The organism is Halothiobacillus sp. (genome assembly GCF_028710545.1).
Taxonomy (GTDB): domain Bacteria; phylum Pseudomonadota; class Gammaproteobacteria; order Halothiobacillales; family Halothiobacillaceae; genus Halothiobacillus.
Window position 1 is genome coordinate 1 of the sequence record NZ_JAQTTX010000018.1, and the last position, 54,258, is coordinate 54,258.

A 54,258-nucleotide genomic window follows, 5' to 3' on the forward strand; every position below is an offset into this window, starting at 1 on the left:
TAAATCAGCTCGCTCATCGCGGTACACGCCCGCGATGGCTCTCACGAATCAAAGACTTACGTCTTTGTTCGTGTTGGGGCATCCTGCCCCAAGCGGGAAGCACTGAATAAATCAGCGCTTCCCTAAGTAATCTCTAAACGCGGGCTTAAGCCCACGAACCCATCCATGGCTGCGGAGATACCTTAGTGGAACTGGCACAGATAGGCTGTATCCACGTCGCAGCGCATGCGCAGTGTGCACCCTTCAGGCGCATCAAATGTTGTTCCCGCTGGCGCTGGGAATTCGGCTGCATCATTGATCGTCACGAACATCTCACCCGCCACCACGGTCATCGTTTCCCGAGACTTGAGATTGAACACATGCGCGCCTGGAGACAGAACGCCCACCGTCGCGCCAGCATTGCCAAAATCAAAACGCAGAGATTGCACAGTGCCATCGAAATAGCTGTTGTGGGTAATGGCCATGGAGAGCTCCAGAAAGAAAACAGGGGGTGAATCGAGGGCTCGCAGTTTACCTGAATCAACGCCACAGAATCACGCTTAATTCAAATGCAAAGGGCGTCTATTCTTCGCGCCTACCTATACACAACGGTCACAGTGCGCCAAAATGCGGGTTTAATTTCGTACTAACCGTTGTGGTGCCATGAACCTACACGAATATCAAGCCAAGGCCCTGTTGGCCGGCTTCCACGTCCCGGTCGCGACGGGACTTGTCATCAACCATCCCGCGCAGGCGGCCGATGATCAACTCCCCCCAAGCGACAGTCAACGCTGGGTACTCAAGGCTCAGATCCACAGTGGTGCCCGCGGCAAGGCAGGCGGCGTGCTGCTTGCCGATTCGCCCGATGACGTTCGCGCCAAGGCGGCCGAATTACTGGGCAAAACCCTGGTCACGCACCAGACCGGGCCAACGGGTCTACCCGTGCATCAACTGCTGATCGAGCCGGCGAGTTCGATCTCGCAGGAACTGTATCTGGCCATGACAATCGACCGCCAGCTCCAGCGCGTCGTGGTCATCGCTTCACGGTATGGCGGGATGGACATCGAACAGGTTTCCGCCGAGCATCCCGATGCCATCTTCCGCCTGTACATCAACCCGACCGTGGGTTTGATGGGTTATCAGGCCCGACGACTCGGCTTCGCGCTTGGTTTGAGCGATAGCGCGCTGAAGCAGTTCCCTGCACTCTTGCGCGGCGTATACGATGCCTTCATCAAGAATGACGCCGACCTGATCGAGATCAACCCGCTGGCCGTCACCGCCGATAACACCTTGCTGGCGGTCGATGCCAAAATCGCCATCGATGGCAATGCGGCGTACCGGCAAAAAGCCCTGTTCGCGACCCGCGATGTCACGCAGGAAGATCCGACCGAAGTCGCCGCCCAGGCCAGTGGCCTGAACTACATTTCGCTCACCGGCGAGATTGCCTGCATGGTCAACGGCGCTGGCCTCGCGATGGCGACGATGGATTTGATCCAGTCAGCGGGCGGCAGCCCCGCCAATTTCCTCGATGTCGGCGGTGGCACGTCGACCGAGAAAGTCGCGGCCGCATTCAAGCTGATTCTGGCCAACCCGCGCGTCAAGGCGATTCTGGTGAACATTTTCGGTGGGATCGTGCGTTGCGATCTGATCGCCAACGGCATTATCGCAGCGGCGCATGAAGTCGGCCTGACCCTGCCGACCGTGGTTCGCCTGGAAGGCACCAACGCGGCCGAAGGTCGTCGTCTGCTGGCCGAATCGGGCCTGAACCTGATTGCGGAAAATGACCTTGCGGCTGCCGCCGCTCGCGTCGTGGCCTTGTCGCACACAGAATCTGTCAACGGAGCGGACGCATGAGTATCCTTGTCAACCAACAAACACGCGTCATCTGTCAGGGCTTTACCGGCAAACAGGGCACCTTCCATTCCGAACAGGCCATCGCCTACGGCACGAATTTTGTGGGCGGTGTCACGCCGGGCAAGGGCGGCCAAAGCCATCTCGATCGCCCCGTGTTCGATACCGTGCATGATGCGGTGCAACAAACCGCCGCCACGGCGAGCATGATCTACGTTCCCGCCCCGTTCGCCGCCGATGCGATTCTGGAGGCGGCCGATGCGGGTATTGAAGTCATCGCCTGCATCACCGAAGGCATTCCCGTTCTCGACATGCTGAACGTCAAGGCCGTGCTGGCCTCGGACTATCCGGACGTCCGCCTGATCGGCCCCAACTGCCCCGGCCTGATCACTCCGGGCGAATGCAAGATCGGCATCATGCCGGGCGCAATCCACTTGGCCGGTCGCATCGGCATCGTGTCGCGCTCCGGCACACTCACTTATGAAGCAGTCGCGCAAACCACAGCCGTGGGCTTGGGCCAAAGCACCTGCGTTGGCATCGGTGGTGACCCGATCCACGGCATGGATTTCATCGACTGCCTCGCGCTGTTTGCCGACGACCCTCAAACCGAGGCGGTCATCATGGTCGGCGAGATCGGTGGCGCCGCGGAAGAAGAAGCCGCCCACTTCATCAAGGAACAGTTCAACAAGCCGGTGGTAGCCTACATAGCAGGTGCCACCGCGCCCACGGGCAAGCGCATGGGTCATGCGGGCGCGGTGATTGCGGGCGGACGCGGCAGCGCGGAAGACAAGTTCCGGGCTCTGAAGGCGGCGGGTGTGCACATCGTGCGTGACCCGACCACCATGGGGCGCACCATGGCCGAACTGCTCGCCTCGAAGAACGCATGAGCCAAATCCTGTGAGCCCAATTAAATGAAGCCAAATAAATGAGTCCGGTCAAATGACCTTGGCCAATCCGACCGAAGCGGGCGCTGTCCGCATTGCACTGGCGCAAGTCAGCACACAGGTGGGCAATTGCATTGCCAATGCCGACCGGGTGATCGAAACCATCAGCCGGGCACGGCAGGAACTGGGGGCCCGCGTGGTGGTGTTCCCGGAACTGACCCTGACAGGTTATCCGCCCGAAGACTTACTGCTGCGCCATGATTTCCTAGCGCAGTGCGATGCACAGATTGAACGGATTGCGACAGCGGCGCACGACATGGCCGTCATCATTGGCGCACCCAGACGCATGAATGGCAGCACCGGGATCCATCAACCGGACGATACACCCGCCGCACTCGAAAACGCCGCCATCGTGATTGATCGCGGGCAGATCGTCGCTCATTACGCCAAACGCGCCCTGCCCAACTATGGCGTTTTCGATGAAAAACGCTACTTTAAAAAGGGGCGAGAAGCCTGTGTGGTCGAAATCGATGGCGTGCCGCTCGGCATAACCATCTGCGAGGACATCTGGGAAAGCAAACCCGCCGAGGAAGCGGCCGCAGCAGGCGCCAAAGTCATCCTCACGCTGAACGCTTCACCCTACCATCGGCATAAAACCGACGAACGCGCGCGCGTCGTCAGTCAGCGTGTTCGGGAAACCGGCTGCCCGATCATTTACGTGAATCTGGTCGGCGGGCAGGACGAGCTCGTCTTCGATGGCCGCTCGTTCGTGGCCGATCAGTCGCAGATCATCAGCAAACTCCCGGCATTCAAGGAAAGCTTGGGCTGGGTGGATGTTTGCCCCGATGGTCGGATCACCGCGCATGGCGAGTCCCATCACTGGCCGCAAGGCGAAGAAGAAGTCTATAGCGCCCTGACGGCAGGCATCCGCGACTACGTCCGTAAAAATGGTTTTCACGGCGTGGTGCTCGGCTTATCCGGCGGGATCGACTCGGCGCTGGTCCTCACGCTGGCCGTCGATGCCCTTGGCGCCGAGAACGTTCTGGCCGTGCGGATGCCCTCGCGCTACACCTCGCCGATGAGCCTGACCGATGCGGCCGAACAATGCGCCCATCTGGGCGTCGCAATGGAAACACTGTCGATCGAACCCGTATTCAATGAGCTCAAATCCAGCCTGTCTGGGCTGTTTGCCGGGCTCGCGGAAGATGCGACCGAAGAAAACCTCCAGGCCCGCACACGCGGCGTACTCCTGATGGCTCTTTCTAACAAGTTCGGCCGCATGCTGCTCACCACCGGCAACAAATCGGAACTGGCCGTCGGTTACGCCACACTTTATGGCGACATGGCCGGTGGGTTTGCCCCCATCAAAGACGTGCCAAAAACCCTCGTCTACGCTCTTGCGCGCTGGCGTAATGCCCACAAAACCGGCGAGCACGCCCCTATCCCCACACGCGTGATCGAGCGTGAGCCATCGGCTGAGCTGCGTGCCGATCAACGCGATGCCGACTCCCTGCCGCCGTACGACATACTCGACCAGATCATCACCGCGTTTGTCGAAGAGGATCAATCCATTGAGGACATGGTCGCCGCCGGACTGGATGAGGCGATCGTCCGCAGAATCACCCGCCTGATTCTGCTCAATGAGTACAAGCGCCGACAGGCGCCGCCGGGCATACGCATCAGCCGCCGGGCGTTTGGACGCGACCGGCGCTATCCGATCACCTCGGGCTTCAATCCCGCCGCCTGAACCCCGTTGACATACGCGCCCGACTTCAACCAAAGCTCAAGGAGATACGACCATGCCCGTTGTCACCATCAAACTTGCCGGTAACCTGACGCGCGAGCAGAAAAAGCAGATTGCGGCAGAAGTTTCCGACACACTCGAGCGCATCGCGCAAAAACCCAAGCGGGCCACGTACATCACATTCGAAGAATTGCCCCGTGAAGACTGGGCCGTGGGCGGCCAGTTGTTGGACGAGAAATAGGCCAAGTCATTTACACCGGTCTTGAAAACCGGCGGATATTTTCGGCCTTATTGCGACGGCCGGGGGAACGCGCGTGTCAATGCCCGAAGTAAGCGCCAATGGCAGCGACACCCTGACCACCGTGGTTTTGCGCTTGCGGCAGATGACACTCGGACATCCCGCCCAGTGCATAAGTGGGCATGGTCGCCGCACGAGTCAGTTCACTGAAACGAGCCCAGCCGATCCCGGGTGCTCCGGGATGGCTTAACGTCGGCAGGATGGGGGAAACCAGCAAGGCATCGACACCAGCCTCGTTGGCCAGCTGCACTTCTTCCAAGGTATGACCGGATGCACTGACCCAACGATTTTCTGCACGCCAATCCGCCAAGGTTTCCCTGTTTTCCGAAGCCAGTCGATGACGATTTAAGTGAACGCCATCCGCGCGGCAAGCGATGGCGATGTCCAAATTCGCATTTACCCACGCGGACAATCCCATCGACTGAATGGTGGTCACCGCGGCGGTCCACTGGGCAATGCTCAAATCCCGGCCGGGACGGAGTTGCACAATGGATGCCCGCGCACCAAATCTCTGTCGCAGCGCTTCGGCTGTCTTGGCCAATACCTGATGCCAAGCGTCAAACCCAACTTCGCCCTCGCCACAGGCAGGGGTGATTGCGATGCGCGGTGGTAGGCAAAGGGCCGCTACAATCCCTCGGTTAGCCGGTGGCAAGGCGCTCATCCATTCGCTGTGCCGGCTGCAATCCAGTGTTTGAGCTGTTACCGATTGCCCTTCACGACCATGAAGCTCACCCTGCCACTTTTCGACTCGATAGACCATGAGGCGAAGATGCCTTGATTCCGGTTTACCTTCAGGTTCGTTTGAATTGGCCGAGTAAACCCAGGGAATTTCCATGAGCAACCGCGACTCTTGTGGCAGGATGCCGAGTTCCTCAAACAGTTCGCGAGCCAAAGCATCCCTGGGCGATTCATCCGGCTGGCACTTGCCGCCGGGAAAAGCCAGCATTCCGCCCAGATGCGCGGAATCGGGACGGCGTTCAAGCCAGTATTGAGAAAGACCTGTCTGGTCCGTTCCAGCGGGTAAAACCGCGAGTGCGATTCGCGTTTCTTCCGGGAGATTCATTGGCGCAGGGATCGAATGACGGAACCGGGTTCAGGAGCGGTACTCGGCATTAATCTTGACGTAATCGTAGGAGAAATCGCAGGTCCAGACCCGATCTCGCGCCGAGCCGCGACCCAGTGTGATGCGCATGGTTATCTCATCGTTCTTCATCACCTCGGCGGCGCGCGCCTCGACATAGGCCGGATCTCGGCCACCATCGCGAACCACTTCGACATCCCCCAGCCACAGGCCGATTTTATTGACGTCCAGATCATCAATGCCTGCGTAACCGATCGCCGCCAAAATCCTTCCCAAGTTCGGATCGGAAGCGAACAGCGCCGTTTTGACCAACGGGCTGTGCGCGATGGCTTTGGCGATTTGAACGCATTCAGCGCGATCGCGCCCCTGTTCGACCTCGATGGTGACGAATTTCGTCGCGCCCTCGCCATCGCGAGCGAGTGCCTGTGCCAGAAAGACACTCACCTCGGCGACAGCGGCGTATAACGCGTGATAATCGGCGCTGCCGATGGTCTCGATCAGCGGTGCGTCCACACGACCATTCGCCATCAAAATAAACGAATCGTTGGTCGAGGTATCGCCATCGACCGTGACGCGATTGAAGCTCTCATCGGTCACCTCGTTCAGCAGGTGCTGCAACACCCCTACCGGCACGCGGGCATCAATGGCCACATAGCCCAGCATCGTCGCCATGTTGGGGTGAATCATCCCTGAGCCCTTGGCAATCCCCGTGACCGTGATGGTCTGCCCCTTGATCTGGCAGGAAGCGGTGCGTCCCTTGGCGACGATATCGGTTGTCATGATGGCACCCGCCGCACGTAGCCAGTTGTCTTCGGCCAGGTTCGCCAGAGCCGCAGGAATACCCGCGATAATCCGGTCGGCGGGCAAGGACTCCATGATCACGCCCGTGGAGAACGGCAGAATCTGAGCTTCCTTACAACCCAACTCGTTGGCGAGTGCCACACAAACCTGGCGGGCACGAGCCAACCCGTCCTCCCCTGTACCCGCATTTGCATTGCCGGTATTGATCACCAGCGCGCGCGGCGTTGTCGACGCAAGATGGGATCGGCATAACTGCACAGGCGCGGCACAGAAGCGGTTTTGCGTGAACACGCCAGCTACCGTCGCCGTTTCGGGCAAGCAAATGACCAGAACGTCATCTCGATTGGCTTTGCGCACACCGGCCTGTGCCACCCCGAGCCGAATGCCGGGAATGGGCGTCAACGAACCGGCGACGGGCGGGGTTAATCCAACTGGCATAGCTTTTTACCTCGATTCAACAACAAAACGACCCCATAAGAGGTCGTCGAATTAAGTCGTCTGTCACGGTTGCCTCAAGCGGCGCTTACCGTGCAGACATCGCCCCCATCACGCCCAGCAAATCATTGGCTGGCAAGCCGTTGATGGTGAGCTGTCCGGCATTGAAGGCAAAATTGGTCGACAACATGCCATTGGACTGCGTGACGTACCCTTTCTGGACCATTTGCTGCAGTTGCTGCTCATTCACCGCCTGACGATCCGGTCCGGCTTCGGTCTGAGCCGCATGATAAACCGCTTCGGGAATGCTGAAATCCCCTTTCATATCCAGAAGATTGAGCAGCGACATCGGATTATTCATCCCGTCATTGCCATGCCCCGGTGGCAACTCTGCGGAGAAATGCAGGGCCACGGTACCATCCGGCAGTTTGAAGCTGACCGGGTCAATCTCAAATTTCGGCCCCGCATTCAACAAGGCGGGCAGATGCGACATCACACTCATGGATACCGCCTGTTTGATTTTATCCGGATCACCCATGGTCTGCTTTTGCGCAAGCTGTGCCTGCTTAACAATGTCTTCAAGCGCGGGGGCGTCAATTCGCGAAACGCCATACTTGAATTTCAGATCCTTCATCGCGCGGAAGGCTGGCGGCGCGGCGGGAAAGTCAGCTTCAGCCACATCCAAGCCGACATCAACGGCGAAATCATCGCCGGTTCGCACAGAGTGACTCGTTAGGGCCAATCCGGAAAGAGCGCCCTCGTTACCCACAGTCAACGAAGCAACCTTCATCGCAAACTGGCTATTCCAGGCAATGTGGCTTTTCTTGTCCATCACCCCGTTGGCATCAAGAGTAATACCCTTGAAAGCCGCCGATTGCGGCATGCCCTTTTCGTCTTTCTGATCGGTGATGTTCAGCGAATCGAACGCAGCTGCATAGGTGAACTTCCCGCTCGCCGCCGTATCAATGGTCATCTTGCCACCGCTGAACGCCACTTGAGGTTTGCTGATGGGCGCAAATTCACCCTCGGTATGAGAACCACCAAAGATATTGAGCGCCGTATTCAGCACGACCGGCTCTTTCCCTGAAAAGAGTTGCTCAACCTGAGGCTTGATTTCCGCATCCGGCACCCAAACGGTTTGAATCGTGGCGTACCGGCCATCCACACCAGGAATCTGATTGATGGTCTGTTTGAAATGAATTAAATAGCGTGTGCCATCTGCGCCAGCCAGTGTGACATGAGAAGTTGCTGTCGAACTCAAATAGCCCCGCTGATATGAGTCCAGCGACCAGGTAATACCATCAGAGAGTCCCGGAAGCGCACTGACCGATTGCATGCGCTGCTCGATCACCATGCCGGAAACGTAAGGCGCTGCCGCAATACCGGCAACAATGACCACACCCAAGCCCACCGCTAATTTGTTCATTCTTTCCATTCCTTGATTATCAGTTCATTGCACCCGCCAACGGCCCTGTACCGTAGGCCCGGAACCGTAGGCCCGGAACCGTAGGCTCATTGTGACAAGACTAATTTAACTTTCCGTGGCAGTGTTTGTATTTTTTGCCCGAACCACACCAGCAGGGATCGTTACGCCCCAGCTTCGGCTCCTGACGAACGGGTGTGCGGCCCTCGGCATTCAATTCAGATTCAGATTCGGATTCGGAAAACTCATCCATCGATTCGTGCCGCATCTGTAACCGGCTCTCGTCCAGATACTGGGCTTCGACCACATCATCAAGCAGGTTATCCATCACTACCTCGCCCTGATCGGGTGCCGGGGCGATGGACAGACGGCTCAGGATTTTCACGACTTCCAGATTGATTTCATCCAGCATGTGGCTGAACATCTCGAAGGCTTCGCGCTTGTATTCCTGCGTCGGGTTTTTCTGTGCATATCCGCGCAGACCGATGCTTTGACGCAGGTAATCCATCGCGGCAAGATGCTCTTTCCAGTGCCCATCCAGCACCTGCAGCAGGATGCCTTTCTCGAACTGACGCAGCGCTTCTGCGCCCACGATGGCTTCCTTGACGCTGTAATCTTCTTCCATGGTGTCAATGATCTTGTCGAGCAGCGTCTCGGCATGGAGATCCTTGTCGGTGGCCAGCCACTCGGCAATCGGCATCTGCTGGCCGAAGTCTTCGGCGAGCGTTTGGGTCAGCCCCTCGATATCCCACTGTTCTTCCAGTGCTTCGGGCGGCACAAACCGCGAGAAGACATCGGCCATGACGTCACGACGCATCGGGATGATGATCGCCTGAGTTTCTGTGGTGGCCATGACGGCACGGCGCTGATCGTAAATAACCTTGCGCTGTTCGTTGGCAACGTTGTCGTAATCGAGCAGATGCTTACGCTGGTCGAAGTTGTGACCTTCGACCTTGCGCTGCGCGTTCTCGATGGCACGGGTCACCCAGGGATGCTCGATCGCCTCGCCTGCCTGCATGCCGAGTTTTTTCATCAGGCCGCCGACCCGGTCGGAGGCGAACACGCGCATCAGGTTGTCTTCCAGCGACAGGAAGAAACGGGTTGAACCGGGATCGCCTTGACGACCCGAACGGCCGCGCAACTGGTTATCGACCCGGCGGGATTCATGGCGCTCGGTGCCGATGACATGCAAACCGCCCGCAGCCACTGCTTCGTCATGCCGAATCTGCCAAGTGGCCCTGACCTTGGCCTTTTCCTCTTCCGTCGCTTCGCTACCCAGTGCAAGTATTTCCTGCTCCAGATTGCCGCCCAGCATGATATCGGTACCGCGGCCGGCCATGTTGGTGGCAATGGTCACCGCGCCCGGACGACCAGCCTCGGCAATGATCTCGGCCTCGCGCTCATGGTGCTTGGCGTTCAGCACGTTGTGTGGAATCTTGGCGCGGGTCAGTGCCGCCGCGACAATTTCGGAAGATTCGATCGAGGCAGTACCAACCAATGTAGGCTGGTTACGCGCACGCGCCGCTTGCACATCCTTGACGATGGCTTCGTATTTTTCCGCTTGAGTCAGGAACACAAAATCGCCGAGATCCTTGCGTTGCACCGGACGATTGGTCGGGATTTGCACCACTTCCAAATTGTAAATTTCGGCCAGTTCGCGGGCTTCGGTATCCGCCGTACCGGTCATACCCGATAGCTTTTTATACAGGCGGAAGTAATTCTGGAAGGTGATGGACGCCAGTGTCTGGTTTTCCGGCTGAATCGGCAATCCTTCCTTGGCTTCGATGGCCTGGTGCAGGCCTTCCGACCATCGGCGACCAGCAAGTGTCCGCCCGGTGAACTCATCGACAATGACCACTTCGTTGTCACGAACAATGTATTCGACATTGCGGCGGTAGATGGCATGGGCCCGCAAGGCCGCATTCAGATGACTGAGCAGCATGATGTTATGCGCATCGTAGAGCGACTCGCCCGGCTCCAGCAAACCGATCTGGATCAGCAGGTTTTCCGCTCGCTCGAAGCCCTGCTCGGTCAAAAACACCTGTTTGTTCTTTTCATCGACAGTGAAATCGCCGCGTTCTTCGTCGGTCAACGGTGGCTCGTCATCCTTGGGTTCTTCACGTGCCTGCTTCTTGAGTTCGGGAATCAGACCATTGATTTTCAGATAGGTATCGGAAGAATCAGCCGCCGGGCCGGAAATGATCAAGGGCGTGCGCGCTTCGTCGATGAGGATCGAATCCACTTCATCGACGATCGCGTAGACCAGGTCGCGCTGCATGACGGCGTCCTGACTGAAGGCCATGTTATCCCGCAGATAATCGAAGCCAAGCTCGTTGTTCGTGGCGTAGGTCACATCACAACGGTAGGCATCGTATTTACTGCGGTTGTCCATGTTCGGCACAACCACGCCGATCGACAGGCCCAGCGCGTTGTACAGACGCCCCATCCATTCGGCGTCACGCCGGGCAAGGTAATCGTTGACGGTGACCACATGAACGCCCTGTTTGGTCAAGGCATTGAGATAAACCGCCAAGGTCGCGACCAGGGTCTTGCCCTCACCGGTTCGCATCTCCGCGATCTTGCCCTGATGCAATGCCATGCCGCCAATCAGCTGCACATCGAAATGGCGCATACCCAGCACACGCTGGCTCATTTCCCGGCAAACGGCGAAGGCTTCGGGTAGCAACTGATCCAGGGTTTCACCGTTTTGCCAACGCTGGTAAAACTCATCGGTCTTGGCACGCAATGCGGCATCGTCCAATGCCTGCATCTGCGGTTCCAGCGCATTGATCTCGGCGACACGTTGCTGCATCTGCTTGATAACGCGGTCATTACGGGTGCCAAAAATCTTCCGGACAATACTTGCGATCATGAACAAAACTTTCCGTTGTAGGGATAGGTGGACGCAAAAAAAAACGCCACGGCGAGAAGCGGCTGGTCTGCGGCCTGTACAGCCTGCAACCCCAGCCTGAATCTGGGCTTGGAATGGTACGGCAGATGAGCCTGAATTGGTAGCGAACCGCTCGTTTTTCAACCCCAAATCGGCTAAAAAGCCATTAAAAGCAATGAGGGGCCGGATTGATAAGTCATTCAACTCAAGCAGCAAACCCCGTACACTCTCAAAGAACGATTCAAGAGCCTGTCCATGCCTTGCGAGCCGCCGCCATGAAATCGAACCTGCACGATGTTCTCAAACCCTTCGCAGCCCGCGCGGGGCAGATACGCATGTTTGATTTATTCCTGCTGGACGTACTGCCACGCAATCTTCAGGGGCGGGTGCGTGTACTCAATGTCCGTGATGGTGTACTGGTTCTTGGGGTGGATCATGCGGCACTCGCCACACAGACACGGTTTCAGGCACCGCAATGGCTGGGGCGTCTCAATCAGGCCGCGCAAAAGGAAGGGAGCCTCCCTGCCCTGACCAATGTGGAAATCCGGGTTGCTTCAGAAGAGCGGTTACTCAAACCGCCCGAAAAGAAGCACAGGGAACTCACGGAAAGTGCCCGCGCCTCACTGCGCGCCCTGGCAGAACACGAACCAGACGCTTCATTGGCAAGCACGTTGCGGCGACTGGCTGAGCTCGGAACAAAACCAACTGCCGAAGAAAATTAAAAACCCCTCCGTTCAGAGGGGTTTAAAGTCCTGTCGACCGAATTTCAGGCCACTACTCAGATCGCCATCTGGGCTACGGGGCGGGCAAACGATACCGGCGGCAGTTCTTCACGCTCGAAGGTCACGCGCTCGAACGCATCCGACTGAGCCAACAGCGCGCGCAGCAACTGATTGTTCAGAAAGTGCCCCGACTTATGGCCCGTGAACGCGCCGATTACGCTGCAACCCAGCAGGTACAAATCGCCGATGGCATCCAGGATTTTGTGCTTGACGAACTCATCTCCATAACGCAAACCATCTTCGTTAAGGATATGCGAGTCACCCACGACAATCGCATTCTCGACGCTACCGCCCAAGGCGAGATTACGCTTGCGCATCATTTCCAGATCGCGCATGAAGCCGAACGTCCGCGCACGCGCCACTTCCTTGACAAAGGTCGTCGAGGAAAAGTCGATTTCGGCCAGACGGGCTGAATCTTCCAATGCCGGATGATTGAAATCGATCGACATCGCCACCCTGAACCCGTTATGCGGATCGAAGCGCACCCAACGATCGCCATCGAGCACTTCAACCGGCTTGAGGATGCGAATGAACTGCTTGGGCGCGTCCTGCTCCTCGATTCCGGCAGACTGGATCAGGAATACAAACGGGCTGGCACTGCCGTCCATGATGGGCATTTCCGGGCCATCAATCTCGATATGGCAGTTGTCGATGCCCAACCCCGCCAGGGCGGACATGAGGTGCTCCACGGTAGAAATTTTTACACCGTCCTTCACCAGCGTCGTGGAAAGTTGGGTTTCCCCCACGTTGAAGGCGTGACCGACGATATGAACAGGTTCATCAAGATCGGTTCGATGAAAAACGACCCCCGTGTCCGGCGCCGCCGGACGCAGTGTCAACCGAACCTGCTCACCTGTGTGCAGGCCGATGCCGGTCGCCCGTATGCTGTTTCGTAATGTTCGCTGATGAACCAAGTTGATGCCCCATGACAGATTTATGGCAGATTATCGCACGTACCCACTCGGACATGAATGCCTTAATTTGTTAATGCCCAAAAAATTAGCCTGATAAGCAAAGCAAAAGTCATATCTTTTGCTTTGCGTGCTCTGACAGTTCCAGGATGGAATTATTCAGAGCTTCCATAAGGGATTATCGGCAACGCTCATGGGGTGCTATTCGAACCGATCCTAGCCATAAATGCCACAACAAAAACAAAAACCCCGAATTGCATAACGCGATCGGGGCTTTCTTTCCTAGGCTTATGGCTTACACCATGCTCTGATTGATCAGACCAACAAGCGATTCAACCGTGTCACAAAATCGGCCGCATCGCTCAAATGCCCACCTTCCGCCAACGCCGCCTGGCCCAACAGAACACGGGCGATATCTTCAAAACGCGCATCGTCCGTTTCACTCGCCGCCCGCTGCAACAGTCGATGCTGCGGATTGATTTCCAGAATGGGCTTCACGGTCGGTGCCGCTTGACCCGCTTCTTTCAGCAAGCGCTGAAGGTGCAGGCTCATTTCCTCTTCCGTGGTCACCAGACAGGCCGGAGAGTCGACCAGACGCTTGGAGACACGCACATCATCGACTTGGTCACCCAAGGTTTTCTTAAGTCGCTCGACCAATGCATCCTGAGTTTCCTTGGCTTCCGGTTCCTCTTCGACGGTCTCGTCAAGGCTCAACTCGGCGCGCGTCACGGACTTGAATTTCTTGCCTTCGAATTCTGTCAACTGAGACATCAGCCATTCATCGATGCGATCCCACAACAGGAGCACCTCAATGCCTTTCTTGCGGAAGATTTCCAGATGCGGGGAGGCCAGCGCCGCGGCGTAAGAATCAGCGATGATGTAGTAAATCTCATCCTGGCCTTCCTGCATGCGGCCGATGACCTCTTTGAGGCTGACATTCTGCTCGTCCGATCCCGCATGCGTGGAGGCAAACCGCAACAATCCGGCGATCTGCTCGCGGTTACCGAAGTCCTCACCCACACCTTCCTTCAGAACCTGACCGAAGGTGCCCCAGAACTTGGCGTATTTTTCCTGCTCATTAGCCGCCAATTGTTCGAGCAGGCCCAGTACCCGCTTCACGGAACCCTGACGAATCGTGTCCAGCACCCGGTTGGACTGAAGGATTTCACGAGATACGTTCAGAGGCAGGTCAGCCGAGTCGATCACACCGCGCACAAAGCGCAGATAGCGGGGCATCAGTTTTTCGGCGTCATCCATGATGAAGACGCGCTTCACATACAGCTTGACGCCCTGCTTGGATTCGCGATCCCAGAGGTCGAACGGCGCGCGCGCCGGGATGTAGAGCAAGGAGGTATATTCGGTCTTGCCTTCGACGCGATTGTGCGTCCACGCCAGCGGCGCTTCCCAGTCGTGTCCGACATGCTTGTAAAACTCAATGTATTCCTCGTCGGTAATTTCCGATTTCGGGCGAACCCACAAGGCCTTGGCGTCATTGACGCGTTCCCATTCCGGTACCTCGGCCGCGTTCTCTTCCGCGTCATCGGCTTTGGGCGCGGGCACTTTGCGCATTTCGATGGGGAAGGTGATGTGGTCGGAGTATTTGCGAATCGTCGAGCGCAGACGCCAGTCATTGGCGAAGTCGGCGTGTTCCTCGCGCAGATGCAAGACAATCTTCGTGCCGCGATCGGGCTTCTCGACTGTCTCAAGCGTGTATTCGCCTTCGCCACGGGAAGTCCACTTCACACCATGCTCCGGGCCCATGCCCGCCCTGCGGGTGGTCAGGGTGACTTCATCGGCGACAATGAACGCGGAGTAGAAACCCACACCAAACTGACCGATCTGTGACAGATCCTTGGATTTGTCCTGTCCCAGCTTCTGGATGAAGGCCTTGGTGCCGGAACGCGCGATGGTACCGATATTCTCGATTACTTCATCCCGGTTCATCCCGATGCCGTTGTCTTCGATCGTGACGGTCTTGGCGGCTTCATCGAAGCTGACCCGAATACGCAACGACTCATCACCCTCGTACAACGCATCATCGGATACGGCCTCGAAACGCAACTTGTCACATGCGTCGGAGGCGTTGGAAATCAATTCCCGCAGGAAGATTTCGGGATTGGAGTACAGAGAGTGGATCATGAGCTGCAACAGCTCTTTGACTTCCGTTTGGAAACCCCGGGTTTCTGGCTGACTCATAAACTGTTCATCTCCACTAAAAATCAAAGGCAAAAAAACACCCCAGCGTTGTAGGGACGCTGGGGTGTTTTTCAAGAGCAATGCATTAATGCTTCGCCAGAAGGGCTTTTGCTCAGCCGCTTGCCAAGTCATGACTCCGGGATGCCCCCCCGAAGTCAAAACGCATTAAGCGTGAAACAAGATCAGCCCAATTTTTCGCGGATACGTGCTTTCTTGCCGGTCAAGCCGCGCAGGAAGTAGAGCTTGGCGCGACGGACGTCACCTCGGCGCTTGACTTCGATCGACGCAATCGCAGGGCTGTACGTCTGGAACACGCGCTCCAAACCTTCGCCGTATGAAATTTTGCGCACGGTGAACGCGGAGTTGATGCCGCGATTGCGGATCGCAATCACCACGCCTTCAAACGCCTGCAGACGCTCACGTTCGCCTTCTTTCACCTTAACCTGAACAACCACTGTGTCGCCGGGGGCAAACGCAGGAATCTCACGGTTCATTTGCTCTGCTTCGAGCGCTTGAATGATCTTGCTCATCACTTAACCTACCTAACTAGTCGTTCGTTTCGTCGGCATGCTGCCATGCCGACGTTAATAATGCCCGGGATCGCTCATCGACCCCGTACTCATAAAAAAGATCCGGCCGTGCCCGCGCCGTACCTGATATTCGTTGCTGCGCTCGCCACTGTTCAATGGCCGCATGATTTCCCGAACGCAGCACCGCGGGAATCCCCAAACCACGCCACACCTCGGGGCGGGTGTAGTGCGGATGATCAAGCAGATTCGTTTCAAACGAATCCTGCACGACGGACTGTGCATCACCTAACACCCCCGGCAGCCGCCGGGCAATGGCATCGATGATCACCATGGCGCCCAGCTCTCCACCGGAAAGCACATAATCACCGATCGATATCTGCTCATCGACCATCGATTCCAGAATCCGCTGATCAATACCTTCGTACCGACCACAGACGAGAATCAGATCCGACAAGGCCGAAAGTGTCTCGACCTTATCCCGATCCAGGCGTTGACCTTGCGGCGACAGGTAGACAACCCTTGCCCCTGAGTTTTCACCAGGGAGCGACTGCCTGGCCGACTCGATGGCTTCGGCCAGCGTCTGGGCCATCAGCAACATCCCCGGACCACCACCGAACGGGCGATCATCCACGGTCCGGTGACGGTTGGTGGCAAAGTCGCGCGGTGAAATCATCGTCAGCGCCAAAGCACCCGACTCAACCGCCACCCGCGGCATGCCGCTCGCACCAACCGCCGCAACCAGCTCAGGAAACAGCGTTACCACGGCAATATTCATGCGGTCTCCGCTTGACGAAACCGTCACCGGCTTACACGAGCCGGCGCTGATTAAAAATCAGGGTCCCAATCCACCACGATCAGACGCTGATCGAGATCGATCGAAACCAGCACGTCATCCGGAATGAACGGGATAAGTCGTTCTCGCTGACCCTCGCCGCCCACGACGAGGACATCGTTAGCGCCGGTTTCGAGCAATTCCTGCACCACACCGAAATGCTGGCCGGATACATGTTCCACGCGACACCCGGTGAGGTCGCGCCAATAATATTCGCCTTCAGCCGCCTTGGGCAACGCGTCAATCGGCACATGAATCTCGGCCCCGGTCAGCGCCTCGGCCTGGCTTCGATCATCCACGCCTTCCAGCTTGGCGACGATACCCTGGCTCTGAGCCGCAAATTTGGTGACCCGATACCACGTCCCATCTTTCCCGACCCCGCCGCCATCGACGGGAGGCCGGATAAACCACTGACGGTACTGTGTAATACCATCGACAGGACGCGTATAAGCGGTTATCCAGCACCAGCCTTTAACCCCGAATACACGCCCCACTACGCCGATCACCACCGATTCGGCGGGACTAGGCGGTTTTAACACGGTGCGATTAAGCAGCTGCGGCTTGCTTGCTGCTCTCACGGAGCAGGGCCGCTACACGGTCGCTGGGCTGAGCGCCTTGTCCAACCCAATGCTGAATACGCTCAACATTGATTTGCAGGCGAACTTCGGCACCACGCGCAACGGGGTTGAAGAAACCAACACGCTCAATGTACGCACCGCTGTCACGGGCGTTGCGGCTGTCGGTCACTACCAGATGGTAAAACGGACGCTTTTTGGCGCCGGTGCGAGCTAAACGGATCGATACCATGGGTCAATTTATCCTGTGTATATAAAAGAAGGCGGAGCAGCAACGAGCGCGCCACGCCTTTCAAAATTCAAGGCGCGTGATTTTACGCAAGTTTTCAGAAAAATAAAGCCTTACTTGTAAAAACGTTTTCCAGATGGTGTCCCCATCCTGCAAATAGTTCAACAATCAGATTGTATACGGGTCGCGCAGAACGATGGTTTCATCCCGATCCGGCCCGGTTGAAATGATATCCACCGGCACACCGACCAATTCCTCGATACGCTGAATGTAGCGACGCGCCTCGACGGGCAGGTCTTCCAGCTGGCGGATACCAACGGTTGAACCCGACCAACCGGAGATTTCTTCATATACCGGCACGCAGCGAGCGTAGGTTTCCGCACTCAACGGCGCGGTCTTGACCGGCTGCCCGTCGATCTCATAACCCACACAGACCCGGATACGCTCGATACCATCCAGCACATCCAGTTTGGTCAGGCACAGACCAGAAATACTGCTGATTTCGACCGCACGCCGCAGGGCAACCGCATCGAACCAACCGCAACGCCGGGCACGCCCCGTGGTGGCGCCGACCTCGTGCCCCTTGACGGCGAGATGGGTACCGATTTCATCATCCAGTTCCGTCGGGAACGGACCGCCACCCACGCGTGTGGTGTACGCCTTGGTGATCCCAAGCACATAGTCGAGTTCCAAAGGGCCCACGCCCGTGCCGGTACTGGCACCTCCGGCCGTGGTATTTGATGAAGTCACATAGGGGTACGTGCCGTGATCGATATCCAGCAAGGTTCCCTGCGCGCCTTCGAACATGAGGTTTGCCCCTTGTCGACGCAAATCCATCAGCCGGCCGGGCACATCACCCACCATCGGCGCAAGAATTTCGGCCTGAGCCAGAACCTGATCCAGCACCGCCTGAAAATCGATCGTGGACGTATGGAAATAATTGCGCAGAACAAAATTTTGGAAATCCAGCACTTCGCCCAGTTTCGCGGCCAACCGCTCCCGATGGAAGATGTCTTCCAGTCGGATAGCGCGCCGGGCGACCTTATCTTCATAGGCGGGGCCAATGCCCCGCCCCGTTGTACCGATCTTGGCCGCACCTCGGGCCTGCTCACGGGCCTGATCAAGGGCAACGTGATACGGCAGGATCAGCGGACAGGCCTCGGAAAGCGTCAAGCGCTCACGGGCAGGCACACCCTGCGATTCAAGCTCGGACATTTCCTTGATCAGGGCTTCGGGCGAGAGCACCACACCATTACCGATCAGGCATTGCACGTTCTCGCGCAGTACGCCTGATGGAATCAGATGCAAAACCGTTTTCTTCCCGCCGATAACCAGTGTGTGCCCAGCATTGTGGCCGCCCTGAAAGCGCACTACCGCCTGCGCCCGCTCCGTGAGCAGATCAACGATTTTCCCCTTGCCCTCATCACCCCACTGGGAGCCGAGTACAACAACACTTTTACCCATGATTGGTATCACCCATTAAATGCCATAAATCGTTTGTGCCATCACCCTGCCGAATCAGTTGTGGCGCACCGGGTGGTGCCGGCTGCGCAGTCATCACGACACGGCGCCCGGTCGCCCGTAAGCGCTCGACGGCGGCAATCAGAGCGGCATCGGCATAATCGGCGGGCGCATAAATCGTGGCGTCAATCGTCTCTTCACCATGGAAGAAGCGCAGCAACTCACGCAGGTCCGTGGAGAATCCGGTGGCAGGACGGGCACGACCGAACGCTTTACCGACATCGTCATATCGTCCGCCGCGGGCAATCTCTCGGCCCACACCGGGCGCATAGGCTGCGAACACAAGCCCGGTCTGGTAGTGATAACCGTGAAGCTCGGACAGGTCGATCAACACATCCACCCCGGGGAAGTTCCGCTCAATGCTGGAGCCAATAATCGCCAGGCGGTCGAGCGCACGCTGCACGTCCGATGTCATCACATCGGCCAGCACCACTTTTGCTTCAGACAATACTTTTGACCACGCTCCGTTGAGCTGGGTCAACATGGTCAGAGCATGGCCAACCGACGGGGAAATCTGCCGGGCCGCCAGCAGGGACTGGATATCTGCCGTGGATTTGCGCTGCAAGGCATCACGTGCGACCTCTTCATCTTCATCATCGAGGCCTGCCGCCACCGCCAACGCACCGAATACATCCACATGACCGAGATCGAGAACGATCCGCTCCACGCCCGCTTGTTCCAACTGCCTCAACATCAGGCTGATGATCTCAAGATCGCCCTCGACGCCTGCCACACCGTACAATTCCGCACCGACCTGCATGGGGGTGCGACTGCCTCCCAACCCATCCGGCCGCGCACGAACCACGGTCCCGAGGTAGCAGAGTCGACGTTCTGCTTCGGGCTTCATACTATGCGCGTCGATCCGGGCAATCTGCGGTGTCATGTCGGCGCGAAGACCGAGCTGACGACCGGTCAGGCCGTCAGTCATCTGCAAGGTATCCAGCACAAGATCCCGGCCCGAACCCACGAGTAGTGAATCCACAAATTCAACCAACGGGGGAATCACGAGATCGTACCCCGCCACATGAAACTGGTGCAGCAAGGCCGTGCGCAGCTGTTCTACCCGGCGCGCCTGGTCTGGCAGCAACTCATCAATACCCGCGGGTAAGGCCCAGCGGGAGAGTTTATGTGACATACAACTTCCTAAAACTCGGGTTCACCCTGAAACAGAATGGGCATGTTATACCCCCAATGCTCAGGCACAAAAAAAACCAGGCGAGCAAACCACTCACCCAGTTTGAAATCATGAGCTTGAATCAATGGCGCGACAACATCACCAATACCGCACCCACCACCAACACCACGAACGCGATAGCGCGCAATGCCCTGTCCGGGGTATTGGCGATTTGCTGCACGGCCTGTCGATAACCTCGCGGACTGACGAATGGCAGCAGCGCTTCGATGATCAACACCAATCCAAGTACCTGCAACCACCGGTCATCCACAACAATCGCCCCTCTGATCCCGCCCGGCATTCCTCAGTTTTTTACGCTTGGCTCTTGCGAATCACGGAAATACTTGAAGAACGGGCTCGCGGGATTCAGCACGAAGGTACCGCCGCCTTGATCGAAAGCCTTTTTATAGGCTTGCAGGCTACGATCGAATTCAAAGAACTTCGGATCTTCGCCGTAAGCCTTGGCATAAGTCGCAGCTGCGGCCGCATCACCGGCACCCCGGATTTCAGCGGCCTGACGTTCCGCCTCGGCGATGATGACCACACGTTCACGATCTGCCGCCGAAGTAATCTTCTTGGCCTGCTCCTCACCACGTGAGCGGATGGACTGGGCGACGGCAGAACGCTCTTTCTCCATCCGGGCATAAACAGATTGGCGCACCTCTTTGGGCAATTCGATCTGCATGATCCGGACATCGCTGATTTTTACGCCCAGGCCACCGATATCGCGGTTGGTCGTATCGATCACGGTCTTCATGAACAGATCACGATCACCGGAGACCACTTCGTTAACCGTGAGACTGGAGATCTGGCTTTTCATGGCATCACGGACGATCTGATCCATCCGGTTCATGGCGATTCGCTCGTCGCCACGGGTCGAGCGATAGAAATCTGCTGCGTTCACGATTTGCCACTTGATGTAGTAGTCGATGATCAGGTTTTTCTTTTCGCTGGTCAAAAACCGTTCCGGCTGCGAGGTCATCGTGAGCACACGGCGGTCGAACAGCTTGACGGTATTGATGAACGGCAGCTTGAAGTGCAGACCTGGGTCGAATTTGTCCTGAACAATTTCACCCAGACGGAACTCCAGCGCCGACTGATACTGCTTGACCTCGAACGTGGCTGTAGCGAATAAGAACACACCGATCACCACGATCGGCAGAACGACACGGTTAATTATGTTCATGGCGCACTCCTCGAACGCAGATCACCTCGGTTGTCGCTGGAAATGCTCCCTCTTGAATTACCGTTATCCGCCTGACTGGGCAGACTCGGCAGCGGCAGGCTGTCGAAATCGACAGGCTTGCCTGTCGGCGCACGTGCATCATTTGAGCCTAACGGCAAATAGAACACGTTGTTGCCCGAGCCGGAATCGACCACGATGCTCTTGTTCTTGGACAGCACGCCTGAAACGGCATCCAGATACATGCGTTCGCGCGCAATATCCGGTGCCAGCTTGTAGGACTTGAGCAGTTGTTCGAAACGGGAGGCATCACCCAGCGCTTCATTCGTCACCTTGGATTCGTAACCCTTGGCCTGCTCAATGATCTGCGCGGCATTACCACGTGCACGCGGCACGACCTTGTTAGCGTAGGCAGATGCTTCACTGATGTAGCGCTGCTCATCTTCACGCGCACGAATGGCGTCTTCGAAGGCGGGTTGAACGGCCTCCGGCGGCTGGATGTCCTGCAAGTTGACGGACTGAACTTTCAGGCCGGTATCATAGCCATCGAGCAGACTCTGCATGCGATCACGCACCAGACTGACAATTTCGGCACGGCCCTCGGTCAGCACGTTATCCATTTTCTTGGAGCCGATGACTTCACGAATCGCACTTTGCATGACATCGGAGAGCGTACTGTCTGGGTCACGCACGTTGAACAGGTACTTCACCGGGTCGGTGACCAGAAACTGGCTGCCGATTCTGACTTCGACGATATTCTCATCGTTAGTCAGTGACGTCATCTTGAGCTGCTTGTCGCGTAATTCATCGACATTGACCTTGACCACCGTACCGATGGGATACGGCAGATGCCAGTGCGGCCCCGCGCGGGTGGTATCGGTGTATTTACCGAATTGAAGCTCTACACCACGCTGTCCGGCATCAATGATGTAGATCCCGGAAAGCAGCCAGACGACGATCAGTAGTACCGCGACAACTGCGATACCCTTGCCGCCGCCGGCACCACCCATCGCACCGCCGAATTTTTTCTGCAGGCGTTCGATTGCTTCGTCGATATTGGGCGGTTTGCCGCTGCGGCGCGGATTGGACCAAGGATCATTATCCTTGCCGCTGCCGCCAGGTTCATTCCAAGCCATAGGTACTTACTCCGGAAAATTCGGCACGACCGTTGTGCGCCATATAAAAAATCGAACAAAACTAGAATTCAAAATGACGCATAAGTTTAGTGATGGCATCCATAAGTCGCAAGTCAAACGACCAAATTCGCCGTCGAAACGACCAGACGCGAGACACTAAACACCGCGCAACTAGGCTGGCGCCGCCAAGCAAGCCTCAAGTTCGGGATGATGCTTTCGCCACTGAGCCCAGCGGGCTTGTGTGAGCGAGAGCGTCAATTGCCAACCGGGTTGCACAAACTCGTCATGCATCTCGTCGTCCTGCCATTTCTCGGCGACGATGGCGCCCTCGTTCAGCCAGCGGGCGCGCAAACCACCGAGGCTTGCGGGGAGAAACAGGTTGATAGTAGTCCGCGTCGGGCGCAGGCGTTCGCCCAGCGCTTGTCGCAATAAATCCATGCCCAAACCGGATTGCGCCGACATCCAGACCCGATCGATTTCACCTGCTTCATTGTGGCTGATCTCAGGCGCTCGATCTTCGAGTTGATCGATCTTGTTCATTACAGTAAGCCGCGGCAATGTATCGGCACCGATCTCCTTGAGCACGACCTCGACATCCGTCATTTGACGATCCCGCTCGGGGCTGGCCGCGTCGACCACATGAATCAGCAGATCGGCCTCGAGCGTTTCCTCCAGCGTGGAGCGAAACGCGGTGACCAGTTCATGCGGCAAATGTCGAATAAATCCCACAGTATCGGCCAGAACCATCGGCTCGCCTGGCGCGAATTCCAGCCGTCGCAAGGTGGTATCGAGCGTGGCGAAGAGCTGATTGGCGGCGAATGTACCCGCCTCGGTCAGCGCATTGAACAGCGTGGACTTACCGGCATTGGTATAACCGACCAGCGACACCAGCGGCACCTCGGATTTCTGCCGCGTTTTACGGCCTTCCTGTCGCTGGCGTCGCACTTTGGCGATACGCTCCTGCAACTGCTTGATGCGGTCGTGGATCAGGCGTCGGTCCATTTCAAGCTGGGTTTCACCCGGCCCACGCAGACCGATCGAGCCGCCGCGCTGGCGCTCAAGGTGCGTCCAGCCCCGCACGAGGCGGGTGGAAAGATGCTTGAGTTGCGCCAGTTCGACTTGCAACTTGCCTTCGTGCGAGCGAGCGCGCTGAGAGAAAATATCCAGAATCAGCCCGGTGCGGTCAAGAACGCGGCATTGCAGCACCGCTTCCAGATTGCGCTCCTGCGACGGCGACAGCTGGGCATTGACCACCACAAGATCGGCTTCGGTATTTTTAACCAGATCGGCCAGTTCTTCGGCCTTGCCTTTGCCGATGTATAACCGCGGGTCGGGGGCTTCGCGACTGGCCAGACATTCTCCGAGAATTTCGGCGCCGGCCGAATCCACGAGTTCACGAAACTCATCGAGGTCTTCCGCGCGGCTCTGCTGACGGGAGACAACGTGAAGCAGGACGGCGCGTTCGCCGCCCTCATGCCGTTCAAAGAATTGCATTAAGGTGCTTCGTCTCCTGCAGGCTCTTCTTTTGAGGCCGGCTTGCCGCCGAACTCATCGTCGAAGTCGATATGGATTTCACGCGTCGGCACAATGGTGCTGATCGCGTGCTTGTAGACCAACTGGCTCACATTGTTCTTTAGCAGAACGACAAAGTTATCGAACGAGTCGATTTGCCCCTGGAGCTTGATGCCGTTGCGAAGGTATATGGACACAGGCACATGCTCGCGGCGCAGCGCGTTCAGATAGGGTTCTTGGAGTGACTGGGCTTTTGCCATTTTATTTTCCTCAATTGTAATTGGCAGCTTCCGATGCAAGACGCGCGGGATGGTGTTCATTCACTGGATGATCACCCGAATCGGCAGGCAATCATCGCTCGACGCATCTTGATTCTTACAGTAAGAGCGTAACACGTCGGCGCGATTTCCTTTTCACAAGATATCAACACGTGGATCCAAGTGCCTGCCTCAGATTCACACCGCTCAACCAAGTTCCCCGTTGGAGATGATTTCTCCGAGTGCCGACATGAGCGCACCCCGTTCTTCCGTCGGGTAGAACTGCGTTAGCGTCTGGCCACGCATCCAGGTGACCTGACGCTTGGCCAGTTGTCGGGTGGCCGTAATCGCACTTTGGCGCATCTCATCGTAATCCACCGTGCCGTCGAGATAATCCCAGACTTGGCGATAACCAACCGCGCGGATCGAGGGCATTCCGGGATGCAAGTCACCGCGCGCGCGCAAGGCCGCCACTTCATCCACCAGGCCAGCGTTAAGCATCTCATCGAACCGATCTGCCATCGCCTCGCGCGCATGGGCACGGGAGGCGGGCCACAATCCGAAACGATGCACGGCCCGACCTACGAGCGGCGATACCGGCGGATGCTCGTGCTGCCACTGACTCAAGGAACGACCGGTCGAGCGGAATACTTCAATGGCGCGACCGATCCGTTGCGGGTCGTTCGGATGAACCCGCGCCGCAACCTGTGGATCAAACGACTGGAGTTGCGCGTGCAGCGCGGGCCAGCCCAAACGCGCCGCCTCGGCCTGAACTTCGGCGCGCACGGCGGGATCGGTCGACGGCAATCGGGAAATGCCATCGAGCAACGCCTGAAAATACATCATGGTGCCACCCACCAGCAAAGGCAGCTTGCCAGCCGCTTCGGCCCGCTCGATCGCCGCCAAGGCATCACGACAAAACGCACTGACCGAATAGGTCTCAGCAGGATCACAAATATCCACCAGTTCATGCGGAAACTGCGCCAGCACCTCTGCTTCCGGCTTGGCCGAACCAATATTCATGTCGCGGTAGATCATCACCGAATCAACGCTGATTATCTGCACAGGGAATCGCGCCGCCAATTCGAGCGCCACGGCCGTTTTCCCCGAGGCCGTTGGGCCCAAGAGGGCGAGAACCGGTTTTTGCCCCGGCTCCGCATCGTGTGGGGTGGACGTTACCTGCATTACTGCCCCCGCATGAACAGTCGATCGAGATCGGTCATGGAAAGTTGTCGCCAGGTCGGCCGCCCGTGATTGCACTGGTCGGCCCGCTCGGTACGCTCCATGTCGCGCAGCAAGGCATCCATTTCCGGGCGGGTCAGGATGCGATTGGCGCGCACCGAGCCGTGGCAGGCCATGCGGGAGAGCACGGCATTGATCGGCTCGGTCAACACGGCTTGAGGTTGCCCCCAGTCCGGTTCTTCTTCGCTCAACGCGGACAACAGCGCACGGGCAAGCGCTTCGGCATCGGCATGACGCAACAAGGCAGCCAGGGCGGTTACGCGCACCCGGGTCGGCGCCACACGCGCCAGCACTACGCCTAAACGGGCGAAGGCTTCAGCTTGCGCTTCATATTGATCCGCCTCGGATTCCGTCACGGCGAATGTCACCGGCAGCAATAATGGCTGGATGGTCAATTCTTGTGCGGCGTAGGCCTTTTTCAACCGCTCGTAGGTGATGCGCTCGGCGGCAGCATGGGCATCGACGATCACCAACCCCTGCGCGTTCTGCGCCAGGATGTATACGCCATGCAGATGCGCCAGCGCGTAACCCAAAGGTGGGACTTCCTGTTCCGGCCGATCCGATGGTGATGCCTCACGAATCTCAGGCGCGACGGCTTGATCGAATGGGAAAGTCGACGGTGCGGCACTCGCGGCAAGCAGGTTCAAATACCCCTGAGCAGAAGAAGCTGAGGCAGGCATGGACCGCGCGGACGAACCCTGCCAGCCGCTCGTTCGCCTCTGTGGCTCCATCTGCCCGCCAAACGAGACCGTACCGGCCGAAGACTGCTCATCGACCGGTTCCGGCGAAACTGGCACAGCAGCACCCTGGGCCAGCGCCCGATGGATTTCGCGGAAAATAAAATCCTGCACGGCACGTGCATCACGGAAACGAACTTCTGCCTTGGTGGGATGCACATTGACATCAACCGCACGCGGGTCGAGATCGAGCGCCAGCACATAGGCCGGCTGACGGGCGTGGTGGAGCACGTCGGCGTATGCGCGTCGGATGGCGAAGCCGATCAGCCGATCGCGGACGATACGACCATTGACAAAAAACAACTGCTGATCGGTTGTCGAGCGGGCATAAGCCGGGTCGGCCACCCAGCCGCTCAGACTCAAGCCCGATGCCGCAGAATCGATCCGTCGGGCTCGGTTGAGAAACTCCGCGCCGAGCAATGCCTCGATACGTGAGGGCATCTGCTCGGCCAACTGTGCATGAGCAAGTGGAGTGAGTTCGAATACGAGCCGCCCCTGATGCGTCAGTGAAAAGCCGATCCCGGGATGGGCCAGCGCGAATCGACGCATGAGCTGGTCGATCTGGGAAAATTCGGTACGCTCGGTGCGCAGGAATTTGCGACGGGCGGGTGTGTTGTAGAACAGATCGACCACCGTGACCGTGGTTCCGACCGGATGCGCGGTCGGGCGACATTCCAGCGATTCGTTGGGGCTTAGAATCCATCCATGTGCATCGCGCTCGCGACGGGAAGACATGCTGACTTGCGCGATCGAGGCAATACTCGCCAATGCTTCTCCCCGAAAGCCCATGGTCGCCACCGATTCGAGTTCATCGAGCGAGCGGATTTTACTGGTGGCGTGGGCGGCGAAGGCAAGCGGAAGGTCTTCCACGGACATGCCGCAACCATCATCGCGCACCTCGATCAGGCGAGAACCGGCTTCTTCGATACGAACGTCGATTCGCCGGGCACCCGCATCAATGGCGTTCTCAACCAGCTCCTTGACCACGGAAGCCGGGCGTTCGACCACTTCACCAGCAGCAATCTGGTTGACCAATTCCGGCGGTAGTTGAGCGATATGAGGCATGAGGAAAGTTTACTTGGGTTTTTCGGATCGATGGCGTCGCATTCTAGCCCATCGGTTGCAGCGGGTTACACATCCGCAAACCGCCTTCACAAAGAATACGAGGGCACCACATGGATTAAGGGGCCGCGCATGCAAGGCTGCAAACCGATCATGATGCGGGAATTCATTGTGAGGTTTTAAAAAAACACGAATTATTTCGTTTGCTGACGATAGAATCCGGCCAATTGGCGATACAGCTCAGGATGGTGGCGCACAAGCACTTGAGGCGCGGTAAAAAAATACTCACTGACGACCGCGAAGAATTCGGCAGGATCGGTTGCCGCATAGGGATTTATGTCCGGCTGTTGCCCGGCAGCCAACTGCTGCTGCAAATGCTGGAAAGCCGCCGTAAAACTTTGCGTCCAGTTTTCTCGGATCATCGTGCGATGCAGCGGCGGCATACCGTTCATCGCCCCGTTCAGTCCGTCCAGTTTATGCGCGATTTCGTGGATGACCACATTGCGGCCCGATTGAGGCCGAAAGGCATTTTGCCGCACGTCTTCCCAGGACAGGACGAGCGGGCCGTGCAACCAGGATTCTCCGCTCAGGGCATCGGCTTGATCATGCACCAGGCCGAACTCATCGCTTCGGGCATGGCTCACTCGAAACGCGCCGGGATAGAGAATCACCTCGGACCAACCGTCGAGATAAGAAAACCCCAGTTTGAGCACGGGCAGACAAGCAAGCGTGGCAACAACGAGCTTCATCTGTGCGGTGACAGTCAACCCATCCGCACCCCAAATGGTTTTGTGCGCGAGAAACCAGATCACCATCGCGCGTAATTGCGCACGTTCAACCGGATCGAGACGATCCAGCAGTTGGATTCGCCGCGTGACCGACTTCCAGAGGTGGTGAGCTATCGGGTGCTTCTTGATCAGACGGCGCAAGCGCCATCGCGGAATAAGTGTCGGGATCGGGTGTTTTTGATTAAACAAGGGAAATTCCTGCAGGAAACCACGCAACAACAACCCGATCTTTGCACCCCCTATTCCAAGGCGGGTTAAAGCATGGCGTAGCGCGTCCCTTCGGGCGCACGCTCGGCATAGTAGGTATTGATGCCGTCAAGAATGGAGCGCGCAATTTCATTTTGGTAGGCGGCCGTTCTCAAACGCTTCTCCTCTTCGGGATTACTGATGAATGCGCTTTCAACCAGAATGGAGGGGATGTCGGGCGATTTGAGCACGACAAAACCGGCCTGCTGAACACGGCGGGAATGCAGATCGGCAATATCGCCGATCTGGCTCAATACCCGATGGCCAAAATCGAGACTGTTCTCCAGCGTCTTCGTTTGCGAAAGATCCAGCAGGACGGAAGCCACATCCTGATCGTGGTCGGAAATGGAAGCCCCGCCCACGAAGTCGGCCTCGTTTTCACGATTCGCCATCCAGCGCGCCGCTTCGGACGTCGCCCCGTGCTGACTCAAACAGAATACCGACGCGCCCCGCGCCGAGGTGACTCGGAACGCATCCGAATGCACGGAAATAAACAGATCGGCCTTGGCATTGCGCGCAATGGCCGTCCGCCCTCGCAGATGGATGAATTTATCTGAATCGCGCGTCATCACCGGCTTCAAGCCGGGTGTAGCGGCCACCATATCCCGCAGGCGGCGGCCGATATCCAGCGCAATATGCTTTTCCTTGGTACCCCGATGGCCGATCGCTCCCGGATCCTTGCCGCCGTGCCCCGGATCAATGGCGATCACGAGGTCACGGAAGGTGCCTTGTGTCTGGATTTTCGGCTTGCTGTCGGGATCGGCCGCATCTCGGGCGACGAGCGTGGTTGCCTTGTCATGCGGCAGGTCGACCACCAGCCGATACCCCTGACCATCCCCCGGTGGAAGCAGAATCAGACGGGGATTCACCGGCGCCTTGAGATCGAAGACGATGCGCAGATTGTACCCGTCACGAATTCCGACGCGCACATCGCTGACAACAGAGCCTGCAGGCGCGGGAGGGATATTGACTCGATTCATCTCGGTCTGCGTCAAATCCACAACAAGACGCGACGGGTTATCAAGCGTGAACGATTTGTAGTCCAGCGGCCCATTCACACCGAAGACATAACGCGTGTAATCCGCGTGGCGATAATTTGTCGCGGTATTGATCAACCGGGCGGCAAGCACCTTGTCCGGCGCGACCAAGCCAAAGACAGCGGAACTGGAACCCAATACGGCCCCCAGAAACTTCCGCCGATCCCAGGGATTCGAGGAATTATCAAACATGATTTGCCCCTCATCAGCATCTTCAACACATGAACTCACTGAGCAAATCGCTCAACAGTTCTCAAGCGCATTCTGCGCCTGATGAAAAAAAATTCAAGCTTTCTAATTGGATAGAACATCATCCTAAAGCGGAATATAGAAAAAATCAGTGCAGCATGTCGGGGAGGAAAAACAAGAAAGCACCATATATTGTGCTTTTGCAAAAAGACAACGGTTGACGAACATCGCCGGATTCTTTTATCTCACCGTCACAATCGGATGAAATAAGGCACGGCCGTCAGGGCGAGGCCGATCAAAACAAGCGCATAAACATTGGTGACAAAGAAAGGATAGATGGATAGAGCCAGCCCCACGACCAGCGGAACCACCGCCCGTTGCTGCTTGGCATACACCAGAAAACCGATGCCGATCGAACCGAACAACAACCCCCAGAGCAACAAGGCTTGGTTCATAAACACCTCCGTTGAAATCCCATCATTGCCGGCCTTGTGTCACCGAATTCGACTTCGACAAGCAGAAAGCCAATGGATTCCTTCGGGTGTATTCGCATGCAATCGAACCGTTCGCCGCATGGGGAATTGCTCAACCGGTTCGAGCTGGATGAGCAGATCTGCAGCTGGCAGTTCACCCGCCCCTCGCTCCGGCCATTCGATCAACAGCAAGGCCTGGTCGAATTCATCCCGCAGTCCCAGATCGTCCAACTCCTCCGGCACAGCCAGTCGATACAGATCCAGATGCAGGACACGCCGCGTGGGAAGATCACCCATCGCAATATCGTAGGGCTCGATCAAGGTATAGGTCGGGCTTCGCACAGGGCCGGTCACGCCCATCTGCCGCAAAAAAGCGCGGGAAAAGGTGGTCTTGCCTGCGCCAAGACTGCCCTGCAAGAAAACAAGCCCCGTCAAAGGCGCCGTGTCCGCCAACGCCGCAGCAAGGTGCGTCACGGCCGATTCGTCCAGATTCACGCCGTAATAATCTGCAGCAGACTCGTTTTGCGAATCAGGCTTGATGTCACTCATGGCCATAACGACACATTCGCGTGAGGCAGATTGGCCCGACCATTTGCGATGGCGCGAATCGGCTCGAACAGATCAGTCGCCACGGCACCCCAGGCACCGGATTGCTCGGCCAGAACCTCGCCCGCCAGGGCATGCCAACACACGGCACGGGGCAGTGCTTGCGCCGGAACAATTCCCAAAGCCAGCAAACCACCGATCACTCCGGCGAGTACGTCACCACTTCCCGCCGTTGCCAGGGCGGGACTGCCCCGCCCGCACACGCGCAGTTCATCGGGCAAGAAGATCACGCTGCCTGCACCTTTGAGCACACCCAGCATACCGAAACGTTCGCGCAGCGCTCGCGCCGCCGCCAGCCGATCCTGCTCAATCTCGGCCACCGTACAGCCGAGCAAACGAGCGGCTTCGGCGGGATGCGGTGTCATTATTCTCAATGAATTCATGACCGCGCTTGGTGGCAGAAAACCCAATCCATCGGCATCGATTACCAAGGGCAGATCCGTAGCCAGAACCCGAGCAGCCATCTGCGCAGCCCAGTCATCGCATCCCAACCCCGGTCCAAGCACAATGGCATCGGCTTTTGCCAGAAGCGCATCCAGCGAGGTTGCCGCAACGAGGCCATGCACGATTAATTCAGGACGACCAATCGCCAATGTGGCTGCGTGCTCGGGGTGCGTCGCCACAATCACTTTGCCCGCCCCGACCCGGAGCGCCGCCTCGGCCGCCATGCGCGCGGCGCCCATCATGCCGCGATTACCCGCGACGACCAGCACGGTACCGAATCGACCTTTATGACCATCGCGCGGCTTGGGTGGCAACGACTCCGCGCCCAGCACAACATGAACATCGGGCGTTTCCTTTCTTGGCGGAATACCCAGATCGGCCAAAACGATGTGGCCACTCACTGCGGGACCACGACCCGTCACCAAGCCGATCTTCATCGCAAGAAAACAAACGGTGACATCGGCTTGAACCACCGGGTCACCCGCGCCAGTATCGGCAATCAAGCCCGAGGGCAGATCGGCAGACAGCACCGCCGCGCCACCATGACGGGCACGATTGACGTACTCGATCCAATGCACCGCCTCGGCACTCAGCGGGCGTTGCCGCGATAAACCAATCCCAAAACCGGCATCGACAATCACATCAAAATGACCCAGAGCGGGCATCTCGCCCATCTCCTGCATCACGACGACATCTGGGTACGCCGTCTTCAACGCCATCCAGGCTCGATGTGCCGCACCGTGCAGCCGCTCCGGCCGACACCATCCAAACAGGGAGACGCGGAACCCTTCAGCTCGCGCCAACCGGGCCAGCACCAGGCCATCGCCCGCATTTTGACCGGAGCCCAGCAGCACGCCGACAGTTCGGGCATCCGGCCATTTGGTTTGCAACACCGAAAACAACGCCGCACCCGCACGTGCCATCAACTGTTCAGCCGTTTCGCCGCCATCAAATACCGCCTGCTCCAGCGCGCGGATCTGTTCAGACGTATAAAGTGGCAAAGGCGGCTGTATCTTCATCATCAAGCATCAGCGGCGCGGCAGAAAACCGTGCACGTCAAAGGCCCGCTGCAAGGTCGGTTCGGCTCGGGCGCGCGCACGGGCAGCCCCATCGGCGAGGATGCGATCAAGCGCCGCTTCATCGGCACGCAGTTCATGGAAACGAGCCTGAATCGGCTCCAGAAAGGCGATCACCGCCTCGGCTGTCTGAACCTTCAACGTGCCGTAGCCTTGCCCGGCCAACCGGGCTTCCAGATCAGGAATGGATTCTCCGGAGAAAATCGACAACAAGGTCAGCAGGTTAGAAACACCGGGCTTGTTTTCCACATCAAAACGAATGTCCGTGTCCGAATCGGTCACCGCGCGTTTGAATTTTTTCAGAATCGTTTTGGGGTCATCCAACAAGCCGACATAACTCAGTTCGCTCGGGTCCGACTTGGACATCTTTTTGGTCGGCTCCTGCAACGACATGATGCGTGCGCCCGTCTCGGGAATGAACGGTTCAGGCACCGTGAATACATTCCCATAAATGTGGTTGAAGCGAATGGCCAGATCACGGGTAAGCTCCAGATGTTGCTTTTGATCAGCACCGACGGGCACGTGTGTGGCTTGGTAAAGCAGAATGTCGGCCGCCATCAACACGGGATAATCGAACAATCCCACATTGATCACCGCACCCGCACGGGTGGATTTGTCCTTGAACTGGGTCATCCGTTCCAACTCGCCCATATTCGTGTAGCAGTTGAGCAGCCAACCGAGTTCCGCGTGGGCAGATACATGAGACTGAACGAAAATCGTATTCTTCTCGGGATCGAGCCCGCAAGCCAGATAAAGCGCCACGAAGTCGTAGCAGCGCGCACGAAAGACCGCTGGGTCCTGCCGAACGGTAATGGCGTGCAGATCCACCAACATGAAAAGTGAGTCATGGGTATCCTGCATCGCCACCCAGTTGCGCATCGCCCCAACATAATGACTGATCAATAATTGGCCGGAAGGTTGAATCCCGGAAAGGACGATGGGTCGTTTGGCGGCAGAAGTCATGGGTCACTCGATCGAAATTCATCTAAAAGGGCGCCAATCATAACAAATCCGCATCCGCAGCCAGAGCAATTAGCAGACACACACAAAATATGCGCAACACAGGCTTGTCACCCATCAGGAATTCCGCTAGTATCTCGCGCCTTTAATGCTATTGATCAATGCACATTAAGCGGTAATTTAGCGTCCGCCCCTATTCGCTTTTAGGAGAATCCCATGGCCCGAGTCTGCCAAGTCACCGGCAAACGTCCTGCCGTTGGCAACAACGTATCGCACGCGAACAACAAAACCCGTCGTCGTTTCCTGCCCAACCTGCACCACAAGCGGTTCTGGGTCGAAAGCGAAGGCCGTTTCGTGACCCTGCGCGTATCGACCAACGCCATCCGCACCATTGATAAAGTGGGCATCGAAAGCGTTCTGGCCGATCTACGCGCCCGCGGCGAAAAAGTATAACCAAGCACACCCGATCCACCCTTAACCCGGTGGATTGAAAGGAAGAAAACTCATGCGTGATAAAATCAAACTCGTATCAAGCGCAGGCACTGGTCACTTCTACACCACGACCAAGAACAAGCGCACCATGCCCGAAAAATTGGAACTGAAGAAATACGATCCGGTTGTTCGTCAGCACGTGATCTACAAAGAAGCCAAGATCAAGTAATCTGCCCGGCACTTGAGGCCCCAAGGGGCATCCTGAGCAAGTCGATGATACTACAGGCAAATCAGAACCCGCCCAACCTCGTTGTGGCGGGTTCTTTGCCTTGCAATATCAAATAACAACGTCATGCCGGAATTACCCGAAGTCGAAACCACCCGCCGAGGCATCGAGCCACATTTGCTGGAGCAGCGGATTACGAGTGCCACTGTGTTCGATCCGCGACTGCGCTGGCGTGTGCGCGACGATCTCGCCTCCTGGCTGGAAGGCCGCCTGATCACGCTCGTCTCGCGTCGCTCCAAATACCTTTTACTGCATTTTGAGAACGACGAACGCCTGCTGATTCACCTGGGCATGTCCGGCAGCCTGTGCATCGTGACAGCCGACACCCCTCGCAAGAAACACGATCATCTCGAAGTTAGCCTCACGAACGGGAAGATCCTGCGTTTTCACGATCCGCGGCGATTCGGCGCCCTGCTGACCGATCATGAACAAGCCCCGCATATCCGGTTGCAAAATCTGGGCCCAGAACCGCTTTCCGACGCATTCGATGCTCATTATCTATCCGAACAACTACACGCACGCCGCCAGGCCATCAAGCCTTGCCTGATGAATGCGGCCATCGTTGTTGGCGTGGGCAACATCTACGCGAACGAAGCGCTGTTTCTATCCGGCATCCACCCGGCGACACCGGCCAACACGCTCGATCACAACCAGATCATGCGCCTCGTTACAGCCATCAAGAATGTTCTGGCCCGTGCCATTGAACAGGGTGGCACCACACTCAGGGATTTTGTACGCGAAGACGGGCAACCGGGCTACTTCAAGCAGACACTGAATGTGTATGATCGGGCGGATCAACCCTGCCGGATTTGCAGCACCCCCATCATTAAAAATGTGCTGGCGCAGCGCGCCACCTATTTCTGCCCCATTTGCCAACCGGAGCCCCCTGCCACAACACCTCCCGGCACAAAACCTCCCGGCACAAAACCTCTTGGCACAAAACCTCTTGGCACTTGACATTTATCTGGTCTGTGGCAGAATCACGCGCCTTGAAAAATATAACTGATTTACTAATTAACCGACTTGCTCGAGGAGTTTGATCCGTGGCAAATACCGCACAAGCCAAGAAGCGCGTTCGTCAGGCGGAACAAGCCCGTCAACGCAACATGGCGTTACGTTCCCGTGTTCGTACCGAATACAAAAAAGTTCTGAAAGCCATTGCTGCCGGCAATGCTGAACAGGCCAAAACCGCGTACCAAGGTGCCCAGCCTGTCATCGACAGCATGGTCAACAAAGGCATTCTGGCGAAAAACACCGCCGCGCGCCGTAAATCCACACTGGTCGCACGCATCAAGTCGATGTCTGCTGCTGCCTGATTTTTCAGCGCTCAAAAAAAGCCCCGCTCTGTGCGGGGTTTTTTATTTGCCTGCGAATTAAGCACGGGGCTCAAAACTCAAGTCGATTACGGGCGGAACGCATCAGCTCCGCGCCCATGGTTCTCAATTGATTGCGCCATATTCCTTTCGATAGGCACTCATAACTTCGCTGGCATCGGCCAAAGTAGCGTGATCGGCACAAAAGGCAATCAAGTCATCCAGACAGGCGATGGTAATCACCTCAAGGGCATAATCACGCTTGAGTTCACCAATTGCCGAAAGCGCGGTTTGTCCACGTTCCTGACGGTCCATCATCACGCTCACTGCCACCGCTGTCGCCCCCGCCGCCTTGATCAGCGCCAATGATTCTCGAATCGCCGTGCCGGCGGTAATCACATCGTCGATAATCAGCACACGACCTGCCAGCGGCGCTCCGACGAGGCTGCCGCCTTCGCCATGATCCTTGGCTTCCTTGCGATTGAACACCCAAGGAATGGCGCGACCTGTTTTTTCTGCCAGCGCGATACTGGTTGCCGCCGCCAGCGGGATGCCTTTGTAAGCAGGCCCGAAGATCACGTCGAACTCAATCCCAGAGGCCAAAATCGCTTCAGCGTAAAACTGGCCGATGGCACCCAAGGCCGCCCCGGTTGAAAAAGCGCCCGCATTGAAAAAGTACGGGCTGACCCGTCCGGATTTGAGTGTGAACTGACCAAATTTCAGCGCATCGTGATCGAGCGCGAATTGAATGAATTGCTGACGGTAATCGGACACGGCGAATCCTTGAAGTAGAAACAAAAAATCTACGGGGATTTTGCCAGAAATACACCCGGCAATGGAGATGGCGCACAGAAAAACGCCCGTCACATAGAACGGGCGTTTTCAGGTTTCGCTTCAGGCAACGCTTCAGGCAGACGATTTAGCGAGTCAGCACCAGATTGCCTTCTGCCGCATCGACCACGATCGAATCGCCCGGTACGAATTCACCTTTGAGAATCGCTTGCGCGAGGGCGTTCTCAAGCTTCTGCTGGATGGCGCGCTTGAGTGGCCGCGCGCCGTACACCGGGTCGAAACCGGCTTCACCCAACAGATCAAGCGCCGGGTTGGTGAGTTCAAGCCGCAAATCGCGCTCAGCCAGTCGTTTACGCAGGAAGTCGATCTGGATGTCCACGATCTGGCGAATCTGTTCACGACCCAGCGGATGGAATACCACCACTTCATCGATGCGGTTGATGAACTCGGGCCTAAAGTGCCCGCCGACAACCTCCAAGACAGCGGTTTTCATCGCATCGTAATCATTCGTTCCCGCCATTTCCTGGATCAGATGCGAGCCTAAGTTGGAGGTCATCACGATCACGGTGTTGCGGAAATCGACCGTGCGCCCCTGACCATCGGTCAGCCGACCATCATCCAGCACCTGCAACAGCACGTTGAACACGTCCGGGTGCGCCTTTTCGACTTCATCAAGCAGGATCACGCTGTACGGTTTGCGGCGGACGGCCTCGGTGAGGTAACCACCTTCCTCGTACCCCACGTAGCCCGGCGGCGCCCCGATCAAGCGAGCGACGGAATGCTTCTCCATGAACTCGCTCATGTCGATCCGCACAATGGATTCTTCGGTATCGAAGAGAAAACTCGCCAAGGCTTTGGTCAGCTCGGTCTTACCCACCCCGGTCGGGCCAAGGAAGAGGAAAGAGCCATTGGGCCGATTCGGATCGGACAAGCCCGCGCGTGAACGGCGAATCGCATCGGCCACCGCTTTGACGGCCTCTTCCTGCCCCACCACGCGCGCGCCCAAAGCCTCTTCCATGCGCAGAAGTTTGTCCTTCTCGCCTTCGAGCATTTTGGCAACCGGAATCCCGGTGGCACGTGCCACGACTTCGGCAATTTCTTCTTCACCGACCTTGTTGCGCAACAGCCGCGGCACCGCCTCGTTTTTTTCTGCCGATTGCGCCTGCTGCAACTGACGCTCCAGTTCAGGAATACGGCCATATTGCAATTCAGACATTCGCGCCAGATCACCGGCACGGCGCGCGGTTTCAAAATCGATCCGCGCCTGATCGAGCTGTTCCTTGACTTTCGCACTGCCTTCGACCATCAGCTTTTCGGCTTTCCAGATTTCTTCCAGCTCGCTGTATTCGCGGCTCAGGCGTTCGATCTGATCTTCCAGATCCGCCAAGCGCTTAAGGCTGGCTTCGTCTTTTTCTTTCTTGAGCGCAACCTGCTCGATCTTGAGCTGGATCAATCGCCGCTCCAGTCGATCCATTTCCTCCGGCTTGGAGTCGATCTCCATACGCAGGCGCGAGGCGGCTTCGTCGATCAGATCGATGGCCTTGTCCGGCAACTGGCGGTCGGTGATATAACGGTGAGAAAGCGTAGCAGCGGCAACAATGGCCGGATCGGTGATTTCCACACCATGGTGGACTTCATAACGCTCCTTGAGGCCACGCAGGATCGCGATGGTGTCTTCCACGCTCGGCTCGTCGACCAGCACTTTCTGGAAACGGCGTTCAAGCGCCGCATCTTTCTCGATGTATTGGCGATATTCATCGAGAGTGGTCGCGCCGATGCAGTGCAGCTCGCCGCGCGCCAGTGCGGGTTTGAGCATGTTGCCCGCATCCATCGCGCCATCGGCCTTGCCGGCGCCGACCATGGTGTGAATTTCATCAATGAACAGGATCACGCGCCCTTCCTGCTTGGCGACATCGTTCAACACGCCTTTGAGCCGTTCCTCGAAATCGCCGCGGAATTTGGCACCAGCCAGCAACGAGCCCATATCAAGCGACAGCACGCGCTTGTTCTTGAGGTTTTCCGGCACTTCGCCGTTGACGATACGCTGCGCCAGTCCTTCGACAATGGCGGTTTTACCTACGCCCGGCTCACCGATCAACACCGGATTGTTCTTGGTGCGGCGTTGTAAGACCTGAACCGCACGGCGGATTTCCTCGTCACGGCCAATCACCGGGTCGAGCTTGCCTGCCTCCGCACGGGCAGTCAGATCGATACTGTACTTCTCGAGCGCCTGACGGGATTCTTCCGCATTGGCATCGTTCACGGATTCGCCACCGCGCAGGGAATCAATCGCCTTTTCGACAGCGCCCTTGCTGACGCCGGCCTTGCGCAGCAATTCCCCCAGCGCACCCTTGTCTTCAGCCGCAGCCAGCACGAACAACTCGCTGGAAATGAACTGATCCTTGCGTTGCTGGGCCAGCTTGTCGGTGACGTTGAGCAGGCGGTTCAAATCATTGGAAATATGAACCTCGCCTGCCGCAGCGCCGGATACCGACGGCATATGGTCGAGTAGCTCACCCAGTTGAGAACGCAACATCCCGATATTGACGTCGGACTGCGTCAGAAGGTGCCGCACCGTACCGCCCTCCTGATCGAGCATCGCCAGGAAAAGGTGTGCCGGTTCGATGAACTGATGATCCCGTCCCACGGCAAGTGACTGGGCGTCTGCCAGTGCCATTTGAAATTTTGCCGTCAATTTATCCATTCGCATGCGTCAACCCTCTGAAATCATGTTTAATGTCGCTGATATGGCCGCTTTTTGCGCAAATTCAAGCGTTACCCGCTTCATTTTTCCTCCAAGGAGCGTTCATTTCACCCCATCGACAGGCTGCTCGCGTTGTGGCCGGGCAGCGCCCACTGTGGCAGAGAATAAATCAAGGTAGTTCCGGGCAAAGATGAGCCAGAGACAGCATCGGATCAACCAAGCAGGATGCTCTGGTATTTTGCCGCCGCATTTATTATCATTATTTATGTAGGATAAATTCACCAACAAGCAAGGCGAGCAACATGCAACAAACACACTTTGACGAAAAATATCCGGTCTATGAACTCACGCTCCAAAAAAGCGAGACGACTGCCACCAGCGCCAGTGAAATCATTTCACGACTGAAGGCTAATGTGGACAGTCACCCCATCGCGGCGTTCATCGGTTTGTTCGATCATTTTGCGCACACCAAGAATCTACCCGAGGGCGAAATTGCCGAGAACATCATTGCCGCCCAGCACATCATTTTCTGCTTTGGCGTGAAACTGCCTAGCGCGCGCGTAATGGCCGTACGACCGCGCTCCATTGGCGTGACTGAATTTGCCGATCATTTTGTGGTGAACTTCATGGAACCGCCGATGCCTGTGGCAACCAACGCGATGGAATCTTGGGTCAGGGCACTGCGTGATCGCTAAGGAACCTCTGAATAATTCAGAGGTTCCGCGCGGCACAAGGACGTGCCGCCATGTTCAATCACGTATGTGATTGAACATGAAGCAAAGCAAAAGTCACATCTTTTGCTTTGTGTGCTCTGAGAATTCCAGGATGGAATTATTCAGAGCTTCCCTAAATCCCACTAGTCTTTTGCCGGAAGACCCGAACACCCAATAAAAAACCGGCGGGTATCATGTCGCCGGTTTTTCGTTACGCAAACAGAAGCATCAGGAATGCGCAGCACCGGAACCTACGGGTCGCCGATCTTTTCCTCGCGCCACGGCGGAAACAGGCAATGATTGAATCAACGCCCGCACATCCAGCCGATCCGCGCTCTCTTTCGCCCAGTTCACCAGCTCCAGAGCCCCGTTCTCCTGCTCGATGATAGCCGTGCAATGCTCGACCCAGTCTCCTGAGTTGGCATACATGACAGAGCCATCCTGACGCAGGTTTGCGTGATGAATGTGGCCGCACACCACGACGTCCACATCCTGTTCGCGCGCGTGGCGAATCGCCGCAGTTTCGAATTTTTCGATATAGGTCCGGGCATTTGGCACCTGATTCTTGATCGCCAGAGACAAGGACCAATAGCCTTTACCCAACAAGCGTCGGATACGCGTGCTGATCCGGTTCAAGCCCATCAGCAACTCGTAACCGGCATTGCCGATCCATTTGAGCACCCGGCTATGCCGCACCACGCCATCAAACTCATCTCCATGCAGAATCAAGGCCTTACGCCCATCGGCCAGGGTGTGCCGATATTCGCGATGAATTTGCACGCCACCGAGTTCGGAGCCCAGATAATCGCGGAAGAATTCGTCGTGATTACCCGGCACATAAACCACTTGCGTGCCTTGGGCAGCCAATTCCATCACACGCTGTAACAACCGGGTATTGAGCAAAGGCCATTGCCAGCGGCTGGTTTTCATCTTCCAGATATCGAAGATATCCCCGTTCAGAAAGAGATATTCACAACGGATATGTGACAGGAAGTCGAACAGGTATTCCGCCCGAGCATCCTTGGTGCCGAGATGGACATCCGAGATAAAAACACTGCGGTAGGACAGAAGGCCAGCATTCTGCGACATGAGAATCACCCCAACCGTTGGGAAATACGATTATTTAGCCGCAGGCAGGTGACATAACGATGTGATTTTGGTTTCAGTTTTCTTGCAATCGCAATTTTGTGGCGCAATCAGAAAAATTTGAATCAGGCAGAAACATTTCATTTCCGCACAATCTGGTTGAGCCTAGACTCAAAACAAAGGATTCAAAAACGATTCAGGGATATAAACCAATAAAAATCAGTAGAAAACAGGAGATCCGCCATGAATACCGCCCTCCGTCTTTGGCGTCACGCCATTGTGATGTTCGCCACACTTTTTCTGCTATCCGCAATAACCACCCTGCCGCTCGCGCGGGCAGAACCTCAAGGTGCAGGCGCGCAAGTCGTATATCCGCAATATCCCTCCGCGAAGGTCGTATATGACTTTTATTTCGACCACCCCGACAAGATCAACTCCGGCCTGTACTGGATTCGCTCACTCATCCAGCCGCTGATGGATTCTCCGTACAACGAAGCGCCGGAGATGATGAACATCGTTGTCGTGATTCACGGCACCGAGATCGTGACCCTGGCGAAGAAGAATTATCAGAAGTACAAGGATACGGTTGATCGAATGAACTATTACCACCAGCTCGGTGTGCAATTTCATATCTGCGGGCTCGCCTTGCACGATTTCGATTACCAACCGAAAGACATGCAAGACTTCGTGAAAATCGTACCTTCGGCCTTTGCCGATCTGGCCGGTTTACAGCAAGAAGGTTATGCCCTGATTACGCCGCGAATTTTCGCCAAGCAGGTGAATACTCAGGACATCAGATAAGGCGAACAATCAGGTCGGGGTGCGCCGTTTGAGATCGGCGTGGCGGCTGACCAATCGATCGAGAAACAAAATCCCGTCCAGATGATCGACCTCATGCTGAGCAATGCGCGCTTCAAAGCCGGACATGGTGAACGTGCAGGGCTTACCGTTACGATCTTGCGCCTTGAGTTCGATTTTCTCGGCACGGATGACCTTGCCGGTGTAATCCGGCACCGATAGACAACCCTCGCGCCCAACGGCAAAGCCATCCCAGGCGGTAATTTCCGGATTGATCAAGACCAGATGGCCGTGGTTATCGACCGGGCGGCGCGCACGGGTCGCATCGACGATGCAAATGCGTTGCAATACCCCCACCTGCGGCGCGGCGATGCCAACGGCACCCGGGCCGCCGGAGCAGGTTTCGATCAGGTGATCGATGAACGATTGCAGCTCGGGGTTGAAGGTTTCCACCGGTTCGCAACCCGTTTTCAATCGCTCGTCGGGATAAGTCAGAATTTCGAGGCTCGCCACCGTTACCCCCGAACCGTATCCAAAGGTGTGACGCGCACAGAAAGCTCCTGCAAGCCCAACCCGGCGACAGCCTGCTCGATCGCCTCGATGCCCTGACGGGCTTCGCCCTCGATCTGCATGATGTAGATCGGCGCTGTGTCCGTACCCCCCACATCGGAGCGCAAATCAAGAATATTCAAGCCCGCTTCGGCCAATGCGGCCGTCACCTCGGCCACGATCCCGGCACGATCTGCCCCATGCACGGTCACCAGAACATCCGGTTCAATCACCTGATGCAGCGCCGCATCGGTCTCGTCCACATGCAGCTTTAGGTGAAACTCAACCCGCACGGATTCGAGCAAACCGATCACGTCTTCGGGCGAACCCGCTCCGCGCACCATCATCATGATGGCAAACTGATTACCCAGACGCATCATCGAGGCTTCGCCAAGTTGGGCGCCGGCCCCAAAGAGAACACGGGTCACATTCGCCACGATCCCGGGGCGATCTTCGCCCACCAGTGTCAAAATCAACCATTTATCTTGCATTCATCGTTCCTCAACACTCAGTTGCCGTGCAGCTTATTCTATATCGCATGTTGGTGCTGATTGGGCATGACGCCAGATCAACGTTGCCATGCGCCCCGTCCGGCCGCCATCACGCCGGTAAGAATAAAACAGATCCGGCGAACGCACGGTACACAAATCACCGCCGCTGATCCGCTTCACGCCCGCGCGCATCAGCCGTTGCCGAGCCAATGCCGGCAGATCGGCCAAATACTTTCCGGCTTCGCCCGTAGGTGCAAATGCGGTTTGCGCTTCCGGTAAAACAGCCATGAATGCCGATCGAACCTCCTCGCCCACCTCGAACTGTTCCGGCCCGATGGATGGCCCGATCCAAGCCTGAATCGATTCGGGCAATGCCTTGAATCGCGCCAAGGTCGATTCCAGCACACCGGCGGCCAATCCACGCCAACCGGCATGAGCCGCGGCCAGCTCGCGCCCGTCTGCGCTGACAAACACAACCGACAGACAATCGGCGGTCAGCACGGCCAACACCACGCCGGGCTGATCCGTATAAGCCGCATCGGCCGTAGCACACTCGCCAGAACAGGACGTTGCGCTGCGCTCATCCGTCACGGTCACGCCGTGCACCTGATTTAACCACAATGGTTCGGAAGGCAAGGCGAGCGACGCACGCAACCGGGCACGATTCTCGGCGACCGCCTCGGGATCATCACCCACATGCGTCGCCAGATTGAGATGATCGAACGGCGGCTGACTCACACCACCACAACGGGTGGTGACACAGGCATGAACGCCGGGTGGGGGCGTCCAGTCAGCCTCGATGATTTCCATCAGACGCCCCATGCCGATCAGCCATCATCCCGTACGTAAAATACTTCCGCTTCATCGCCATCATTATCTTCTTCATCCGTCACGCGACGATGCAGGCTATCCCGGTATTCCGTCAACAGGGCAATCAATTCGCGCATATCGTCCGGCATCGGCGCCTCGAAGCGCATCTCCGTGCCTGTGACCGGATGCGCCAGCGTTAAATATCGGGCATGCAGGGCCTGACGCTCGAAATGCCGCAGTGCGTCGATCAGGGCGGTCGAAGCGCGCGGCGGTATTCGAGGGCGCCCACCATAGACCGGATCGCCAATAACAGGATGGCGAATATGCGCCATGTGGACGCGAATCTGATGGGTACGGCCGGTTTCCAACTGAACCCGCAACCAGGTCTGTTCGCCATAATGCTGCAAGACCCGATAGTGGGTAACGGCGCGCTTGCCGGTCGCCGTGACCGCCTGACGCTGACGGTCCCGCGGATGCCGCCCGATCGGCGCGTCCACCGTTCCGCCCGCGACGACATGCCCCATCACGACCGTGTCGTATTCACGTCGAATCTTGCGCGCCGCCAGGTTCTCGACCAGCGTTTTATGCGCCGCCAGCGTTTTGGCGACGACCATCACGCCGGAGGTTTGTTTATCCAGTCGATGCACCACGCCCGCGCGGGGCACGGAAACCAGACTCGGATCATGAAACAGCAGCGCATTCACCAGTGTGCCGTCCGGATTGCCCGCCGCCGGATGCACAACGATATCCGGCGACTTGTTCAACACGATGATCGCGTCATCTTCATAAATGATATCAAGGGGAATATCCTGCGGCACGGCCGCTACCGCCTCCTCGATTTCGGCCAGCAGTTCAACCGACTCGCCCCCCAGAACCGTGGCTCGCGGACGTGCCACCGCACCATCCAGCAAAATCTCGCCGGACTTGATCCACTCCTGAATCCGGCTGCGGGAATAATCCGGCCAGCATTTGGCAAGGGCCTGATCCAGCCGTTGGCCGGCACACTCAGGGGGGATCAGCAGGGTTTCTTCAAGATGCATGTCGGTTCCAAAAAATAATACGCCAACGGTGTCGATGGGGGATCGAACCGATACAGAAAATCAGTGGTGCGATAACGCACCCTGTCGACTTGGTCAAGGCGGCTTGGTTTATGCGCGCTAATCTGCGAATATGGTGCGCTTACATATACCCGCCACAGTCTATAGATCAGGATTCTCTCCAGTATGTCTGCCCAAGCCCCTTGGTATCAAGTATTCCTCAATCAAAAACTCTACAGCGGCATCCTTCTGGCCACTGCTATCGGCCTGACGAGCGGTTGCTCGTGGTTCTCCAAGAATTCCGACCAGGATCAGGCCGAACTCGCCGACCCGACGGTTTCTGCGGCGCAGCTTTACGATGAGGCTTCCAGCGCCATGCGCAGGGATGACTACGGCACGGCCATCAAGAAATTCGAAACCCTGGAGGGCCGCTATCCGTTTGGCGCCTACACCGAACAGGCGCAACTCGAAGTTGCCTATGCCTATTACAAGTACGACGAACCGGATTCGGCCATTGCGGCAGCCGATCGCTACATCCAGATTCACCCGCAGGGCAAGAACGTCGATTACGCGCTCTATATCAAAGGTCTGGCCAATATGGATCGCGGCGACTCGCTGATCAACAAGATCGCCAAACCCAACCTCGCCTATCGCGATCAAAGCATCCTGCATAACGCCTATGCCGCATTTTCGGAGCTCGTCACTCGCTTCCCGGACAGCAAATATGTCGATGACGCCAGTGTCCGCCTGATCAAGATCCGCAACGATCTGGCCGAACATGAAATCTACGTGGCGCGGTATTACATGAAACGCGGCGCCTGGCTTGCTGCGGCTAATCGCGCGCAAACCGCACTCAGCAAGTACAACGGCTCAACCTCAACCATACCCGCGTTGGAAATCCTGATTTCCGCATACAAGAAGTTGGGGCTCAAAACAGAAGCCGCCGATGCCGAGCAGATCCTCAAGGCCACACTCGCGGCCAACAAGATTCCTGCGCCCAAGTCCTGATTCGTTCATGCAACTACTCTAGTTAGTGGCCTTTGGTCACTAACCATCCAGACACGAAAAATCTGAAACACCTAAGCCCCAAGGTTCCCGTCATGGATGATCGCCATGAAAGCCCGCCCACGCTGAAAAACAGCCCCGCAAAAATTCTGTTTGCCAGCCTGATCGGCACGACTATCGAGTTTTTCGACTTTTACATCTACGCCACGGCCGCCGCTTTGGTGTTTCCGAAATTATTCTTCCCGGAATCGGACCCAACGACGGCCGTCCTGCAATCGCTGGCAACGTTTGCGATCGCTTTCTTCGCAAGACCCATCGGCGCCGCGCTGTTCGGGCATTTCGGCGATCGCATCGGTCGGAAGGCGACCCTGGTAGCCGCCCTGCTGACGATGGGGCTATCGACCGTGGCGATCGGCCTGCTACCAACCTACGAGACTATCGGCGTCATTGCGCCCGCGCTCCTCGCGCTGTTCCGTTTTGGCCAAGGTCTAGGACTGGGAGGTGAATGGGGCGGCGCAGTATTGCTGGCAACCGAAAACGCCCCGCCGGGGAAACGCGCCTGGTACGGCATGTTCCCGCAATTGGGTGCGCCGATTGGCTTCATACTTTCCAGCGGTACCTTTGTGCTGCTCACCGCGTTCCTGACCGACCAGCAGTTTTTCGACTTCGGTTGGCGCATCCCTTTTCTTGCCAGTGCGGTACTGGTAATTGTGGGGTTGTACGTCCGACTGAAAATCACCGAAACCCCTGCCTTTCAGGAAGTGGTTGAACACAACACACGGGTCAAAACACCGATTGCCACGGTATTCAAGAGCCACTGGAAACCCTTGATCGCGGGCACGGTCATTGCCCTGGCCACATTTGTCACGTTTTACCTGATGACCGTGTTCGCATTGACCTACGGCACCGCAAAGAACGGCCTGGGTTACAGTCGCGAGACCTTCCTGTTTGCCCAACTGTTCGCCGTGCTGTTTTTTGCGATCACTATTCCTGTTTCCAGCCTGATTGCAGACCGCTTCGGTCGCCGTTTGACACTGATCGTGGTGACGCTGGGAATCTTCCTGTTCGGCTTTGCACTGGCCCCACTGTTCGGTTCCGGCAACCTGACGGGCGTTGTGGTGTTTCTGGTGCTGGGACTGGGGCTGATGGGGCTGACCTACGGTCCGCTCGGCACACTCCTTTCCGAACTTTTTCCCACAACGGTTCGTTATACCGGCACCTCGATGGCCTTTAACTTATCGGGGATTTTCGGTGCCTCGCTTGCACCTTATGCCGCGACCTGGCTTGCAAGCCACTATGGACTCAGCTATGTCGGCTACTACCTCTCGGCCGCAGCCGCGCTGACCTTGCTCGGCCTGCTCTCCATCAAGGAGACCAAGGACGAGGCATTCCGCTGAACAGCAAACGGGGGCGTTTACCCCCGAGGCGACAACGGATACTCAAGCCGATACTTACTGAGAAGCAGTCTGCCCGGTAATCACGGGGATCAACATCGACGCCGGACGATAACCCGGCACCGCGCTGCCGTCCGGCAGGATGATATAGGGCGTACCACTCATGCCCAACTGCTCTGCCAACGCCATGTTCGCGTCGATCATGCTGTCCTTGCAGGCGTCACCCGACAAGGGCTGGCGCGCCATCGCGATATCAATACCCTTGACCTTGTCCTTGCTGCACATGATCTGCGAGGACTCGACATAGCCCGGCGAGTCCTTGCCTGCACGGGGCGTCAGGATGGTTTGGACTTCGATACCGGCTTTCTGTAGCTGTGGAATTTCCCGGTGCAGTTTCTCGCAGAACGGGCAGGTCGGATCGGTCAGAATGGTGACCGTGCCCTTTTTGGCGCCGTCGGCCGCAAAAATAACCTTGTGATCGGCCGGCACGGTTTTCAGTAGTGCGACGCGCTCCTGATCCCGGACTTTTTCGGTCAGATTGACCTGATTCTTGAGATCCAGCAGATTACCGGCAAACAGGTAGCGGCCGTCGGCAGTAACGTAGGCAATCTGCCCTTTGGAGACGATCTGGTAGATCCCTTTGATGGGCGTGGATGCCACGCTGTCGATCGGCAGTTGGGCCATCGATTGAGCCAACTCCTTGCGGATCGTCTGCTCGTCACCGGCCTGATCGGCCCGTGCCATCGAAACGGATGCCATCAAGGTCGAGGTGGCCACCGCCCCCAAAAACAGGGCGCGGAATGTCACGGAACGGGAAAAACTCATGTCAGATCACTCTAAATAAAAACCAAGGTAAAAATCTGGAATCAGCATAGCTTATCCACGGGGATGATGCTGCGCGTGCAAAGCCTTAAGACGCGTGGTCGCCACGTGGGTATAAATCTGCGTGGTCGATAGATCCGCATGTCCCAACAGCATCTGCAATACCCGCAAATCCGCCCCGTGGTTCAGCAAGTGGGTCGCAAAGGCATGACGCAGGGTATGCGGCGAGGGCAGCCGCGCCAAGCCAGCCTGGAGCGCGTGGTGCTTGATGCGGTACCAGAACGCCTGACGCGTCATGCCATCGCCGCGCTCGGTGACGAAGACGTTCGCGGACTCCCGTCGCCCCAGCAACGCGGGTCTCGCCTCGCGAAGGTACCGACTCAACCAGACAATCGCCTCATCGCCGATGGGCACCAATCGATCCTTGTTGCCCTTCCCCGTCACGCGCAACACACCCTGCACGAGATTGATCTGACCAAATTGCAGGCCGATGAGTTCCGTCACACGCAGGCCACTGGCATACAGCAATTCCAGCATCGCCCGATCCCGAAGCCCGATGGGCTCAGACACATCCGGCGCGGCGAGCAGGCGCTCGACCTCGTTTTCCGAAAGCGCGTAGGGCAATGCGCGCGGCAAACGAGGCGCGGCCAAGGCGGTGGTCGGATCATCCGTGCGCAAATTCTGCTGGCGCAACCAGCCGAAAAACCGCTTCAAGGATGAGCGCAAACGGGCGATCGAGCGCGCCGATTGACCGGAACTCATCCGCTCACCCAGCAGCCGGGGCAAATCCTCTGCCGAGACTTCGTTCAGTCGCAAACCGGCACGCTGCCACTCCAGCGCGGCCAGGCGCAAATCGCTGCGGTAGGCACTCTGCGTATTTTTGCTCAAGCCCTCTTCCAGCCAGAGCGCGTTGATGAATTCGTCGATCAGCCGTGCCGTATCCTCATGCAAGACACGCTCCTGTGTTTCATGCCGGGTTGGCGCACTCAACGTAAGCCCCCTCGATCAATCATCGGCAAGACACGCCCGAAAGGCGGTGGCTGCAAAGCCGCAGGCCGCCCGCGAGTAGCCCGCAACAAAGCGGACGGCACGAGCCAGAACACAGGGAAATGCGGCGCTTGCTCGGGATACTGCCCGATAAGATCGGTGCAATACACCAAAGCATCCACACTGGAATCGCCATGCAAACGGGAAAACACCGGACGAAAGTCTGTCCCGCCACCGCCCGTTTCCGGCAATGTCAGCGCACCCGACAGGATCCGATCGTCATGAATCCGGTTATCGCAGGTCAACAGGCGCAACTGCATATTCACCTTCCCCCGGAGTTGTTCCGCGTCAAACAGAAATTGCCGCGCCCAAGCCGGATCGATCGAACCACTGACATCCAGCGCCAACACCAGATTGAGCCTCTTCCCCGCCAGGCGGGGCAAAATGAACGGCTCTGCCTGCCGACGCGACGGACGATCGAACTGCCAGCGTTGATAAACACGCGATACAAGCCACAACTCCAGCACCGCGCGCCAGTCGGTCGAATTATCCCGCGTTATCCGCGTGCCAGCCGAGCCCTTGAAACCAGAGGATGATCGGCCATCGGTGGATTGCCGCGCCGCTACCACCTTGGCGGCCTGCTGGGCATCGAAATCGATCGGTTCATCGGAATCATCTTCTGCCATAGACAAAGTCATATCACGAGATGCGGCTGCGTCCCGTGACGTGCTGCCCTCGGGCTCGGCGCGAGCCATGAGGCTTTCGCCCGGCAGTAGAACGGGCACATCGGCCCAGATCCCGTGATGATCATCATGCCAACCGGCAGCCTCAGGGGGCACACCCAGAGAAACCAGAAAATCGGTTGCCTCGACATCAAGCCGCGCATCAACGGCAGCCGGATGCCAGCGCCAGGTGCGATGCCCCAACGTCGCATGCGCCGCCAGGTGCAAAAGCGCATGGTGTAATTCGTGCGTGGGGGCTTGCGCCAGCCAGTCCTGCCGCAGCACCACAACGCGATCTGCCAGCCCGACCGCCCCACCCTGCCGCACCATCACACAAGGTTCAGGCAAGGCACGAATCAAGGCGGGCCAACGAGCCGCCATCGCCCGTCGTGCCAGTTGCCAACGGGTTTCATCCGGCACTTGGAGCCGCTCCAAAACTTTCGATAGGGGCCTTGGCACCGCGCACACTCACCCAGTTCGAAAAGGCGGGCTCATCGAACAACCGATCCCCTTCGATCTGATGCAGTTGTTCGATCAGACTGAAACTGAGGCGATCATCCGGCAACTCAACCGCCAGTTTCAGCGCCTCGTCGGTACGGATCCGCCCCTGATTCCGGGCTGCCACAATGGCCCGGACCGCATCCATTTGCGCGGACACATCGGTCAGTTGCGCCAGACTGCCCGGCTCACTCAACCAACCGGCGACCGAGAATCCCTCTTGTTCGCCGCTGCCAACAAATTCGGCCAACGCCGCAGCCGCCTCGCGCCCCACACAGGCCGCGATATGAATCAGGGTTGTTTCATCGAGCCCGGAAGAACCCGCCCCAGTCAGAGTGGGCAGGGCGCGCCGCTTGATCACCCGATCGGCAAACACCCAGCTACGCGGGCTGGGGAACGCCTTGACCTCCGGCTCCGGTAAAAACCGCGCCAACCAGTGCGGCTGTTCGGCCATAAAATCCCGCAGCACAGGATCAATACCCTGCCGCGCAGCCCACGCCAGCCAGGCATCGGCATCGGCCTTGAGTTCCACATGCATGAACCGGTTGGCCAATGGCGCAGGCATGACATAGGTAATGCCCCGATCATCGAGGCGGTTGCCCGCAGCCACGATGCTCCAGCCCTCAGGCAGGCGGTAAGCGCCCAAGCGCCGATCCAGAATCAATTGATAAGCCGCAGCGGCCACAGGCGGCGGTGCCGCATTGATTTCATCCAGAAACAAGACGCCACGCGGGCCATCGCGGGATTCATCCGGCAGCTCATCCGGCGGTATCCAGCGGACCTTGCCGTTGTCGTGCAAGGGGATGCCGCGCAGATCGGTGGGTTCGAGCTGGGAAAGCCGCAGGTCGATCAATGGATAACCCTGCACCGCCGCCGCCTCGCGCACGAGATCCGATTTACCGATTCCCGGCGCACCCCAGATCATCAAGGGCACCGCCCACGCTGGGGCGGTCAGTGTCTCGGATAGCAATTCGGCCAATGCGGGGGCATCAAGCGCGGGGATGGTTTGTTCAAAACTCATGGTCAAAACTCATGTTCAATAATCAGGGGGCACCTCGAAAAACCTACTGCGCTGTCCGATTGCGGCGTCGCGTGCTCGTTCGCGCCTCGCCTATCTACTCGATATGTCTCGTTGCTCACTGAACGCGAAGCTGGCGCAAGCCCGCGGCTCCTTGCACTCGAACATGCTCGTGACGGTTTTTCGAGGTGCCCCAGGGTTAACTCAATCGAATCTGCACGATTCTGGGGGTATCTGGTAAGCCAACTATGGTCAATGAGGCCCGCATTTGGCAAAATTACGGGTTCACTCATACAGGTCGCGTTATTCGCAGCGGACCGATGCAGAAAGCCAGTCAAAGAAACTCAGGGGTATGTCATGAATAATCTCGAATCGATTCTAACGGAAAACAGGGTATTTCAACCCAACCCCGAGTTTGTCGCCCGCGCACGCATTGGTTCCCTGGATGCCTACAATGCACTTGTCGCCGAAGCACAAAGCGATTACGAAGGCTTCTGGGCGCGGCAGGCCCGCGAGTTCGTGACCTGGGACACACCGTTTTCCACGATTCTCGACGATTCGAACGCCCCGCACTATCGCTGGTTTACCGATGGCAAACTCAATGCGTCGGTGAACTGCATCGACCGCCACCTGCCCGCCAAGGCACAGAAAGTGGCGATCATTGCCGAAGCGGACGACGGCAGCGTGCGGGAAATCACCTATCAGCAGTTGCACGATGAAGTCGCCAAACTTGCCAATGGCATCAAATCGCTCGGCATCACCCAAGGCGACCGCGTGATTATCTACATGCCGATGATCCCCGAAGCCAGCATCGCTATGCTCGCCTGCGCGCGGATTGGCGCCATTCACTCGGTCGTATTCGGCGGCTTCTCGGCCGAAGCGCTGCGCGATCGTATCAACGACACAGGCGCCCGCATGGTCATTACTGCCGACGGTGGCATGCGTGGCGGGCGAACCGTTCCTCTCAAGTCCGCCGTCGACAAGGCGCTCGAAGCTGGATGCCCCAGCGTGGAGAAAGTCGTGGTATTCGAGCGCCTCGGCAATGTAACGCTCAACGCCGGCACGGATGTCGCCTGGAGCACGCTTACAGCCAGCCAGTCAACCACCTGCGAGCCCGTGATGGTCGAAGCCGAACACCCGCTGTTCCTGCTGTACACCTCCGGCTCAACTGGTAAACCCAAGGGCGTACAGCACGCCACCGGCGGCTTCCTCGTCAATGCGGCGCTGACCAATGCCTGGGTATTCGACCTGAACGACGACGATGTGTACTGGTGCACCGCCGATGTCGGCTGGATCACCGGCCACAGCTACGTTACCTACGGCCCCCTGGCGCTGGGTGTTACTCAAGTCATGTTCGAGGGCATCCCCTCTTACCCGGATGGCGGACGTTTCTGGCAGATGATCGAACGCCACAAGGTCTCGGTGTTCTACACCGCGCCGACCGCCATTCGCGCCCTGATGAAGCTCGGTGATGACGTTCCGGCCAAATCCGACCTTTCCAGCCTGCGTCTGCTCGGCACCGTGGGCGAACCCATCAACCCCGAAGCCTGGATGTGGTATCACCGCGTCATCGGCGGCGAGCGCTGCCCGATTGCCGACACCTGGTGGCAAACCGAAACCGGCGCACACATGATTGCGCCATTGCCCGGTGCCATCGCGACCAAACCCGGCTCCTGCACACGCCCACTGCCCGGCATCATCGCGGATATCGTCGATGACGAGGGCAATCCCGTGGGTCACAATCAGGGCGGGAATCTGGTCATCAAGAAGCCATGGCCTTCGATGATTCGCACCATCTGGGGTGACGACGCGCGCTTCAAACGCGGTTATTTCCCGGATAAGCTCAAGGGGTATTACCTCGCCGGTGACTCCGCCCGCCGTGATGACGATGGCTATTTCTGGATCATGGGGCGTATCGATGACGTATTGAACGTTTCCGGCCATCGCCTCGGTACCATGGAAATCGAATCGGCACTTGTCGCCCACCCGCTGGTTGCCGAAGCGGCTGTGGTCGGCAAGCCGCATGACGTGAAAGGCGAATCGATCGTTGCCTTCGTCGTCTGCAAGGGCGATCGTCCCCAAGGCGACGCAGCCGATGCCATGGTCAAAACCCTGCGCGACTGGGTTGCCGAGCAAATCGGCCCCATCGCGAAACCTGACGACATCCGTTTTGGCGATAATCTACCCAAAACCCGCTCGGGGAAAATCATGCGCCGGTTGTTGCGCGGCATCGCCATCGGCGAACTTCCGCAGGGTGACGTTTCCACACTGGAAAATCCCGCCATTCTGGAGCAACTGCTCGGTAAGTAATTCACAACAAGGGGAGCCAAATGGCTCCCTTTTTGTCATAGTGCAAAATCACTAACCCGTACCACAGCACAGGAAGCCCTAGTCGTGTCCAGTACAGATAAATCCACCCGCCGCATTGTCAAAGTCTGGGATCTGCCCACCCGCCTGTTCCACTGGTTGCTCGTGATCGGCATCTTCGCGATGTGGTTTACCGCCGATATCCTCGATCGACTCGGCCTGCACATGACCATCGGCTACGCGCTGATCGGTTTGATCGTGTTTCGACTCGTATGGGGCATCATCGGCAGTGATACGGCGCGCTTCAGCCAATTCGTCCGTCATCCCAGGCATATCATTGCGTATATCAAGGGCGCCCATAAAGGCATATGGCTCGGTCACAACCCGCTCGGCGCGATGTCCGTTCTGGCGATGATCATCTCGATCCTGGTTCAACTGGGCACCGGGCTGTTCGCCAATGACCAGATCTACAATGAAGGCCCTTTTTCAGGATATGTTTCTGAAAATACGCAGGATTTGCTGACATACATCCACGACGTCAATTTCAACATCATGCTGGGTCTGATTGCCCTGCACCTCTTGGCCATTGCCTTCTATCAATTCAAAAAACACGAACCCTTGGTTCAAGCCATGATTACCGGCAAGCGCGCGCTCAAACCCGATGAAACGGTGCAGAATCCCAATCTACACTTCGCCGGCTGGCTTGCCTTTGTTATTGCCACCATCATCGGTGTTGGCGTGTGGTATCTGGTGAGCTACCGCGCACCAATGGTTGCGGGCTGGTTGGGGCTGCATTGAAACCACGCCAATAGTTTGCCATCGAGCACACCTTGCCCGAAGGCTTGCGAGCACATCACCCCTCATTGCCCCCGTCGATAACGGCCGTGCGATACGTTGCTGCGATCAACCATGGCGGGATAACATCAGCTCATCATCCGGATAATCGAATTAGGCATAATCGAAGCATCACCGTCCAACGAGCACAACTGGCGGCGCAGCTATTCGAATCGGGCAGAAATGCCTCGACTGAAATAAACACAACCCGATAGTAGTAACCATAAAAAAACCCGCCACAATGGGCGGGTTTTTTGCGGGCCCGGCAAGCGGGCTCTGCGGATAATTAACGCTTGGAGAATTGAACCGCGCGACGTGCTTTACGCAGGCCGACTTTCTTACGTTCCACTTCACGCGCATCACGCGTCACAAATCCAGCGGTACGCAGCTTGCCACGGAAGCTTTCATCGTACTCCATCAACGCGCGGGTCAGACCGTGACGAATCGCACCTGATTGACCGCTGGGGCCGCCACCGGCCACGGTGCAGAACACATCGAAGCGGTCACCCACTTCGAGCAGTTCCAAAGGCTGACGAACGACCATGCGTGCCGTTTCACGACCGAAGAAGTCTTCGA

At 57.4% G+C, this 54,258-nt stretch carries 54 protein-coding genes; 16 read left to right on the forward strand and 38 right to left on the reverse strand.

Going from position 1 to position 54,258, the window contains the following annotated elements; genetic code table 11:
- Positions 1 to 182 precede the first annotated feature (182 nt).
- Positions 183 to 464: a pyrimidine/purine nucleoside phosphorylase gene (locus PHD44_RS05160; RefSeq protein WP_300188812.1), complete on the reverse strand. Its 282-nt coding sequence runs from the start codon at positions 462 to 464 to the stop codon at positions 183 to 185.
- Positions 465 to 642: 178 nt separating this feature from the next.
- Here PHD44_RS05160 and sucC point away from each other — a divergent pair, with 178 nt between their 5' ends.
- The 4 genes from sucC to PHD44_RS05180 are packed head-to-tail and all read left to right on the forward strand — an operon-like array spanning position 643 to position 4,699.
- Positions 643 to 1,833 carry an ADP-forming succinate--CoA ligase subunit beta gene (gene sucC / locus PHD44_RS05165; RefSeq protein WP_300188815.1) on the forward strand — a complete coding sequence of 397 codons (1,191 nt, stop codon included), beginning with the start codon at positions 643 to 645 and terminating at the stop codon, positions 1,831 to 1,833.
- Positions 1,830 to 2,717 (forward strand): succinate--CoA ligase subunit alpha, encoded by an 888-nt coding sequence (gene sucD / locus PHD44_RS05170; protein ID WP_300188817.1) that lies wholly within the window; start codon positions 1,830 to 1,832, stop codon positions 2,715 to 2,717. Before sucC ends, sucD begins: the two co-directional genes overlap by 4 nt.
- A gap of 52 nt (positions 2,718 to 2,769) precedes the next feature.
- Complete coding sequence (locus PHD44_RS05175) at positions 2,770 to 4,461, forward strand: NAD+ synthase (RefSeq protein ID WP_300188820.1); 1,692 nt, start codon at positions 2,770 to 2,772, stop codon at positions 4,459 to 4,461.
- A 52-nt stretch (positions 4,462 to 4,513) separates the two neighbouring features.
- The gene (locus PHD44_RS05180; RefSeq protein WP_300188823.1) at positions 4,514 to 4,699 is read left to right on the forward strand and encodes a 4-oxalocrotonate tautomerase family protein; all 186 of its coding nucleotides are present in this window, start codon (positions 4,514 to 4,516) and stop codon (positions 4,697 to 4,699) included.
- A 76-nt stretch (positions 4,700 to 4,775) separates the two neighbouring features.
- Here the strand turns inward: PHD44_RS05180 and PHD44_RS05185 are convergent, their stop codons facing one another.
- From PHD44_RS05185 to secA, 4 genes are all read right to left on the reverse strand, one after another.
- Complete coding sequence (locus tag PHD44_RS05185) at positions 4,776 to 5,819, reverse strand: thiamine phosphate synthase (protein ID WP_300188826.1); 1,044 nt, start codon at positions 5,817 to 5,819, stop codon at positions 4,776 to 4,778.
- A 30-nt stretch (positions 5,820 to 5,849) separates the two neighbouring features.
- On the reverse strand, positions 5,850 to 7,076 hold the full coding sequence (gene argJ / locus PHD44_RS05190; protein ID WP_300188829.1) for a bifunctional glutamate N-acetyltransferase/amino-acid acetyltransferase ArgJ: 1,227 nt from the start codon (positions 7,074 to 7,076) through the stop codon (positions 5,850 to 5,852).
- Positions 7,077 to 7,161: 85 nt separating this feature from the next.
- Complete coding sequence (locus tag PHD44_RS05195; RefSeq protein WP_300188832.1) at positions 7,162 to 8,499, reverse strand: YdgA family protein; 1,338 nt, start codon at positions 8,497 to 8,499, stop codon at positions 7,162 to 7,164.
- Positions 8,500 to 8,599: 100 nt separating this feature from the next.
- Entirely contained in the window at positions 8,600 to 11,368 is a 2,769-nt protein-coding gene (secA, locus tag PHD44_RS05200) for a preprotein translocase subunit SecA (protein WP_300188834.1), read from the reverse strand.
- Between the two features lie 293 nt (positions 11,369 to 11,661).
- On the opposite strand from secA, the gene PHD44_RS05205 reads away from it, so the two are divergent.
- On the forward strand, positions 11,662 to 12,108 hold the full coding sequence (locus PHD44_RS05205) for a DUF721 domain-containing protein (protein WP_300188836.1): 447 nt from the start codon (positions 11,662 to 11,664) through the stop codon (positions 12,106 to 12,108).
- 56 nt (positions 12,109 to 12,164) lie between these two features.
- On the opposite strand, the gene lpxC is transcribed toward PHD44_RS05205, so the two are convergent.
- The 17 genes from lpxC to PHD44_RS05290 all read right to left on the reverse strand — a co-directional run bounded on the left by lpxC (position 12,165) and on the right by PHD44_RS05290 (position 29,528).
- Positions 12,165 to 13,082: a UDP-3-O-acyl-N-acetylglucosamine deacetylase gene (gene lpxC, locus PHD44_RS05210; RefSeq protein ID WP_300188839.1), complete on the reverse strand. Its 918-nt coding sequence runs from the start codon at positions 13,080 to 13,082 to the stop codon at positions 12,165 to 12,167.
- Positions 13,083 to 13,394: 312 nt separating this feature from the next.
- Positions 13,395 to 15,275 (reverse strand): molecular chaperone HtpG, encoded by a 1,881-nt coding sequence (gene htpG / locus PHD44_RS05215; protein ID WP_300188842.1) that lies wholly within the window; start codon positions 15,273 to 15,275, stop codon positions 13,395 to 13,397.
- Between the two features lie 182 nt (positions 15,276 to 15,457).
- Positions 15,458 to 15,805: a 50S ribosomal protein L19 gene (gene rplS / locus PHD44_RS05220; protein WP_012824857.1), complete on the reverse strand. Its 348-nt coding sequence runs from the start codon at positions 15,803 to 15,805 to the stop codon at positions 15,458 to 15,460.
- A 16-nt stretch (positions 15,806 to 15,821) separates the two neighbouring features.
- On the reverse strand, positions 15,822 to 16,580 hold the full coding sequence (trmD, locus tag PHD44_RS05225) for a tRNA (guanosine(37)-N1)-methyltransferase TrmD (RefSeq protein ID WP_300188845.1): 759 nt from the start codon (positions 16,578 to 16,580) through the stop codon (positions 15,822 to 15,824).
- A 50-nt stretch (positions 16,581 to 16,630) separates the two neighbouring features.
- Positions 16,631 to 17,176: a ribosome maturation factor RimM gene (gene rimM / locus PHD44_RS05230; RefSeq protein WP_300188848.1), complete on the reverse strand. Its 546-nt coding sequence runs from the start codon at positions 17,174 to 17,176 to the stop codon at positions 16,631 to 16,633.
- A gap of 7 nt (positions 17,177 to 17,183) precedes the next feature.
- Positions 17,184 to 17,444, reverse strand: a complete 261-nt coding sequence (gene rpsP, locus PHD44_RS05235; protein WP_300188852.1) for a 30S ribosomal protein S16 — start codon at positions 17,442 to 17,444, stop codon at positions 17,184 to 17,186.
- Positions 17,445 to 17,609: 165 nt separating this feature from the next.
- A complete protein-coding gene (locus PHD44_RS05240; protein WP_300188855.1) occupies positions 17,610 to 18,905 on the reverse strand; it encodes an adenylosuccinate synthase in 1,296 nt (431 codons plus the stop codon).
- On the reverse strand, positions 18,898 to 20,097 hold the full coding sequence (locus PHD44_RS05245; protein WP_300188857.1) for an ATP phosphoribosyltransferase regulatory subunit: 1,200 nt from the start codon (positions 20,095 to 20,097) through the stop codon (positions 18,898 to 18,900). The genes PHD44_RS05240 and PHD44_RS05245 overlap by 8 nt, the downstream gene beginning before the upstream one ends.
- 121 nt (positions 20,098 to 20,218) lie before the next feature.
- Entirely contained in the window at positions 20,219 to 20,407 is a 189-nt protein-coding gene (locus tag PHD44_RS05250; protein WP_300188859.1) for a DUF2065 domain-containing protein, read from the reverse strand.
- Between the two features lie 33 nt (positions 20,408 to 20,440).
- A complete protein-coding gene (gene hflC / locus PHD44_RS05255; RefSeq protein ID WP_300188862.1) occupies positions 20,441 to 21,322 on the reverse strand; it encodes a protease modulator HflC in 882 nt (293 codons plus the stop codon).
- Positions 21,319 to 22,455 carry an FtsH protease activity modulator HflK gene (gene hflK / locus PHD44_RS05260; protein ID WP_300188864.1) on the reverse strand — a complete coding sequence of 379 codons (1,137 nt, stop codon included), beginning with the start codon at positions 22,453 to 22,455 and terminating at the stop codon, positions 21,319 to 21,321. The genes hflC and hflK overlap by 4 nt, the downstream gene beginning before the upstream one ends.
- Positions 22,456 to 22,626: 171 nt before the next feature.
- Positions 22,627 to 23,949: a ribosome rescue GTPase HflX gene (hflX, locus tag PHD44_RS05265; RefSeq protein ID WP_300188867.1), complete on the reverse strand. Its 1,323-nt coding sequence runs from the start codon at positions 23,947 to 23,949 to the stop codon at positions 22,627 to 22,629.
- A complete protein-coding gene (gene hfq, locus PHD44_RS05270; RefSeq protein WP_012824867.1) occupies positions 23,949 to 24,227 on the reverse strand; it encodes an RNA chaperone Hfq in 279 nt (92 codons plus the stop codon). The genes hflX and hfq overlap by 1 nt, the downstream gene beginning before the upstream one ends.
- A gap of 204 nt (positions 24,228 to 24,431) precedes the next feature.
- Positions 24,432 to 25,409: a tRNA (adenosine(37)-N6)-dimethylallyltransferase MiaA gene (gene miaA, locus PHD44_RS05275; RefSeq protein WP_300188869.1), complete on the reverse strand. Its 978-nt coding sequence runs from the start codon at positions 25,407 to 25,409 to the stop codon at positions 24,432 to 24,434.
- Entirely contained in the window at positions 25,409 to 27,268 is a 1,860-nt protein-coding gene (gene mutL / locus PHD44_RS05280; RefSeq protein WP_300188872.1) for a DNA mismatch repair endonuclease MutL, read from the reverse strand. Before mutL ends, miaA begins: the two co-directional genes overlap by 1 nt.
- Before the next feature lie 191 nt (positions 27,269 to 27,459).
- A complete protein-coding gene (locus PHD44_RS05285) occupies positions 27,460 to 28,242 on the reverse strand; it encodes a zinc-dependent peptidase (RefSeq protein ID WP_300188874.1) in 783 nt (260 codons plus the stop codon).
- 65 nt (positions 28,243 to 28,307) lie between these two features.
- Complete coding sequence (locus PHD44_RS05290; protein ID WP_300188877.1) at positions 28,308 to 29,528, reverse strand: N-acetylmuramoyl-L-alanine amidase; 1,221 nt, start codon at positions 29,526 to 29,528, stop codon at positions 28,308 to 28,310.
- A 29-nt stretch (positions 29,529 to 29,557) separates the two neighbouring features.
- Between PHD44_RS05290 and PHD44_RS05295 the strand changes: the two genes are divergently transcribed.
- Positions 29,558 to 29,746 carry a hypothetical protein gene (locus PHD44_RS05295; protein ID WP_300188880.1) on the forward strand — a complete coding sequence of 63 codons (189 nt, stop codon included), beginning with the start codon at positions 29,558 to 29,560 and terminating at the stop codon, positions 29,744 to 29,746.
- Between the two features lie 30 nt (positions 29,747 to 29,776).
- Here PHD44_RS05295 and PHD44_RS05300 read toward each other — a convergent pair whose 3' ends face one another.
- Genes PHD44_RS05300 through trpS form a run of 4 tightly spaced genes read right to left on the reverse strand, consistent with a single transcriptional unit; the run spans position 29,777 to position 33,087 of the window.
- Positions 29,777 to 29,980, reverse strand: a complete 204-nt coding sequence (locus PHD44_RS05300) for a hypothetical protein (protein WP_298217443.1) — start codon at positions 29,978 to 29,980, stop codon at positions 29,777 to 29,779.
- A 39-nt stretch (positions 29,981 to 30,019) separates the two neighbouring features.
- On the reverse strand, positions 30,020 to 30,547 hold the full coding sequence (gene tsaE / locus PHD44_RS05305; RefSeq protein ID WP_300188883.1) for a tRNA (adenosine(37)-N6)-threonylcarbamoyltransferase complex ATPase subunit type 1 TsaE: 528 nt from the start codon (positions 30,545 to 30,547) through the stop codon (positions 30,020 to 30,022).
- On the reverse strand, positions 30,544 to 32,070 hold the full coding sequence (locus PHD44_RS05310) for an NAD(P)H-hydrate dehydratase (RefSeq protein WP_300188885.1): 1,527 nt from the start codon (positions 32,068 to 32,070) through the stop codon (positions 30,544 to 30,546). The genes tsaE and PHD44_RS05310 overlap by 4 nt, the downstream gene beginning before the upstream one ends.
- Positions 32,071 to 32,076: 6 nt before the next feature.
- Positions 32,077 to 33,087, reverse strand: coding sequence for a tryptophan--tRNA ligase (gene trpS, locus PHD44_RS05315; protein ID WP_300188887.1), 1,011 nt, complete (start codon positions 33,085 to 33,087; stop codon positions 32,077 to 32,079).
- A gap of 213 nt (positions 33,088 to 33,300) precedes the next feature.
- Here trpS and rpmB point away from each other — a divergent pair, with 213 nt between their 5' ends.
- The 4 genes from rpmB (at position 33,301) to rpsT (ending at position 35,118) form a co-directional block, all read left to right on the forward strand.
- Entirely contained in the window at positions 33,301 to 33,537 is a 237-nt protein-coding gene (rpmB, locus tag PHD44_RS05320; protein WP_012824875.1) for a 50S ribosomal protein L28, read from the forward strand.
- A 52-nt stretch (positions 33,538 to 33,589) separates the two neighbouring features.
- Positions 33,590 to 33,745: a 50S ribosomal protein L33 gene (rpmG, locus tag PHD44_RS05325; RefSeq protein ID WP_298217434.1), complete on the forward strand. Its 156-nt coding sequence runs from the start codon at positions 33,590 to 33,592 to the stop codon at positions 33,743 to 33,745.
- 123 nt (positions 33,746 to 33,868) lie between these two features.
- Positions 33,869 to 34,759 (forward strand): bifunctional DNA-formamidopyrimidine glycosylase/DNA-(apurinic or apyrimidinic site) lyase, encoded by an 891-nt coding sequence (gene mutM, locus PHD44_RS05330; RefSeq protein ID WP_300188892.1) that lies wholly within the window; start codon positions 33,869 to 33,871, stop codon positions 34,757 to 34,759.
- Between the two features lie 86 nt (positions 34,760 to 34,845).
- Entirely contained in the window at positions 34,846 to 35,118 is a 273-nt protein-coding gene (rpsT, locus tag PHD44_RS05335; RefSeq protein ID WP_298217430.1) for a 30S ribosomal protein S20, read from the forward strand.
- Positions 35,119 to 35,241: 123 nt separating this feature from the next.
- On the opposite strand, the gene pyrE is transcribed toward rpsT, so the two are convergent.
- Together pyrE and clpB are read right to left on the reverse strand one after the other, a co-directional pair.
- Positions 35,242 to 35,889: an orotate phosphoribosyltransferase gene (pyrE, locus tag PHD44_RS05340; RefSeq protein WP_300188895.1), complete on the reverse strand. Its 648-nt coding sequence runs from the start codon at positions 35,887 to 35,889 to the stop codon at positions 35,242 to 35,244.
- Positions 35,890 to 36,034: 145 nt separating this feature from the next.
- The gene (gene clpB / locus PHD44_RS05345) at positions 36,035 to 38,617 is read right to left on the reverse strand and encodes an ATP-dependent chaperone ClpB (RefSeq protein ID WP_300188898.1); all 2,583 of its coding nucleotides are present in this window, start codon (positions 38,615 to 38,617) and stop codon (positions 36,035 to 36,037) included.
- Positions 38,618 to 38,913: 296 nt separating this feature from the next.
- On the opposite strand from clpB, the gene PHD44_RS05350 reads away from it, so the two are divergent.
- Positions 38,914 to 39,306 carry a DUF6858 family protein gene (locus PHD44_RS05350; RefSeq protein WP_300188901.1) on the forward strand — a complete coding sequence of 131 codons (393 nt, stop codon included), beginning with the start codon at positions 38,914 to 38,916 and terminating at the stop codon, positions 39,304 to 39,306.
- Between the two features lie 246 nt (positions 39,307 to 39,552).
- On the opposite strand, the gene PHD44_RS05355 is transcribed toward PHD44_RS05350, so the two are convergent.
- Positions 39,553 to 40,413, reverse strand: a complete 861-nt coding sequence (locus tag PHD44_RS05355; protein WP_300188903.1) for a UDP-2,3-diacylglucosamine diphosphatase — start codon at positions 40,411 to 40,413, stop codon at positions 39,553 to 39,555.
- Positions 40,414 to 40,653: 240 nt separating this feature from the next.
- On the opposite strand from PHD44_RS05355, the gene PHD44_RS05360 reads away from it, so the two are divergent.
- A complete protein-coding gene (locus PHD44_RS05360) occupies positions 40,654 to 41,211 on the forward strand; it encodes a DsrE family protein (RefSeq protein WP_300188905.1) in 558 nt (185 codons plus the stop codon).
- A gap of 9 nt (positions 41,212 to 41,220) precedes the next feature.
- Here PHD44_RS05360 and def read toward each other — a convergent pair whose 3' ends face one another.
- Genes def through rluD form a run of 4 tightly spaced genes read right to left on the reverse strand, consistent with a single transcriptional unit; the run spans position 41,221 to position 44,098 of the window.
- Positions 41,221 to 41,721, reverse strand: coding sequence for a peptide deformylase (gene def, locus PHD44_RS05365; protein ID WP_300188907.1), 501 nt, complete (start codon positions 41,719 to 41,721; stop codon positions 41,221 to 41,223).
- A 2-nt stretch (positions 41,722 to 41,723) separates the two neighbouring features.
- On the reverse strand, positions 41,724 to 42,248 hold the full coding sequence (locus PHD44_RS05370) for an ACT domain-containing protein (protein WP_300188909.1): 525 nt from the start codon (positions 42,246 to 42,248) through the stop codon (positions 41,724 to 41,726).
- 33 nt (positions 42,249 to 42,281) lie between these two features.
- Positions 42,282 to 43,058 (reverse strand): peptidoglycan editing factor PgeF, encoded by a 777-nt coding sequence (pgeF, locus tag PHD44_RS05375; protein WP_300188911.1) that lies wholly within the window; start codon positions 43,056 to 43,058, stop codon positions 42,282 to 42,284.
- 17 nt (positions 43,059 to 43,075) lie between these two features.
- Positions 43,076 to 44,098: a 23S rRNA pseudouridine(1911/1915/1917) synthase RluD gene (gene rluD, locus PHD44_RS05380; RefSeq protein ID WP_300188914.1), complete on the reverse strand. Its 1,023-nt coding sequence runs from the start codon at positions 44,096 to 44,098 to the stop codon at positions 43,076 to 43,078.
- Positions 44,099 to 44,281: 183 nt separating this feature from the next.
- On the opposite strand from rluD, the gene PHD44_RS05385 reads away from it, so the two are divergent.
- Entirely contained in the window at positions 44,282 to 45,103 is an 822-nt protein-coding gene (locus PHD44_RS05385; RefSeq protein WP_290681097.1) for an outer membrane protein assembly factor BamD, read from the forward strand.
- A 92-nt stretch (positions 45,104 to 45,195) separates the two neighbouring features.
- Positions 45,196 to 46,497, forward strand: a complete 1,302-nt coding sequence (locus tag PHD44_RS05390) for an MFS transporter (RefSeq protein WP_300188919.1) — start codon at positions 45,196 to 45,198, stop codon at positions 46,495 to 46,497.
- 54 nt (positions 46,498 to 46,551) lie between these two features.
- Here the strand turns inward: PHD44_RS05390 and PHD44_RS05395 are convergent, their stop codons facing one another.
- Genes PHD44_RS05395 through PHD44_RS05410 form a run of 4 tightly spaced genes read right to left on the reverse strand, consistent with a single transcriptional unit; the run spans position 46,552 to position 50,544 of the window.
- Entirely contained in the window at positions 46,552 to 47,319 is a 768-nt protein-coding gene (locus tag PHD44_RS05395; RefSeq protein WP_300188922.1) for a DsbC family protein, read from the reverse strand.
- Between the two features lie 51 nt (positions 47,320 to 47,370).
- A complete protein-coding gene (gene xerD, locus PHD44_RS05400) occupies positions 47,371 to 48,267 on the reverse strand; it encodes a site-specific tyrosine recombinase XerD (RefSeq protein WP_300188939.1) in 897 nt (298 codons plus the stop codon).
- A 35-nt stretch (positions 48,268 to 48,302) separates the two neighbouring features.
- Positions 48,303 to 49,445, reverse strand: a complete 1,143-nt coding sequence (locus PHD44_RS05405; RefSeq protein ID WP_300188924.1) for a VWA-like domain-containing protein — start codon at positions 49,443 to 49,445, stop codon at positions 48,303 to 48,305.
- A complete protein-coding gene (locus tag PHD44_RS05410) occupies positions 49,435 to 50,544 on the reverse strand; it encodes a MoxR family ATPase (RefSeq protein ID WP_300188926.1) in 1,110 nt (369 codons plus the stop codon). The genes PHD44_RS05405 and PHD44_RS05410 overlap by 11 nt, the downstream gene beginning before the upstream one ends.
- 354 nt (positions 50,545 to 50,898) lie before the next feature.
- Here PHD44_RS05410 and acs point away from each other — a divergent pair, with 354 nt between their 5' ends.
- Positions 50,899 to 52,851, forward strand: coding sequence for an acetate--CoA ligase (gene acs / locus PHD44_RS05415; protein WP_300188929.1), 1,953 nt, complete (start codon positions 50,899 to 50,901; stop codon positions 52,849 to 52,851).
- A gap of 84 nt (positions 52,852 to 52,935) precedes the next feature.
- Positions 52,936 to 53,646: a cytochrome b/b6 domain-containing protein gene (locus PHD44_RS05420; protein WP_300188932.1), complete on the forward strand. Its 711-nt coding sequence runs from the start codon at positions 52,936 to 52,938 to the stop codon at positions 53,644 to 53,646.
- Between the two features lie 322 nt (positions 53,647 to 53,968).
- Here the strand turns inward: PHD44_RS05420 and rpsI are convergent.
- On the reverse strand, positions 53,969 to 54,258 hold a 290-nt coding region (gene rpsI / locus PHD44_RS05425), incomplete at its 5' end, for a 30S ribosomal protein S9 (RefSeq protein ID WP_300188935.1).

What these genes read in the sequence shown, in the direction of transcription:
- PHD44_RS05355 (WP_300188903.1), bottom strand. Translation starts at nt 40,413, where the DNA reads ATGTCGCAGAATGCTGGCCTTCTGTCCTACCGCAGTGTTTTTATCTCG.
- PHD44_RS05385 (WP_290681097.1), top strand. Translation starts at nt 44,282, where the DNA reads ATGTCTGCCCAAGCCCCTTGGTATCAAGTATTCCTCAATCAAAAACTC.
- sucD (WP_300188817.1), top strand. Translation starts at nt 1,830, where the DNA reads ATGAGTATCCTTGTCAACCAACAAACACGCGTCATCTGTCAGGGCTTT.
- clpB (WP_300188898.1), bottom strand. Translation starts at nt 38,617, where the DNA reads ATGCGAATGGATAAATTGACGGCAAAATTTCAAATGGCACTGGCAGAC.
- PHD44_RS05390 (WP_300188919.1), top strand. Translation starts at nt 45,196, where the DNA reads ATGGATGATCGCCATGAAAGCCCGCCCACGCTGAAAAACAGCCCCGCA.
- miaA (WP_300188869.1), bottom strand. Translation starts at nt 25,409, where the DNA reads ATGCAGGTAACGTCCACCCCACACGATGCGGAGCCGGGGCAAAAACCG.
- PHD44_RS05290 (WP_300188877.1), bottom strand. Translation starts at nt 29,528, where the DNA reads ATGTTTGATAATTCCTCGAATCCCTGGGATCGGCGGAAGTTTCTGGGG.
- trpS (WP_300188887.1), bottom strand. Translation starts at nt 33,087, where the DNA reads ATGACTTCTGCCGCCAAACGACCCATCGTCCTTTCCGGGATTCAACCT.
- htpG (WP_300188842.1), bottom strand. Translation starts at nt 15,275, where the DNA reads ATGAGTCAGCCAGAAACCCGGGGTTTCCAAACGGAAGTCAAAGAGCTG.
- PHD44_RS05240 (WP_300188855.1), bottom strand. Translation starts at nt 18,905, where the DNA reads ATGGGTAAAAGTGTTGTTGTACTCGGCTCCCAGTGGGGTGATGAGGGC.
- PHD44_RS05350 (WP_300188901.1), top strand. Translation starts at nt 38,914, where the DNA reads ATGCAACAAACACACTTTGACGAAAAATATCCGGTCTATGAACTCACG.
- hflC (WP_300188862.1), bottom strand. Translation starts at nt 21,322, where the DNA reads ATGAACATAATTAACCGTGTCGTTCTGCCGATCGTGGTGATCGGTGTG.
- mutL (WP_300188872.1), bottom strand. Translation starts at nt 27,268, where the DNA reads ATGCCTCATATCGCTCAACTACCGCCGGAATTGGTCAACCAGATTGCT.
- secA (WP_300188834.1), bottom strand. Translation starts at nt 11,368, where the DNA reads ATGATCGCAAGTATTGTCCGGAAGATTTTTGGCACCCGTAATGACCGC.
- tsaE (WP_300188883.1), bottom strand. Translation starts at nt 30,547, where the DNA reads ATGAGTGACATCAAGCCTGATTCGCAAAACGAGTCTGCTGCAGATTAT.
- PHD44_RS05195 (WP_300188832.1), bottom strand. Translation starts at nt 8,499, where the DNA reads ATGAACAAATTAGCGGTGGGCTTGGGTGTGGTCATTGTTGCCGGTATT.
- PHD44_RS05395 (WP_300188922.1), bottom strand. Translation starts at nt 47,319, where the DNA reads ATGAGTTTTTCCCGTTCCGTGACATTCCGCGCCCTGTTTTTGGGGGCG.
- argJ (WP_300188829.1), bottom strand. Translation starts at nt 7,076, where the DNA reads ATGCCAGTTGGATTAACCCCGCCCGTCGCCGGTTCGTTGACGCCCATT.
- PHD44_RS05180 (WP_300188823.1), top strand. Translation starts at nt 4,514, where the DNA reads ATGCCCGTTGTCACCATCAAACTTGCCGGTAACCTGACGCGCGAGCAG.
- trmD (WP_300188845.1), bottom strand. Translation starts at nt 16,580, where the DNA reads ATGAATATTGCCGTGGTAACGCTGTTTCCTGAGCTGGTTGCGGCGGTT.
- hflX (WP_300188867.1), bottom strand. Translation starts at nt 23,949, where the DNA reads ATGCAATTCTTTGAACGGCATGAGGGCGGCGAACGCGCCGTCCTGCTT.
- rplS (WP_012824857.1), bottom strand. Translation starts at nt 15,805, where the DNA reads ATGAGCAAGATCATTCAAGCGCTCGAAGCAGAGCAAATGAACCGTGAG.
- pgeF (WP_300188911.1), bottom strand. Translation starts at nt 43,058, where the DNA reads ATGGAAATCATCGAGGCTGACTGGACGCCCCCACCCGGCGTTCATGCC.
- hfq (WP_012824867.1), bottom strand. Translation starts at nt 24,227, where the DNA reads ATGGCAAAAGCCCAGTCACTCCAAGAACCCTATCTGAACGCGCTGCGC.
- sucC (WP_300188815.1), top strand. Translation starts at nt 643, where the DNA reads ATGAACCTACACGAATATCAAGCCAAGGCCCTGTTGGCCGGCTTCCAC.
- PHD44_RS05175 (WP_300188820.1), top strand. Translation starts at nt 2,770, where the DNA reads ATGACCTTGGCCAATCCGACCGAAGCGGGCGCTGTCCGCATTGCACTG.
- PHD44_RS05185 (WP_300188826.1), bottom strand. Translation starts at nt 5,819, where the DNA reads ATGAATCTCCCGGAAGAAACGCGAATCGCACTCGCGGTTTTACCCGCT.
- PHD44_RS05160 (WP_300188812.1), bottom strand. Translation starts at nt 464, where the DNA reads ATGGCCATTACCCACAACAGCTATTTCGATGGCACTGTGCAATCTCTG.
- PHD44_RS05310 (WP_300188885.1), bottom strand. Translation starts at nt 32,070, where the DNA reads ATGATGAAGATACAGCCGCCTTTGCCACTTTATACGTCTGAACAGATC.
- PHD44_RS05205 (WP_300188836.1), top strand. Translation starts at nt 11,662, where the DNA reads ATGAAATCGAACCTGCACGATGTTCTCAAACCCTTCGCAGCCCGCGCG.
- PHD44_RS05295 (WP_300188880.1), top strand. Translation starts at nt 29,558, where the DNA reads ATGAACTCACTGAGCAAATCGCTCAACAGTTCTCAAGCGCATTCTGCG.
- PHD44_RS05360 (WP_300188905.1), top strand. Translation starts at nt 40,654, where the DNA reads ATGAATACCGCCCTCCGTCTTTGGCGTCACGCCATTGTGATGTTCGCC.
- PHD44_RS05300 (WP_298217443.1), bottom strand. Translation starts at nt 29,980, where the DNA reads ATGAACCAAGCCTTGTTGCTCTGGGGGTTGTTGTTCGGTTCGATCGGC.
- PHD44_RS05410 (WP_300188926.1), bottom strand. Translation starts at nt 50,544, where the DNA reads ATGAGTTTTGAACAAACCATCCCCGCGCTTGATGCCCCCGCATTGGCC.
- rluD (WP_300188914.1), bottom strand. Translation starts at nt 44,098, where the DNA reads ATGCATCTTGAAGAAACCCTGCTGATCCCCCCTGAGTGTGCCGGCCAA.
- PHD44_RS05370 (WP_300188909.1), bottom strand. Translation starts at nt 42,248, where the DNA reads ATGCAAGATAAATGGTTGATTTTGACACTGGTGGGCGAAGATCGCCCC.
- hflK (WP_300188864.1), bottom strand. Translation starts at nt 22,455, where the DNA reads ATGGCTTGGAATGAACCTGGCGGCAGCGGCAAGGATAATGATCCTTGG.
- rpmG (WP_298217434.1), top strand. Translation starts at nt 33,590, where the DNA reads ATGCGTGATAAAATCAAACTCGTATCAAGCGCAGGCACTGGTCACTTC.
- mutM (WP_300188892.1), top strand. Translation starts at nt 33,869, where the DNA reads ATGCCGGAATTACCCGAAGTCGAAACCACCCGCCGAGGCATCGAGCCA.
- rpsP (WP_300188852.1), bottom strand. Translation starts at nt 17,444, where the DNA reads ATGGTATCGATCCGTTTAGCTCGCACCGGCGCCAAAAAGCGTCCGTTT.
- PHD44_RS05245 (WP_300188857.1), bottom strand. Translation starts at nt 20,097, where the DNA reads ATGTCACATAAACTCTCCCGCTGGGCCTTACCCGCGGGTATTGATGAG.
- acs (WP_300188929.1), top strand. Translation starts at nt 50,899, where the DNA reads ATGAATAATCTCGAATCGATTCTAACGGAAAACAGGGTATTTCAACCC.
- rpmB (WP_012824875.1), top strand. Translation starts at nt 33,301, where the DNA reads ATGGCCCGAGTCTGCCAAGTCACCGGCAAACGTCCTGCCGTTGGCAAC.